At 52.2% G+C, this 56,908-nt stretch carries 58 protein-coding genes (1 of these 58 cut by a window edge); 41 read left to right on the top strand and 17 right to left on the bottom strand.

Annotated elements, in window-relative coordinates; all coding sequences use genetic code 11:
• The 6 genes in view from EDM59_RS29125 to EDM59_RS29100 are tightly spaced (at most 40 nt apart) and all read left to right on the top strand, a layout consistent with a single transcriptional unit that may run on beyond the window.
• On the top strand, nt 1-636 hold the 3' portion of the coding sequence (locus tag EDM59_RS29125; protein ID WP_122926816.1) for a hypothetical protein. 537 nt of this gene lie to the left of the window's left edge; the window shows 636 of its 1,173 coding nt (coding positions 538-1,173); its start codon lies beyond the left edge, outside the window; it ends in the stop codon at nt 634-636.
• A gap of 40 nt (nt 637-676) precedes the next feature.
• Entirely contained in the window at nt 677-1,531 is an 855-nt protein-coding gene (locus EDM59_RS29120; protein WP_122926815.1) for a hypothetical protein, read from the top strand.
• Nucleotides 1,532-1,559: 28 nt separating this feature from the next.
• The gene (locus EDM59_RS29115; protein ID WP_122926814.1) at nt 1,560-2,267 is read left to right on the top strand and encodes a hypothetical protein; all 708 of its coding nucleotides are present in this window, start codon (nt 1,560-1,562) and stop codon (nt 2,265-2,267) included.
• Between the two features lie 4 nt (nt 2,268-2,271).
• Nucleotides 2,272-2,685 (top strand): TadE/TadG family type IV pilus assembly protein, encoded by a 414-nt coding sequence (locus EDM59_RS29110; RefSeq protein WP_122926813.1) that lies wholly within the window; start codon nt 2,272-2,274, stop codon nt 2,683-2,685.
• A gap of 2 nt (nt 2,686-2,687) precedes the next feature.
• Nucleotides 2,688-3,371, top strand: coding sequence for a pilus assembly protein TadG-related protein (locus EDM59_RS29105; RefSeq protein ID WP_122926812.1), 684 nt, complete (start codon nt 2,688-2,690; stop codon nt 3,369-3,371).
• Between the two features lie 32 nt (nt 3,372-3,403).
• Nucleotides 3,404-4,714 (top strand): VWA domain-containing protein, encoded by a 1,311-nt coding sequence (locus EDM59_RS29100; protein ID WP_122926811.1) that lies wholly within the window; start codon nt 3,404-3,406, stop codon nt 4,712-4,714.
• A gap of 21 nt (nt 4,715-4,735) precedes the next feature.
• Here EDM59_RS29100 and EDM59_RS29095 read toward each other — a convergent pair whose 3' ends face one another.
• Entirely contained in the window at nt 4,736-5,320 is a 585-nt protein-coding gene (locus EDM59_RS29095) for a hypothetical protein (RefSeq protein WP_122926810.1), read from the bottom strand.
• Between the two features lie 197 nt (nt 5,321-5,517).
• Here EDM59_RS29095 and EDM59_RS29090 point away from each other — a divergent pair, with 197 nt between their 5' ends.
• A complete protein-coding gene (locus EDM59_RS29090; RefSeq protein ID WP_122926809.1) occupies nt 5,518-6,312 on the top strand; it encodes a DUF169 domain-containing protein in 795 nt (264 codons plus the stop codon).
• A gap of 133 nt (nt 6,313-6,445) precedes the next feature.
• Here the strand turns inward: EDM59_RS29090 and EDM59_RS29085 are convergent, their stop codons facing one another.
• The 4 genes from EDM59_RS29085 to EDM59_RS29075 all read right to left on the bottom strand — a co-directional run bounded on the left by EDM59_RS29085 (nt 6,446) and on the right by EDM59_RS29075 (nt 9,757).
• The gene (locus EDM59_RS29085; RefSeq protein ID WP_092267421.1) at nt 6,446-7,561 is read right to left on the bottom strand and encodes an aminopeptidase; all 1,116 of its coding nucleotides are present in this window, start codon (nt 7,559-7,561) and stop codon (nt 6,446-6,448) included.
• A gap of 84 nt (nt 7,562-7,645) precedes the next feature.
• The gene (locus tag EDM59_RS29080) at nt 7,646-8,845 is read right to left on the bottom strand and encodes an iron-containing alcohol dehydrogenase (RefSeq protein ID WP_122926808.1); all 1,200 of its coding nucleotides are present in this window, start codon (nt 8,843-8,845) and stop codon (nt 7,646-7,648) included.
• 106 nt (nt 8,846-8,951) lie between these two features.
• Nucleotides 8,952-9,092 carry a hypothetical protein gene (locus EDM59_RS31265; RefSeq protein ID WP_183193075.1) on the bottom strand — a complete coding sequence of 47 codons (141 nt, stop codon included), beginning with the start codon at nt 9,090-9,092 and terminating at the stop codon, nt 8,952-8,954.
• 92 nt (nt 9,093-9,184) lie between these two features.
• On the bottom strand, nt 9,185-9,757 hold the full coding sequence (locus EDM59_RS29075; protein ID WP_122926807.1) for a hypothetical protein: 573 nt from the start codon (nt 9,755-9,757) through the stop codon (nt 9,185-9,187).
• 253 nt (nt 9,758-10,010) lie between these two features.
• Between EDM59_RS29075 and purC the strand changes: the two genes are divergently transcribed.
• From purC to purD, 10 genes are all read left to right on the top strand, one after another.
• A complete protein-coding gene (purC, locus tag EDM59_RS29070; protein WP_122926806.1) occupies nt 10,011-10,730 on the top strand; it encodes a phosphoribosylaminoimidazolesuccinocarboxamide synthase in 720 nt (239 codons plus the stop codon).
• Entirely contained in the window at nt 10,723-10,971 is a 249-nt protein-coding gene (purS, locus tag EDM59_RS29065) for a phosphoribosylformylglycinamidine synthase subunit PurS (RefSeq protein WP_092267418.1), read from the top strand. Before purC ends, purS begins: the two co-directional genes overlap by 8 nt.
• A gap of 4 nt (nt 10,972-10,975) precedes the next feature.
• A complete protein-coding gene (gene purQ / locus EDM59_RS29060) occupies nt 10,976-11,668 on the top strand; it encodes a phosphoribosylformylglycinamidine synthase subunit PurQ (protein ID WP_122926805.1) in 693 nt (230 codons plus the stop codon).
• Nucleotides 11,649-13,892: a phosphoribosylformylglycinamidine synthase subunit PurL gene (gene purL, locus EDM59_RS29055; protein ID WP_122926804.1), complete on the top strand. Its 2,244-nt coding sequence runs from the start codon at nt 11,649-11,651 to the stop codon at nt 13,890-13,892. Before purQ ends, purL begins: the two co-directional genes overlap by 20 nt.
• Nucleotides 13,877-15,295: an amidophosphoribosyltransferase gene (gene purF, locus EDM59_RS29050; RefSeq protein WP_122926803.1), complete on the top strand. Its 1,419-nt coding sequence runs from the start codon at nt 13,877-13,879 to the stop codon at nt 15,293-15,295. The genes purL and purF overlap by 16 nt, the downstream gene beginning before the upstream one ends.
• Nucleotides 15,296-15,329: 34 nt before the next feature.
• A complete protein-coding gene (gene purM, locus EDM59_RS29045) occupies nt 15,330-16,370 on the top strand; it encodes a phosphoribosylformylglycinamidine cyclo-ligase (protein WP_122926802.1) in 1,041 nt (346 codons plus the stop codon).
• Nucleotides 16,364-16,972 carry a phosphoribosylglycinamide formyltransferase gene (gene purN, locus EDM59_RS29040; protein ID WP_122926801.1) on the top strand — a complete coding sequence of 203 codons (609 nt, stop codon included), beginning with the start codon at nt 16,364-16,366 and terminating at the stop codon, nt 16,970-16,972. The genes purM and purN overlap by 7 nt, the downstream gene beginning before the upstream one ends.
• A 150-nt stretch (nt 16,973-17,122) precedes the next feature.
• Nucleotides 17,123-17,494: a hypothetical protein gene (locus EDM59_RS29035; RefSeq protein WP_122926800.1), complete on the top strand. Its 372-nt coding sequence runs from the start codon at nt 17,123-17,125 to the stop codon at nt 17,492-17,494.
• Between the two features lie 223 nt (nt 17,495-17,717).
• Complete coding sequence (purH, locus tag EDM59_RS29030) at nt 17,718-19,265, top strand: bifunctional phosphoribosylaminoimidazolecarboxamide formyltransferase/IMP cyclohydrolase (protein ID WP_122926799.1); 1,548 nt, start codon at nt 17,718-17,720, stop codon at nt 19,263-19,265.
• Between the two features lie 35 nt (nt 19,266-19,300).
• Complete coding sequence (gene purD, locus EDM59_RS29025) at nt 19,301-20,581, top strand: phosphoribosylamine--glycine ligase (protein ID WP_122926798.1); 1,281 nt, start codon at nt 19,301-19,303, stop codon at nt 20,579-20,581.
• 59 nt (nt 20,582-20,640) lie between these two features.
• On the opposite strand, the gene EDM59_RS29020 is transcribed toward purD, so the two are convergent.
• The 4 genes from EDM59_RS29020 to EDM59_RS29010 all read right to left on the bottom strand — a co-directional run bounded on the left by EDM59_RS29020 (nt 20,641) and on the right by EDM59_RS29010 (nt 23,121).
• Nucleotides 20,641-21,855 (bottom strand): MFS transporter, encoded by a 1,215-nt coding sequence (locus tag EDM59_RS29020; protein WP_122926797.1) that lies wholly within the window; start codon nt 21,853-21,855, stop codon nt 20,641-20,643.
• Nucleotides 21,856-21,866: 11 nt separating this feature from the next.
• Nucleotides 21,867-22,310, bottom strand: a complete 444-nt coding sequence (locus EDM59_RS29015; protein WP_122926796.1) for a MarR family winged helix-turn-helix transcriptional regulator — start codon at nt 22,308-22,310, stop codon at nt 21,867-21,869.
• A gap of 85 nt (nt 22,311-22,395) precedes the next feature.
• Nucleotides 22,396-22,530: an EYxxD motif small membrane protein gene (locus EDM59_RS31660; RefSeq protein WP_281274600.1), complete on the bottom strand. Its 135-nt coding sequence runs from the start codon at nt 22,528-22,530 to the stop codon at nt 22,396-22,398.
• 12 nt (nt 22,531-22,542) lie between these two features.
• Entirely contained in the window at nt 22,543-23,121 is a 579-nt protein-coding gene (locus tag EDM59_RS29010) for a YgaP family membrane protein (protein WP_122926795.1), read from the bottom strand.
• A gap of 184 nt (nt 23,122-23,305) precedes the next feature.
• Between EDM59_RS29010 and EDM59_RS29005 the strand changes: the two genes are divergently transcribed.
• The 6 genes from EDM59_RS29005 (at nt 23,306) to EDM59_RS28980 (ending at nt 30,627) form a co-directional block, all read left to right on the top strand.
• The gene (locus EDM59_RS29005; RefSeq protein ID WP_122926794.1) at nt 23,306-25,060 is read left to right on the top strand and encodes an adenine deaminase C-terminal domain-containing protein; all 1,755 of its coding nucleotides are present in this window, start codon (nt 23,306-23,308) and stop codon (nt 25,058-25,060) included.
• A gap of 294 nt (nt 25,061-25,354) precedes the next feature.
• A complete protein-coding gene (locus EDM59_RS29000; RefSeq protein WP_122926793.1) occupies nt 25,355-26,617 on the top strand; it encodes a branched-chain amino acid ABC transporter substrate-binding protein in 1,263 nt (420 codons plus the stop codon).
• Nucleotides 26,618-26,862: 245 nt separating this feature from the next.
• Entirely contained in the window at nt 26,863-27,816 is a 954-nt protein-coding gene (locus tag EDM59_RS28995; RefSeq protein ID WP_122926792.1) for a branched-chain amino acid ABC transporter permease, read from the top strand.
• Nucleotides 27,817-27,825: 9 nt separating this feature from the next.
• Nucleotides 27,826-29,109, top strand: coding sequence for a branched-chain amino acid ABC transporter permease (locus tag EDM59_RS28990; protein WP_122926856.1), 1,284 nt, complete (start codon nt 27,826-27,828; stop codon nt 29,107-29,109).
• An 18-nt stretch (nt 29,110-29,127) separates the two neighbouring features.
• Nucleotides 29,128-29,904: an ABC transporter ATP-binding protein gene (locus EDM59_RS28985; RefSeq protein ID WP_122926791.1), complete on the top strand. Its 777-nt coding sequence runs from the start codon at nt 29,128-29,130 to the stop codon at nt 29,902-29,904.
• Nucleotides 29,905-29,919: 15 nt separating this feature from the next.
• The gene (locus EDM59_RS28980) at nt 29,920-30,627 is read left to right on the top strand and encodes an ABC transporter ATP-binding protein (RefSeq protein WP_092267402.1); all 708 of its coding nucleotides are present in this window, start codon (nt 29,920-29,922) and stop codon (nt 30,625-30,627) included.
• Between the two features lie 70 nt (nt 30,628-30,697).
• Here the strand turns inward: EDM59_RS28980 and EDM59_RS28975 are convergent, their stop codons facing one another.
• From EDM59_RS28975 to EDM59_RS28960, 4 genes are all read right to left on the bottom strand, one after another.
• A complete protein-coding gene (locus tag EDM59_RS28975) occupies nt 30,698-31,825 on the bottom strand; it encodes an ABC transporter permease (protein ID WP_122926790.1) in 1,128 nt (375 codons plus the stop codon).
• Nucleotides 31,809-32,996 carry an HlyD family secretion protein gene (locus tag EDM59_RS28970; protein ID WP_246011296.1) on the bottom strand — a complete coding sequence of 396 codons (1,188 nt, stop codon included), beginning with the start codon at nt 32,994-32,996 and terminating at the stop codon, nt 31,809-31,811. The genes EDM59_RS28975 and EDM59_RS28970 overlap by 17 nt, the downstream gene beginning before the upstream one ends.
• A 235-nt stretch (nt 32,997-33,231) precedes the next feature.
• Nucleotides 33,232-33,873, bottom strand: coding sequence for a TetR/AcrR family transcriptional regulator (locus tag EDM59_RS28965; protein WP_122926789.1), 642 nt, complete (start codon nt 33,871-33,873; stop codon nt 33,232-33,234).
• A gap of 157 nt (nt 33,874-34,030) precedes the next feature.
• Nucleotides 34,031-34,111, bottom strand: coding sequence for a YjcZ family sporulation protein (locus EDM59_RS28960; RefSeq protein ID WP_122926788.1), 81 nt, complete (start codon nt 34,109-34,111; stop codon nt 34,031-34,033).
• Between the two features lie 198 nt (nt 34,112-34,309).
• Between EDM59_RS28960 and EDM59_RS28955 the strand changes: the two genes are divergently transcribed.
• From EDM59_RS28955 to EDM59_RS28910, 10 genes are all read left to right on the top strand, one after another.
• A complete protein-coding gene (locus EDM59_RS28955) occupies nt 34,310-35,179 on the top strand; it encodes a LysR family transcriptional regulator (RefSeq protein ID WP_122926787.1) in 870 nt (289 codons plus the stop codon).
• Between the two features lie 204 nt (nt 35,180-35,383).
• Nucleotides 35,384-36,511 (top strand): C45 family autoproteolytic acyltransferase/hydrolase, encoded by a 1,128-nt coding sequence (locus EDM59_RS28950; protein ID WP_122926786.1) that lies wholly within the window; start codon nt 35,384-35,386, stop codon nt 36,509-36,511.
• 36 nt (nt 36,512-36,547) lie between these two features.
• Nucleotides 36,548-38,158, top strand: a complete 1,611-nt coding sequence (locus EDM59_RS28945; RefSeq protein ID WP_246011295.1) for an ABC transporter substrate-binding protein — start codon at nt 36,548-36,550, stop codon at nt 38,156-38,158.
• An 82-nt stretch (nt 38,159-38,240) separates the two neighbouring features.
• Entirely contained in the window at nt 38,241-39,191 is a 951-nt protein-coding gene (locus EDM59_RS28940; RefSeq protein WP_122926785.1) for an ABC transporter permease, read from the top strand.
• A gap of 24 nt (nt 39,192-39,215) precedes the next feature.
• Nucleotides 39,216-40,142, top strand: coding sequence for an ABC transporter permease (locus EDM59_RS28935; protein WP_122926784.1), 927 nt, complete (start codon nt 39,216-39,218; stop codon nt 40,140-40,142).
• A 13-nt stretch (nt 40,143-40,155) separates the two neighbouring features.
• Nucleotides 40,156-41,163 carry an ABC transporter ATP-binding protein gene (locus tag EDM59_RS28930; RefSeq protein ID WP_122926783.1) on the top strand — a complete coding sequence of 336 codons (1,008 nt, stop codon included), beginning with the start codon at nt 40,156-40,158 and terminating at the stop codon, nt 41,161-41,163.
• The gene (locus EDM59_RS28925; RefSeq protein WP_122926782.1) at nt 41,153-42,160 is read left to right on the top strand and encodes an ABC transporter ATP-binding protein; all 1,008 of its coding nucleotides are present in this window, start codon (nt 41,153-41,155) and stop codon (nt 42,158-42,160) included. The genes EDM59_RS28930 and EDM59_RS28925 overlap by 11 nt, the downstream gene beginning before the upstream one ends.
• Before the next feature lie 198 nt (nt 42,161-42,358).
• On the top strand, nt 42,359-43,819 hold the full coding sequence (gene pdxR / locus EDM59_RS28920) for a MocR-like pyridoxine biosynthesis transcription factor PdxR (RefSeq protein WP_122926781.1): 1,461 nt from the start codon (nt 42,359-42,361) through the stop codon (nt 43,817-43,819).
• 74 nt (nt 43,820-43,893) lie between these two features.
• Complete coding sequence (locus EDM59_RS31540) at nt 43,894-44,544, top strand: AzlC family ABC transporter permease (protein ID WP_246011294.1); 651 nt, start codon at nt 43,894-43,896, stop codon at nt 44,542-44,544.
• Entirely contained in the window at nt 44,541-44,864 is a 324-nt protein-coding gene (locus tag EDM59_RS28910; RefSeq protein ID WP_122926780.1) for an AzlD domain-containing protein, read from the top strand. The genes EDM59_RS31540 and EDM59_RS28910 overlap by 4 nt, the downstream gene beginning before the upstream one ends.
• Before the next feature lie 69 nt (nt 44,865-44,933).
• Here EDM59_RS28910 and EDM59_RS28905 read toward each other — a convergent pair whose 3' ends face one another.
• Nucleotides 44,934-45,692 (bottom strand): IclR family transcriptional regulator, encoded by a 759-nt coding sequence (locus EDM59_RS28905; protein WP_122926779.1) that lies wholly within the window; start codon nt 45,690-45,692, stop codon nt 44,934-44,936.
• Between the two features lie 202 nt (nt 45,693-45,894).
• Here EDM59_RS28905 and EDM59_RS28900 point away from each other — a divergent pair, with 202 nt between their 5' ends.
• Genes EDM59_RS28900 through EDM59_RS28880 form a run of 5 tightly spaced genes read left to right on the top strand, consistent with a single transcriptional unit; the run spans nt 45,895 to nt 50,909 of the window.
• Nucleotides 45,895-47,013, top strand: coding sequence for an ABC transporter substrate-binding protein (locus EDM59_RS28900; RefSeq protein WP_122926778.1), 1,119 nt, complete (start codon nt 45,895-45,897; stop codon nt 47,011-47,013).
• Between the two features lie 9 nt (nt 47,014-47,022).
• Complete coding sequence (locus EDM59_RS28895) at nt 47,023-48,114, top strand: ABC transporter ATP-binding protein (protein WP_122926853.1); 1,092 nt, start codon at nt 47,023-47,025, stop codon at nt 48,112-48,114.
• Nucleotides 48,115-48,117: 3 nt separating this feature from the next.
• Complete coding sequence (locus EDM59_RS28890; RefSeq protein WP_122926777.1) at nt 48,118-48,960, top strand: ABC transporter permease; 843 nt, start codon at nt 48,118-48,120, stop codon at nt 48,958-48,960.
• Nucleotides 48,957-49,757, top strand: a complete 801-nt coding sequence (locus EDM59_RS28885) for an ABC transporter permease (RefSeq protein WP_122926776.1) — start codon at nt 48,957-48,959, stop codon at nt 49,755-49,757. Before EDM59_RS28890 ends, EDM59_RS28885 begins: the two co-directional genes overlap by 4 nt.
• 15 nt (nt 49,758-49,772) lie before the next feature.
• Nucleotides 49,773-50,909 (top strand): M20 family metallopeptidase, encoded by a 1,137-nt coding sequence (locus EDM59_RS28880; protein ID WP_122926775.1) that lies wholly within the window; start codon nt 49,773-49,775, stop codon nt 50,907-50,909.
• An 81-nt stretch (nt 50,910-50,990) separates the two neighbouring features.
• Here the strand turns inward: EDM59_RS28880 and EDM59_RS28875 are convergent, their stop codons facing one another.
• Together EDM59_RS28875 and EDM59_RS28870 are read right to left on the bottom strand one after the other, a co-directional pair.
• A complete protein-coding gene (locus EDM59_RS28875) occupies nt 50,991-52,166 on the bottom strand; it encodes an MFS transporter (RefSeq protein ID WP_122926774.1) in 1,176 nt (391 codons plus the stop codon).
• An 18-nt stretch (nt 52,167-52,184) separates the two neighbouring features.
• On the bottom strand, nt 52,185-52,631 hold the full coding sequence (locus tag EDM59_RS28870; protein ID WP_122926773.1) for a helix-turn-helix domain-containing protein: 447 nt from the start codon (nt 52,629-52,631) through the stop codon (nt 52,185-52,187).
• Between the two features lie 214 nt (nt 52,632-52,845).
• On the opposite strand from EDM59_RS28870, the gene EDM59_RS28865 reads away from it, so the two are divergent.
• Nucleotides 52,846-53,820, top strand: coding sequence for an aldo/keto reductase (locus tag EDM59_RS28865; protein WP_122926772.1), 975 nt, complete (start codon nt 52,846-52,848; stop codon nt 53,818-53,820).
• A 140-nt stretch (nt 53,821-53,960) separates the two neighbouring features.
• Here EDM59_RS28865 and EDM59_RS28860 read toward each other — a convergent pair whose 3' ends face one another.
• Nucleotides 53,961-55,463: an IMP dehydrogenase gene (locus EDM59_RS28860; RefSeq protein WP_122926771.1), complete on the bottom strand. Its 1,503-nt coding sequence runs from the start codon at nt 55,461-55,463 to the stop codon at nt 53,961-53,963.
• Nucleotides 55,464-55,563: 100 nt separating this feature from the next.
• On the opposite strand from EDM59_RS28860, the gene EDM59_RS28855 reads away from it, so the two are divergent.
• Both EDM59_RS28855 and EDM59_RS28850 read left to right on the top strand, forming a co-directional pair.
• Complete coding sequence (locus EDM59_RS28855) at nt 55,564-56,349, top strand: GNAT family N-acetyltransferase (protein WP_122926770.1); 786 nt, start codon at nt 55,564-55,566, stop codon at nt 56,347-56,349.
• A gap of 20 nt (nt 56,350-56,369) precedes the next feature.
• Nucleotides 56,370-56,852 carry a DinB family protein gene (locus tag EDM59_RS28850; RefSeq protein WP_122926769.1) on the top strand — a complete coding sequence of 161 codons (483 nt, stop codon included), beginning with the start codon at nt 56,370-56,372 and terminating at the stop codon, nt 56,850-56,852.
• The last annotated feature ends 56 nt before the right edge of the window (nt 56,853-56,908 follow it).

Below are 56,908 nucleotides of genomic sequence, written 5' to 3'. Positions count from 1 at the left end.
CAGGGAGAAGTGGACCTGCGCACAGGTGCGGGAAAATACGGATTCTTCTTGCTGCAGGTAGGGCTGAAAGGCGTGGATATCGCTGCCAAGGATACACCCTTGGGCAATGTGACGAGCCTGACCCTCGATGGTCTGGACGGGAAAGCCGCCTATGACAGCTACCGTTTTGTCCTGCAGCAAAACCCTCTGAATACAGGGGCAAACATCAACACGCTCGGTTCTTTTTCCAATGCAGCAAATGCCGCCAATGCCGCAAATCAAGTCAGAGTCCCTGGGCTTGTTGCAGGTCTGAACGTGGGGGTCGCCGCGATCAGCCTGCCCTTTGACACGTATGAGACGTTTAGCAAATTTGGTCAGGCATTTGACAGTGGTCTTAGCGAAGATAAACAAAACGAAAAGTTTGTAGACGGCGTAGGCGCTTTGGGCAGCACGCTAATGGATGCGGGAGTGATTGCTTCCGTGATACCGGGAGGACAGACCGTAGCTGGCGTATTGGTGATTACCGGCGGCATTCTCTGGGGCGTAAGCAAGCTGGTCAAGTGGAGCGACAAGCTTTCGAAGGGCGCGGTTTCCCGAGGCATTCGGGATGGAATCGGGAAAGCAGTAGGATGGATGAAGTCGATATTTTCGAGCTAGTGTTCACCTGATTCTCAGTTCATAACGGAGGTTTCGTCCGATGAAAGTGACAGAAACAGCACCGATCCGAGCGCAGATCGACAAAAACAAGCGCTTCCTGGAAAAACCGCAGCTGTTTAACCATGCGGCCAAAATCGATGATCGGCTTTACTACAACGTGCAGTATTGGAAGTGGGGCAAGAGCGAGGCATCCGGTTATCTCATCCTGAGGCCGGACGGAGACGTGGTGCCGCGGGAAGAAGCGGTGCCGGTATTGCGATTGTTCATGCTTCACAATGTGGCTGCGCACGAATTGAACAAGGAACTGGCTCCAGCGAAAGACAAACCGGTCTGGATGTACACGGAGAAGCGGGATTACCTGCAAGCCCTGCAGCCCCATTACGAGGAACAAATGGGAGAAACCATTCGCGGGGACATGAAAAGTCTCATCGATGTATGCCAATACGTGATCGAAACACGGGACCAGCTCCACTCTCTCTATGACAAAGGGATCGAGTCGCTGAATCATGTACTGGGGGTAGGCTATGTCACTCCCGAAGACAAAAAGGACCTGGACTATTTGTTTCACGAGGCGAATTACAAGCTCTACGTGGGATTGCGCAGCCAGGCAGAGATCAGGGAGTCTGTCGATCGATTGGCTGCGTTTTTGCAAAAGGTTGAGGTGCCGCTTCCTAGTGAGTTGAAGACCAAGCGCCAAAAATTGCTCGATTTGCTGGACTCCTACAGAGAGAAAAAGCTGAGGGCAACCAATGACGACTCCATCAAAGGGTTCGAGGCTGTTGCGTCAGGGCAGCCGGTTCCCTTTTCGTCCAAGCAGCAGCTGGTGGATGCGTTTGAGAAGAAACAGGAATTTCATTTTCAGACCAAGATCGTTCCCATTATTCGAAACACGTAAAGTTGGATGAGGCAGGGAGGAAGAAGCCATGAATCCGATGAGAGCAAGCATCCATTTTTATACACGAAATATTGAATCGCTGCTATTGCTGTCCGCCGTCATCGTTCTGCCTTTCTTGATCGTGCACAACATGACGCTCAACTACGTCAATTTTCTGGCGGCTATCACGGGAGCCAAGATCGTATCCAGCTTTTTGAACCTGTTTCTGCTGCTGTTGTTTTTGATGGTTGTGCAAATCCCGTTTGCCCAGTTTGTATTAAGTGACCTGGAAGGGGAGGAGCGTCCGCTGCGCAAGGCATTCCGGGCATTCGCCGAGCACGGCTTTGCGGTCTTCCTGTTTGCCATCGTTTACGTACTGGCAGTATGTACAGGGATACTGCTCTTTGTCATTCCGGGGCTGATCCTGCTTTTACTGTTTTACCTCACGCCCTATTTGGTCGTGATGAAAGGAAAATCGCCATGGCAGTGCCTGCGTACGGCTTTGGATATGGGGAAAAAGCATTTTGTCCAAATTCTTGGTCTGCTATTGCTGGCAAGCGTAATCGAATGGGCGATCAGTTTGATAGGGCTTTATTCGGTTACTTTCATCACGACCAGCTTCGGGGCTGTATTTTTCACGCAAATGCTGTTGAACGTGATTCTCTTTCCCTTTGTGGCGATCCTGTTTACGATGTATACCTACAAATGGAGTACAGAGCGGGAGCGGGTGGAGGACGTACTGGCACTGGAAGGATGATACCATGCGAAAATCACGTGCGAAGCTGAAGGATGAACGGGGCTCCGTAACGGTGGAGTTCATCGGCATCCTGCCCTTTGTATTTTTGATTCTGCTGATCTTGTGGCAGTTTTTGACCGGTGTGTACGCAGTCATCATCGCGCAATCGGCTGCCAATGAAGCGGCGAAGGTGTATGCGATCACCGGAAATTCTGGCGAGGCACTGGATGCTGCGCAGCACATTGTGGGAAGTGCAGGCGGGGGCATTGCCTATAATGGCGGTGAGTCGAGCATTTCCGGTGACGGCAGTTACTTTACGGCGAGGGTCGGCGTGAACCTGGACTTGTTTTTTTTGCCGGATTTCATCAAAGATAACATGAGCGAGGAAGACAGGGTGATCTCCTTCTCCAGAGAGCTGCGAGGACGGGTGATTCATTAAAAATGAGACAGGCAATCATGCACGTACGCAATGAACGAGGAAATGTCACGATCCTGGTGCTGACCCTCTTTTTCTTCCTGCTCTTGGTGGTCTTTTCCGTCTTGTTTAACATCTCCACCATCTTCGTCGACAAGGAGGCAGCGGCAAACAGCGCCCAGCTGGCCAGCCTGGCGGCGACGGATATCCTTTACGATGAGGTGGAGGAGGCCATCAAAGTGTACGACCTTTCCATGGAGAGCTGGGTGGACCCGGTCTTTATCTGGGAGCTGGTAGAGGCGCAGATGGATACCATCCAAGCTTCCCATCCCGACTGGTCTTCGAGTGAAGTGAGGGCGGAAGCGATCGATCGCGTATTGCTCGCTGCCATTCCGACTTATCCAACGCTGGAGGCACATGTGCGAAAGGGGTTGCATGCTGCCTCGACCAAGATTCCAGGCGTCGTAAGGGACATTCTGGCCAGCAACAAAAGCACTCTCGACGGCTCCTCCCTCAAGCTTTTCAATGGGGAAGACCGGATCGAGGTGCGGACATCGGTCCGTTATGAGAGCCAATCATTCGGGCTGGATTTCTTGCCTCTGCATAACGAGCAAATCTATCAGACAGGGGAGAGCAGGAGCATTGGTTTTATCAAGGTGACAGGATGGGAGCAGTTTCCCCAGGTGTTTACAGAGGGAGATAGCTGGTGACAAATGCAACACGCTCTAAGGAGGCGGTATACATGAGAGAAAAGCGCAGATGGCATCGTATCCTTGGAGGCATACTCGTGACACTCATGCTGGCAGGCTGCTCAGTCGGCGCAGCGGGCTCCGTGTTTTCCGCTCCCGAAGTGCAGCTTCCCCAGACTGCACAGGAGCTGATCATGGCTGCACCAGGACCGCTGTCCGGCATTTCCTTTTACCAGCCGCAGCATCCTCAGCGTGAAAAAATCCATCAGATCCTCGATGGATTACCTCCGCTCCTCGACGGCATGGATGAATCGCTGCTGAGACTCTACTGGTCAGACTTGCTCAGGCTGTTTTCCGAGGACTATTTGAGCCCGCAGATGGTGGTAGACCGGTGGAAGATGGCATCGTTTGGCAGCCCGGATATCGGCGATGCGCGGTTTCTGTTCCGGGAGCATTTCAACGTAGAAATCATCCTGGATGCCAGTGGGAGCATGCGCGAGAAAATCGGAGAGAAAACCAAGATGGAGCTGGCCAAAGAAGCGATTAAGGAGTTTGCCGAAGCCCTTCCGGAAGAGGCCAAGATTTCTTTGCGCGTATACGGTCATCAGGGAACCGGCTCCGATGCGGACAAACAGCGGTCCTGCAGCAGCAGCGACATCGTCTATCCGCTCCAGTCCTACGATGCCCAGAGGCTGGACGAAGCACTCGGTTTGTTTGAGCCGGCTGGTTGGACCTCGATCGCGTATTCCTTGCAAAAAGCCCGGGAAGATTTAGCAGCATTCCCGGCTGATCAAAATACGAACATCATTTACCTGGTCAGCGATGGCATCGAGACGTGCGGGGGAGACCCGGTCGCGGTCGCCAAAGACCTATCTCAGTCCGATGTTATGCCCCTGCTCAACGTCATTGGCTTTGACGTAGACGCCCAAGGGCAAAAGCAGCTGAAGGAAATCGCTCAGGCCTCGGAAGGGCTGTACGCCAACGTAACCAATCGCGATCAATTCCGGCAGGAGCTGGAGAGAGCCAAGGAAATTGCTCAGAAGTGGGAGCAGTGGAAAAGGGACGCGATGACAGAGATGGATGCAGTGCTCATCGACAGGCGGAAATGGATCGATGCGTACGATCGCGACTGGTATGAGAAAAATTGGCGAGAGAGTCTGAATATCGGTGCAGCTCTTGACTATTTGGAGGCGACGGGGAAGATCGGCAGCCAGGCCAAGGAATTTCTCCTTTCGCAAAGAGCGGTGAGGGAGGCATTGGCGACAGATGCCAAGGATGAGCTGACAGATTATCTGGTCCATCTCACCAACAAGACCTATCAGGAAATGAAAAGCGAGATCGAACAAAAGTACAGCGGGAATTGATACCCGCTGTTTTGTTTGTTCCTAGATATAGGTGAAGGTAACCACTTGCTGCAATTGCGTATCGACTCCGATGGCGATCGCTTTCAGCCCATCTGTATAGTAAAAATACCGTTTGATGTCATCGGGATTGGCATAGGATGCTTTAATCAATTGAAAGGCTGTAGGGGTGAGCAGCTTTTGGTTGCGGATAAATTCAGCTGCAGCCTGCTCCAGATCGGTTTCTTTGCTTGCAGGAGTCGGTTTGTCATCGGGCTCGGCGACGTCGATGGAGACGGACAGCGCCTGTTTGGAATTTGGGTCGATGATGGCGTGGTAGGCAGTGATTTCGCCTGGGGCTGGGTCACGCTTTAGAACAACGTGGACGGGAATGCCTCTAAAAATAGGTTCACCAGTCGTCGATTCCACCAGCTTGGCGGGGTCCTCAAGCGTAATATCCCGATCCATGGTGTCGACGTCGACACGATAGTATTGTCTGACAGCAGCAGATGCGATCTGAGCGGCCTCTTCTTTGGTCAAGCCCTGTACTTGCTCGGGGGAAGCGATAGGGGTACAGCCGCTTAAAACGACAACCAGCAGAAGCAGCATGATCCTCATAGACGTTTTCATTCGGATCCTCCGTATGTTCCTTGAAGTCACGTTCTATAGTAGCAGGGTTTGTGCCAACCCGAAATCGATTTTCCTTTCCAGTACCTTACGAAGTTGTAAGCTTTGCATTCCCTACGTATTTGTGGAAAACAAAGGAATTTACAAGCGAAAAGACGAAACATTCGGAGTACGGCTATTAACGTAAGGGGGGAACGGGCATGAATGCAAAAGAGCTAAGTGACGCCATTCAAACCTATGTGAGAACGGAAACATTTCCGGTAGGTGTTTCCTTGGTGAAGGAGGAAGCGAACCTTCCGCAGAAGGCGAAGCGGCCGACGCGAGACCTGGGCTACCAAATCACCATCTGCCAAGCAGTTGGGTTTTCTCGCCGTTATGGATGGAGCATCGCGATGAACGGGGCGGATCTGTCCTGTCCGATCGCTCAAGTAGCTTTTGGCTACGAAGAGCAGCTGCCGTTTTACTCAGAAGGAAATCTTGCCTGTGGCATGTACACCGACTCCTTGGAGACAGGAGCAAAAAGCGAGCAGGATGTACCCAAGCTCTCCAAAGAAGAGAGCGGATACTATGTGTCCTATCCGCTGGAGAGGGCGGAAATAGACCCGGATGTTGTCGTCATTTATGGAAACGCGGCGCAGGTGATGCGTCTGGTAGCCGGCATGCTTTACAAGCGGGGTGGCTCCATTCCGTCAACCTTTTCCAGTCGCGCTGACTGTGCCGATATCGCGATCAAGCCGCTGCAGACAGGAGAGCCGCAAGTGATCGTACCCTGTTACGGCGACAGGCTGTTTGCGCAGACACAGGACCATGAGATGGCGTTCAGCTTTCATTTCCGCGACGCACAGGAGCTGGTAGATGGACTCGTAGGGACGCAAAAGGGCGGTGTGCGGTATCCGATTCCATCGTTTCTGCGTTACCAGGCCGAGTTCCCGCCGACCTATCAGAAGCTCACTGGTATGTTCGGAGAAGGCAAGGAAAAAGAGCTTACTTCCTAGGAAAACGAAAAAGCCAGCTGTTTCGGTGGGACCGAGACTCGCTGGCTTTGCTTTTTCAAAGCTGTTGTCAGGCAAGGACAGCCTCTATCGCCTGGTTATGACGATAGAGACTGCCCTTGATGTCATTCCTGGATTACACCAGATTTTCCGGGTTCAAGCCTTCCAGCTCTGGCAGGACGAAACGGCCGTCTTTGCGGATCAGGACGTCATCGAACCAGATTTCGCCGCCGCCGTATTCGGGACGCTGGATTTGCACCAGATCCCAGTGAACGGAGGAACGGTTGCCGTTGTCTGCCACGGTATATGCATTGCCTGGCGTGAAGTGGAAGCTGCCGGCGATTTTCTCATCGAACAGGATATCGAGCATTGGATGCAGGATGTGCGGGTTGAAGCCGATCGCGAATTCCCCGATGTAGCGAGCACCTTCGTCTGTGTCGAGGATGTCGTTCAGCGCCTTGGTGTTGGAGCTGGTGGCTTCCACGATCTTTCCTTCTTTAAAGGTGAACTGCACATCGGTGAAGGAAATGCCGTTGTAGTTGGTCGCAGCGTTGTAGAAGATGGTACCTTCTACAGAATCGCGCACAGGTGCGGTGTATACTTCTCCGTCAGGAATGTTGCGTTTGCCGTCGCATTTGATGGCGTTGATGCCTTTGATGGAGAAGCGCAGGTCGGTTTTCGGTCCAACGATGCGTACACGGTCGGTGCGTTCCATCAGTTCCTTGAGCGGCGTCATGGCATTGGACATTTTGGCGTAGTCCAGGTTGCAGACAGAGAAATAGAAGTCTTCGAAGCCTTCCAAGCTCATGCTGGACAGCTGTGCCATCGATTTGTTCGGATAGCGCAGGACGACCCAGCGTTTGTTTGGTACCCGCTCGTTTGTATGTACAGGCTGGTACAGGACACGGGAATAGATGCCCATTTTATCTTCAGAGACATCGGCATATTCATTGATGTTGTCATAGGCGCGCACGGCGATGTACGCATCCATGTCTTTCATCCGGTCGTATTCGTATTTTGCCATCAATGCCATATGTTCTTCGCTTGTACCCTGATACAGGGCGCGGTTCACTTCCTGATCCTTCAGGGTAACCAGAGGCAAAGCACCTACCGCAAAAGCTTCACGAACAAGAGCACGAACCAGTTCGGGCTGCAGGCCTGTGTTTTCGATCAGGACCTTTTCCCCTTTTTGCAGATTGAGCGAGTAGCGGACAAGACGGCTTGCGAGTTCATTAATCCGTGGATCTGCCATTTTCGCAACCTCCATAATAAAAATTATTTTACTAAAGGTATTATCGCAAAATTCGCGATTGCTTGCCAGTGTATATGCAAAAGCTTATAGGCACGCCTCGTAGATCTTTACGATGTCTTCCGCGTTCAGCCTGCGGGAGCTGGGCAAGTATCCTACGCCTCGTCCACCGATGGTTACAGCCTCGTCGGCCATCCGCTTCAGGGCATCTCGTGTCACCCCGAAATCAGACAGACGCTCGGTAATTCCCATGCGCTCATACCAATGCTGAACAGCATCAATCGTGGCCTCAGCTGCTGCCAGCTCATCCTCTACAGTGACGCCGAAGCAGTGGCGTCCCATGCGTGCCAGACGCTCTGGCCGGTCTGCGAGAATCACTTGCTTAAAATAAGGAAGAGATAGGATCGCAAGTCCCCGCCCGTGTGCCATATCGTAGATGCCACTTAGAGGATGCTCCACGCCGTGCAAGGGCATACCTGCATTTCGACCGGCATTGGCAAACGGGCTGATCCCAAGCGTGCTTACCCAGAGCAGGGTGGAACGAGCTTCTTCGTTGTCTGGCTGCTCGATGGCGGTGAGGGAATGCTCGACGACGAGTCTGATCAGCGTCTCCGATACTCCGTCCTGTACATGGGTGCCCGCTGCGCTGATCAAATAGCTTTCAAACAGATGCGAGAAAATGTCCGCGCACGCTTCTGCTGTGACGCGAGCAGGAACGGTGAACGTAATTGAGGGATCCAAGATGGCGATCTTCGGATAGAGAGCAGGACCGTTGATCGACGATTTTTCATGGGTGTCCCAATGTGTCAGTACGCTGATAGGATTGGCTTCAGAGCCCGTGGCGGCGACAGTCGGGACGGTTAGGAGGGGCAAAGCGTCCTGGACGGGGACGAGCTCTTTCGCTGTGCCGCTTGGGTTGCCGCGCATATAGTCGTAGATCGGACGTCCAGAGCGGGCTGCTGCTGCAATCGCCTTGGACGCGTCCATGACAGAGCCGCCACCGACTGCGAGAATGAAGTCGCATCCGTTTTGTCGAGCGAGGGCTGCTCCGGCATCGACAGTAGCCGTCCGTGGGTTTGGTTCGATCTTGTCGAACAGGATGCTGTCTACATCCGCTTCCTGCAATAGCGCTTGTACCCGGTCCAAAAGCCCTGTGCGCTTTGCAGCATTGCCGCCGGTGACGAGCAACGCCTTTTTGCCCAGACTCTTTGCAGCCTGGCCCAAACGCTTCAACTCTCCAAGGCCAAAGTAAATATGGGTAGGGAACGATACCTCAAAGGGAAACATCTGAATACCTTCCTTCTTTCCGTATAGGTTGCACCAAAAACAGTTTATCACATGATTAGAAAACTTGGCTGGGCCAAGCCTTTTGGCATTCACGCGGCGTTCGTCATCAAGCGATTTTAAATGTTTCACTGATATCGCGCAGGCCCGTCATTCGCTGGTCCAAACCGGTATAGGTGGTGGCAAAGCGAGTAATCAAGGCGTTCAGATCGTCGATGTGCTGATATCCGGTCTGAGTCACTTGTTCCATTTGCTCCACCATATGATTGAAGCAATCCGCGATGGCGCGAATCTCCGGGCTTTCCTTATCCAAATCAGTGCGCTGGGTGAGATCGCCGAGGCTTACAGGCTGATCGCAACGGTAGACAAGATCAGCCGAGTGGTTTGATGCAATGGACCCAGATACTCCTCCTGGAGAGCGTCTATGACGTAAATGAAATTTTCATCCGGGGAATGAGTAAAAGCAAGCGTGTGTACGGTGCCGCCTACGTTGACATGCATGACGCCAAAACGTTCTGCTTCCATTTGGAGAGCCACATCCTGAGGAATATCGATTGGCCCACTGGTTACGTTATCAATGGGATGAAATTCCCCCGTTTTTACGAGGTATTGCTGTACGTGTAGTCCCTCGCTCTTCAGGCTGGACTTTTGCTGGTTCAATTCAAAAGTAAAGCGTTGGTTGTAGGAAACGTCGTCAGAAGCAAACATGAACTTCATGAGCGAGATTTTTTCGGTAATTTTTTCGGTTTCCGAGTCCAGACGTTTTTCCATCTGGGTCAGGATCATCTTTTTCGTCTGCATATAGAAGGTGAAACTTCCGAGCAAGGGAACGATCATCTTGGTGCGTAATCGAGTATGGCGATGTAGACGATAAAAGGGTGCGATCAAAGCGGCAAGGATTGCGTTGACGTTCACTGATGTTCCTCCTAGTCAAAATGACCTACTCATCCATCTATTGTTAGGAGATAATGTAAAGCTGGTATGGAGGGTTTGTAAACGAATATTTTCATAGGGGGTTCCTCTTAATTACTAGCAATTTCCGAACTATTGTCGAACGTAGTTCACGCATTTTTCGTTGATAAATGCGTATGATTGTGTTTTAATGTAGTTGAATCGTTCGTGAATTAACAGTAACTCAACCTTTTTAGCTGGGAAGGTGGCTCCTACAGTGGAAAAACAGGAACAACTCTACGAAGGTAAGGCGAAACGTATTTATCGGACATCGACGCCTGATCAATACTGGGTGGAGTATAAAGACGACGCAACAGCATTTAACGGAGAAAAAAGAGCGCAAATCACGGGCAAAGGCGAGCTCAACAACCGGATTACGGCAATCTTTTTTACGATGCTAAAAGAGCGTGGGATCGACAACCATTTTGTTCGTCTGTTGTCAGCCACTGAGCAAGTCGTTCGCAAAGTGGAAATCATCCCTTTGGAAGTTGTCGTCCGCAATATCGCAGCAGGTTCTCTGGCGAAGCGTCTGGGTATGGAGGAAGGAACCGTCCTTCCGCAGCCTGTTGTCGAGTTTTACTACAAAGACGATGCATTGGGAGATCCGCTGGTGAATGCCTCTCACATCAAAGTGTTGGGGATCGCGAGCGAAAGCGACCAAGCGACTCTGGAGAAGATGGGGCTCGCAGTTAACGAAGTGCTGCGTCCATACTTGCGGGAGCGCAACATCACACTCGTCGATTTTAAATTGGAATTTGGGAAAACAGCGGACGGAGAAATTCTCCTCGCCGATGAAATATCGCCGGATACATGCCGGTTCTGGGACTCCGAAACAAACGAAAAGCTGGATAAAGACCGCTTCCGCCGTGATTTGGGCAACGTAGAAGAAGCTTATCAGGAAATGCTGAAGAGACTGGGAGGAGACGTACATGTTTAAAGCAATCGTATACGTAACTTTGCGCGAGAGCGTTTTGGACCCGCAAGGCCACGCCGTGAAAGGTGCCCTGCATTCCCTTGGTTTTGATGAAGTGAACAACGTACGCATCGGTAAGTACATGGAGCTTGAGCTGGGTACGAACGATCGTGCACAAGCAGAAGAGCGCGTTCGTGAAATGGCTGAAAAGCTTCTGGCCAATACGGTGGTTGAAGACTATCGCTTTGAGATCGTGGAGGGCTAACGTTATGCGAGTAGCGGTTATCGTCTTTCCCGGCTCCAATGCCGACATCGATTTGTACAACGCGGTTGAAGACGTCATGGGAGTGCCGGTAGATTACGTGTGGCACTCGGATACAGATCTTTCCCAGTATGACGCGATCCTTTTGCCAGGCGGCTTCTCCTATGGAGATTACCTGCGCTGTGGCGCCGTCGCCCGTTTTTCGCCGGTCATGGAACAAGTAGTGAAAGCAGCAGAGGAAGGCAAGCTGGTCATGGGAATCTGCAACGGCTTCCAGATCCTGACGGAAGTTGGACTGTTGCCAGGTGCTCTTTTGCGCAACCGTTCCCTGAAGTTCCGCTGCACACTGGCAGGGCTGCGCGTGGAAAACAATGATACACCTTTTACCCGCGATTATGCCGCTGGGGAAGAGATTAAAATTCCCATCGCTCATGGCGAAGGAAACTACTACTGTGACGAAGAGACGCTGGCAAAGCTCAAAGCCAATGGCCAGATCGTCTTCCGCTATCACGGCGAAAATCCGAATGGCTCTCTTGAAGATATCGCGGGCATTTGCAACGAGCGTGGCAACGTGCTCGGCATGATGCCTCACCCAGAGCGTGCTGTCCACACTTGGATGACTTCCGATGACGGACGCCGTATGTTTACCTCGATCCTGAAGACGTGGAGGGAAAAAAGCAGTGTCACAACTCACGCATAAAGAACCGACAGCCGAACAAATTGCCGATCAGAAGCTCTACCGCGAGATTGGTCTGACGGATGAAGAATACCAACGCGTTGTAGACATCATCGGCCGCAAGCCGAACTGGACAGAGACTGGTCTTTACAGCGTTATGTGGTCGGAGCACTGCTCTTACAAAAACTCCAAGCCTGTCTTGCGCCGCTTCCCTACCAAGGGTCCACGCGTTCTGCAAGGTCCAGGGGAAGGTGCCGGTATCGTAGACATCGGCGACAAGCAAGCGGTCGTATTCAAAATCGAAAGCCATAACCACCCATCTGCGATCGAGCCTTACCAAGGTGCAGCGACAGGAGTAGGCGGTATTATCCGCGACGTGTTCTCCATGGGTGCTCGTCCGATTGCGGTATTGAACTCGCTTCGTTTCGGGGAGCTGAAAACTCCTCGCGTCAAATATTTGTTTGAACACGTGGTTGCGGGTATCGCTGGCTACGGCAACTGCATCGGGATCCCGACAGTTGGCGGCGAAGTGAACTTCGACCCGACCTATGAAGGCAACCCGCTGGTAAACGCGATGTGCGTCGGCCTCATCGACCATGACAAGATTCAAAAAGGTGTGGCTTCCGGTATTGGCAACCCTGTCATTTACGTAGGCTCCAGCACAGGGCGTGACGGAATTCACGGCGCGACCTTTGCCTCCGAAGAGCTCACCGAAGAATCGGAGAAAAAGCGTCCAGCTGTACAAGTGGGCGACCCGTTCATGGAAAAGCTGCTGCTCGAAGCATGCCTGGAGTTGATCGACACCGGAATCGTCGTAGGGATTCAGGACATGGGTGCAGCGGGGCTTACCAGCTCCAGCTCCGAGATGGCCTCCAAAGCGGGCAACGGTATCGAAATGAATCTGGACCTCGTTCCACAGCGTGAAGCAGGCATGTCTGCTTACGAAATGATGCTTTCCGAATCCCAAGAGCGCATGCTCGTTGTCGTAGAAAAAGGCAAGGAAGCAGAAGCGATTGCGATTTTCGATAAATGGGGCTTGGCATCTGCGGTCGTGGGTAAAGTAACGGAAGACAGCATGCTGCGCCTGCTGCACAAAGGCGAAGTCGTTGCTGAAGTACCTGTAAACAGCCTGGCAGATGAAGCGCCGGTGTACCACCGTCCATCCGCAGTACCTGCTTACTATGAAGCAAACGCCAATGTGGATGCAGTAGCGGCTATCAGCCAGCCTGCTGACCTGAATGAAACGCTGAAAAGCTTGCTCGCTCAGCCTACAGTAGCGAACAAATCGTGGGTATATGAGCAGTACGATCACATCGTACGTGCAAACACCGCCGTCAAGCCTGGCTCTGACGCAGCGGTCGTGATGGTTCGCGGCACGCGCAAGGCGCTGGCGATGAGCACGGATTGCAACGGACGCTATGTGTACCTCGATCCAAAAGTAGGCGGCGCGATTGCGGTAGCCGAATCGGCTCGTAACGTCGTTTGCTCCGGTGCAGAGCCACTGGCGATCACAGACTGCCTGAACTTCGGCAGCCCGGAAAAGCCTGAGGTGTTCTGGCAGTTTGAACAAGCGTGCGAAGGGATGAGCGAAGCGTGCGTAGCGCTGGATTCTCCTGTCATCGGCGGGAACGTATCCTTCTACAACGAGCGCAGCGGCGACGCGATTTACCCGACTCCTACTGTCGGTATGGTTGGTTTGATCACGGACGTGGATCACATCACTACTCAAAACTTCAAGCACGAAGGCGACGCGATCATCCTGTTGGGTGAGACATTCGCAGAGCTGGGTGGCTCCGAATATCAAAAGCTGGCGACAGGCGCTATCTCGGGCCGTCCGCCGCAAATCGATCTGGCGAAAGAAGCAGCTGTTCAAAAAGCGACGCTGGCAGCGATCCGTCAAGGTCTCGTCAAGTCTGCTCACGACCTGTCTGAAGGCGGTCTGGGTGTAGCACTGGCAGAATCCTGCTTCGGAGAGGGCTTCGGTGCGAGGGTGTCTCTGGAATCCGAACTGCGTCCAGACGTTCTCTTGTTCAGTGAGTCGCAATCCCGTATCTTGCTCAGTACATCCGAGGAAAAGGCGCAGGCTCTGCTTGCTTTGGCAGCGCAGCATGGTGTACCGGCAGCCCAAATCGGAACGACTGGCGGAGAGAAACTGGTGATCAACGTGAACGGTGCAGAAGCGGTCAACGCTTCGATTCAAGAGGTGAAAGCAGCCTGGAAGGATGCGATTCCATGTTTGATCGGGTAATCTGGGACGAACTGAATGAAGAATGCGGCGTCTTTGGCATCTACAACCACAAGGAAGCTCCCCAGCTGACTTACTTGGGGCTGCATGCTCTGCAGCATCGCGGTCAGGAGAGCGCAGGTATCTGCGCCTCCGACGGCGAGAAGTGGTATAAGCACCGTGGAATGGGTCTCGTATCGGAAGCGTTTGGCAAAGGTGATCTGGAGAAGTTCAAAGGTCACATCGCCATTGGACATACACGCTATACCACAGCAGGCTCCAGCAAAATCGAAAACGCACAGCCGCTCTTTTTCCGCTACGCACAAGGCAGCATGGCTGTCGCGCACAACGGAAACCTGGTAAATGCGGCCGTGCTTCGCAAAGAGCTGGAGGCAAAGGGCTCCATTTTCCAAACAACCAGTGACACAGAAGTCATCGCCCACCTGATTGCACGCTCGGAGCGCCCTGATCTTCCGGGCGCGGTAAAAGATGCCCTGCAGCACATTAAAGGTGCCTATGCGCTCTGTGTCATGAACCAAAATCAGCTGGTGATCGCTCTCGATCCAAACGGGCTGCGCCCGCTGTCCCTGGGACGATTGGGAGACGCCATCTGTGTCGCTTCTGAAACCTGTGCGTTTGACATCATCGGTGCCGAGTACTGGCGCGATGTTCAACCAGGCGAGCTCATTATCGTGGATGAAAACGGCATTGTAGAAACCTCGCACACCGAAAAGACACAGCGCTCGATGTGCATCTTTGAATACATTTACTTCGCACGTCCCGACAGCGATATCGACGGGATCAACGTGCACATGGCGCGCAAACGCCTCGGCAAGCAGCTTGCCAAAGAAGCTTCCATTGAGGCAGATGTCATCATCGGGGTACCGGATTCAAGTACCTCCGCTGCCATCGGCTTTGCGGAAGCGACAGGTATTCCTTATGAGATCGGTTTGATCAAAAATCGCTATGTAGGCCGTACGTTTATTCAACCGAGCCAGGAGCTGCGTGAACGCGCGGTTCATCTGAAGCTGTCGGCTGTACGCAAGGTAGTGGAAGGCAAACGCGTCGTGATGATTGACGATTCCATCGTTCGTGGTACTACGAGCAACCGCATCGTCCGCATGCTGCGTGAAGCAGGTGCAAAAGAAGTCCATGTACGCATCAGCTCTCCGCCTGTCATGAATCCGTGCTTCTACGGCATTGACACCTCGTCTCGTGAAGAGTTGATCGCGGCTACCAAATCCATTGAGGAAATCCGCCTGGCTATCGAGGCAGATTCGCTTTCGTTCCTGTCTGTAGACGGAATGCTCGAAGCGATCGGCCGCGAAGACTCGGCTCCGAATAGAGGCCATTGCCTCGCTTGCTTTACCGGACAATACCCGACTGAAATCGATTTTGAAGAAGCGTTGCCAGCGCTCAAGTGCTAAGGCAGGCTAGCACCTCGTCCAAGGGGGAGAAACGATGAGTGAAGCATACAAACAAGCAGGCGTAGATATCGACGCGGGGAACGAAGCCGTCGAGCGCATGAAAAAACACGTAAAACGGACATTCCGTCCCGAGGTGCTGACCGATTTGGGCGGCTTCGGTGCACTGTTCCGCATGGATACAAAGAAATACGAAAAGCCAGTACTCGTATCGGGTACAGACGGTGTGGGCACAAAGCTGAAGCTGGCATTTGCAATGGATAAGCACGATACCATTGGCATTGACGCTGTAGCAATGTGCGTGAACGACGTGGTTGTGCAAGGGGCAGAGCCGCTCTTTTTCCTCGACTACTTGGCTGTCGATAAAGTGATTCCGGAAAAGATCGAAGCGATTGTCAAAGGGATTGCAGATGGCTGCTCCCAGGCAGGCTGTTCCCTGATCGGTGGGGAAACGGCGGAAATGCCGGGCATGTATGCGGAAGGCGAGTATGACATCGCTGGCTTTACGGTCGGTGTTGTAGACGAGAGCAAGATGATCACCGGCTCTACTGTCGCAGCAGGCGATGTGTTGATTGGACTCGCGTCTAGCGGCGTGCACAGCAACGGTTTTTCTCTCGTGCGCAAGGTGCTTCTGGCGGACAAAGGCATGTCCTTGCACGATCATGTAGACGCGCTGGGGAAAAAGCTGGGCGAAGAGCTGTTGACCCCTACCCGCATTTACGTGAAACAGGTTCTCTCTGTCCTGGAATCGTTTGAAGTCAAAGCGCTGGCACATATTACAGGCGGCGGCTTCACCGAAAACATTCCGCGTGTCCTTCCTGAAGGTACACAGGCTGTGATCGATGTCGGTTCCTGGCCCGTGCTGCCGATCTTCTCTCTCGTTCAGGAAGCGGGCGGCATTTCCTATCCGGACATGTACAAAACCTTTAATATGGGGATTGGCATGATGCTGGTTGTCAAGCAAGAGGATGCTGTCCCAGTGATCGAAAAACTGCAGGAGCTCGGAGAAAAGCCTTACCTGATCGGAAATATTCAGGCGGGTGAACGCAAGGTCGTATACAACGGGGTGGAATGGTGAAAAAGGTAGCCATTTTCGCCTCGGGCAGCGGCTCGAACTTTGAAGCGATCGTGCAAGCCGTACAAAGCGGACGACTGAAAGGTGTGGAGGTCTCGCTGCTCATCTGCGACAAGCCGGGAGCCAAAGTGTTGGAGCGGGCAGAGCGTCTCGGTATTGAGGCGTTTGTGTTTCAGCCAAAAGCTTACGCGGATAAAGCGGGATTTGAGAGCGAGATCGTAGCAGAGCTGCAAAAGCGCGGTGTTTCCCTCGTCGTCCTGGCTGGTTACATGCGCTTGGTGGGAGAGACGCTGCTTGCTGCCTATGAAGGTCGCATTATCAACCTGCATCCGTCCCTTTTGCCAGCATTTACGGGCAAGGATGCGGTTGGTCAGGCACTGGCATACGGGGTAAAGATTACGGGGGTAACGGTACATGTGGTGGACGCCGGACTGGATACCGGGCCGATCATTGCACAGATTCCCGTAGCCGTGCAGGAAAACGATACAGCAGAAACATTGGCGGCGCGCATCCATGAGGTCGAGCATGGCCTTTTGGTAGACGTGATCGGCTGGTTGGTAGAAGGACGAGTGAAGCTGGAAGGACGCCATGTCCAGCTGGTGTAATTGTATAGGTAGGAAAGGCGCTTACGTTCTTGGAACAAGCGCTTTTTTCGTTTCCGCAAAACCATGACAAGCGTGGAGATAGCAAACCAAATGGAGTCTCTCGACATATGGTGAACAGAAGAGCAAAGCCGTAATCGAGGAGGGGCCCATTTGAGCGGAGATTTTGTTGCCGATTTGCTGGGCAAGCTAAGCAAGAAGACAGGGCGGGAATGGACACTGGCCGACATTATGAAGCTTGCCGAAAAATTCCCGAAAGGTGGCTCCCAGGACATAGACGCGGTCATGAGTGAGCTGTCTGATATGGGGCTGAATGTTCCGGAAGAAACAAAGGAAAAAGTAAAGGAACGGATGAAAAGCGGCAAATCCCTCACGATGGATGAACTGGGAAGCCTGATGCGCAAGGACGTCAAAGGGAAGCGGAGCAAGGTCAAAAAACCGAAGCCGGCTGCAGGAAGAGGCAAGCCGCTTTCACTCGCGCAACGTGTGAAAAAATTGTCGGCCAGGAAAAAGAAAAACCGGTAAATAGACGCATATGGATAGAAAAAAGCAGTCGTGAGTGCGGAACAAGCACAGGCGGCTGCATTTGTTTTGCTCTGACGAAAACCTTGATGAAAACGTACATTTATGTTTTAATAGGAATGGAATGTTCGTGTTTTGTTTAAAAAATACCCAACCAAGCATCGAAGAACAGCCTCGTAGTGGTTTTTCTGAGGTAAACTAACCAAAAGTCCAGGAGGTTCTATCCGTGAGTGTGAAAAAAGCGTTGATCAGCGTTTCTGACAAGACAGGATTGATACCGTTTGCTCGTCGTCTGGCAGCTGCCGGAGTAGAGATCATTTCAACCGGAGGTACAGCTTCTCTCTTGAAGGAAGCGGGTGTTCCTGTCATCGGCATTTCCGAAGTAACCGGGTTTCCAGAAATTCTGGACGGCCGCGTCAAAACGCTGCATCCGAATATCCATAGCGGTCTTCTGGCTGTGCGCGACAATGAAGCTCATCAAAAGCAGTTGAAAGAACTTGCGATCGAGACCATTGACCTGGTTGTCGTGAACCTGTATCCATTTAAAGAAACCATTGCCAAGCCAGATGTTACGTTTGAAGAGGCAATTGAAAATATTGATATTGGCGGACCGACCATGCTGCGCTCCGCTGCGAAAAACCACGCGTTTGTCAGTGTCGTCGTCGATGCGGCTGATTACGAGACAGTGGCATCCGAGATTGAAGCGAACCAGGACACGACGCTTGAGACTCGCCGCAAACTGGCTGCGAAAGTTTTCCGTCACACAGCAGCGTACGATGCCCTCATCTCCCGTTACTTGAGCGAACAGGTGGGAGAGCTGCTGCCAGAGAGCTTCACGGTGACCTATGAGAAGGCACAAGACCTGCGCTACGGCGAAAATCCGCACCAACGTGCAGCCTTTTACCGCGAGCCGCTGGCAGGCACTGCAAGTATCGCCTACGCGGAGCAGCTGCATGGCAAAGAGCTTTCTTACAATAATATTAACGACGCAGATGCAGCACTTGCGATTGTCCGTGAGTTTTCGGAGCCGGCTGTTGTGGCGATCAAGCATTCCAACCCATGTGGAGTAGGAATCGGGACAACCATTCGCGAAGCTTATCAGAGAGCTTACGAAGCAGATGCCGTTTCGATCTTTGGCGGTATCGTCGCAGCTAACCGCACGATTGACCGTGACACGGCACTTGCAATGAAAGAGATCTTCCTGGAAATCATCCTCGCACCAGACTTTACAGAAGAAGCGCTGGCTGTATTGACCGAGAAAAAGAACCTGCGTCTCCTGCGCATCCCTACCTTGAACGAGGCTTCGGTAAAAGCGAACCATTTCCGCGTAGCACCTGTTGCTGGTGGCGCCTTGGTTCAGGATTACGATCTGAAGCAGCTGGAGGAATCCGAAGTTCGTGTCGTGACGGATCGCCAGCCAACTGCAGAGGAAATGGAACAGCTGAAATTTGCTTGGAAAGTAGTCAAGCATGTGAAGTCCAACGCCATTTTGCTGGCGAAAGACAATATGACTGTCGGCGTAGGGGCAGGTCAAATGAACCGCGTCGGCTCCGCGAAGATCGCAATTGAGCAGGCCAAGGATCTGGCAAAAGGCTCTGTACTGGCTTCTGATGCCTTCTTCCCGATGTCTGATACGGTTGAAGCAGCGGCAGCAGCCGGGATTACAGCGATTATTCAGCCAGGCGGCTCGGTACGTGACCAAGAGTCCATCGACGCTTGCAATCGCTTTGGGATCGCTATGATCTTCACAGGTACTCGTCACTTCAAACACTAATAGAGCGCATGACCTCTAGCACAGGAGGAAATACGATGAATGTTTTGGTAATCGGCAGTGGCGGTCGTGAGCACACGATTGCATGGAAGCTGCTGCAAAGCCCGCAGGTAAAAAAGGTGTATTGCGCGCCGGGAAATGGCGGGACTGCACAAATCGCTCAAAACGTACCGATTGGTGTCAATGACTTCGCGGCACTTGCCCAGTTTGTAAAAGACGAAGGGATCGACTTGACGGTGGTCGGCCCGGAAGATCCTCTCTTGGGAGGCATCGTAGACTTTTTCGAGGAACGCAACCTGCCGATCTTTGGCCCAAATGGCAGAGCGGCCATGATCGAAGGCAGCAAATCGTTTGCCAAGCGCCTGATGATGCGCTACAACATCCCGACCTCGGCCTACGAGTCTTTCATTGACTACGAATCCGCGATCGCCTACGTACGTGAACAGGGCGCGCCGATCGTCATCAAAGCCGATGGACTGGCAGCCGGAAAAGGCGTCGTCGTAGCCGAAACGCTGGAAGAGGCAGAGGAAGCCCTTCGCCAGATCATGGAGGAGAGCATCTTCGGGGAAGCAGGCACGCGTGTGGTCGTCGAGGAGTGCATGTTTGGCGAGGAGCTTTCCTTGCTGTCCTTCGTCGACGGAGAAACCGTCAAGCCGATGATCACTTCTCAGGATCACAAGCGGATTTTCAACGACGACCGCGGCCCGAACACAGGCGGTATGGGGACGTACGCTCCGGTTCCGCAAATGTCTGAGGAGCTAGTCGCCCAGATCGTGGAGACCATCGTCAAACCGATGGCAAAAGGAATGGCGCAAGACGGAATTCCGTTCAAGGGCATTTTGTACACCGGCTTGATGATTACGGAGCAAGGTCCAAAAGTGGTGGAATTCAACGCTCGTTTTGGAGATCCCGAGACGCAGGTGATTCTGCCTTTGCTCGAGACAGACCTGCTGGAGATCGTGGTCGCTACCATCAAGGGTGAACTGGATGCCGTCGATGTGAAGTGGAAAAAAGGCAGTGCTGTATGTGTTGTGATGGCAGCTCCGGGTTATCCGGGGGACTATCCAAAAGGCCAGCTGATTGAAGGCTTGAATCGCACAGGAGAGAACGTTACCGTATTCCATGCAGGAACGAAGGCTGCCGAAGAGGGCATCGTCACCAGCGGCGGACGTGTGTTGGGTGTGACCGCAACGGGAGACGATCTGGAGAAAGCGCGCGCAGCCGCCTATGAAACGGTGCAGGCCATCTCGTTTGAGGGAGCGCAGTACCGGACAGACATTGCCGCAAAAGCGATGCGTCATCAAAATAACAGCCGATAACAAAAGCAGCAGCCCAGGCATTTTCGCGCCTGGGCTGCTGTCGTATTCGCTAAATGAGATTACGCTTCGATGTTCTGGCTTACGCTGACAGGGACAGAGGCGCGTTTGCGCTGCTTGACGGCAGACAGTCTCGCCAGAAAATAGACGATCAAAAACAACACCATCAAAAGCGCCGACAAACGGTACATCATCGCGTAGCTGGTTTGTGCAGCGATGGTGCCGAGCAGGATGGAGCCGACAGCGATTCCGCAGTCGATGGAGTTTAAAAAGAAGCCATTGGCCATGCCGCGTTGCTCCGGCTTCACTTCTTTTACCATCCAGGCTTGGGTAGACGGCTGGATGCATCCATAGCCCGCACCGTACAAGAGAGCGGAGATAATGAGGATCACATCGTTCTTTACATAGGATAGACCGATCAAGCCGAGAATAATGAAGATAGCTCCCGGAGGAAAGACGGCGATATGCCCCTTTTTATCGAAAAGCTTGCCAGAAATGGGGCGAACGAGGACGATCGCGACCGCGTTGCAGAGGAAAAACCAGCTGATGTGCTCGATATTTGCTTCTCTGCCATAAAGGGCGAGAAAGCTCACCAACCCTCCGTATGTGACGGACATGCAAAAATTGAGGAAAGCGGGCAGCAGAATTTTTTTGTCGTAAAACCGTTTCAGTCCCTTTTCCTGCGCATGTACGCCCGGGGTAGGCTGTCTGTAAGCGCGAATAATGGAAACGATCGGGAAAATCAACACGATAGCTGCCACGCCAACGGACAGCATGGACCCAAAACCAAACGCGGACAGAACGCCAAGCCCGATCATCGGACCCAAAGCTTGCGCAAGGCTTTGCGACAGACCGTAGTAGCCCATCCCTTCTCCCAGACGTTTGGAAGGGATCGCATTCGTCACGACCGTTGGGAGAGTAGTACTGCTGATCCCGAATCCGAAACCAAACAGGGCGCGCATGATGAGCAGAAGAGTCATGGAGCTGGTCCAATAATACCCGGCCGTAGTAAGACCGACTACACACAAGCCAACGATCAGAATCCTTTTACTGCTTTTACTCTTCAACCACTCGCCGGTAAATACCCTGGCGACGACCGCCCCTAAAGCAAAAAAGCTGGCAGTCAAACCTGCCGTGAAGTCATTAGCTAAGTAAGTTTCCTTTGCGTAAGTAGGAAAGGTAGGTAATTGCATTTGAATGATCAGAAATAAGAAAAAGTTACTCAGTGTGATCAGGATAAAATCCTTTGACCACAGCTTCTCTCGCTGTTCTCCCACAGATGACACTCCTATTCTTTTGTATGTCTGTTTACGTTCTCGGCAATCCGGATCAAGGTTTGTCTTAGTACCTGCAGCTCCTCTTCGCTCATCCCGTCGACGACCTCCGAGATCGCTTTTGCTTCAGCAGGTGTCGCCAGCTCAATCCATTCCCGTCCCTTGTCAGAGAGCATGAGCAAATAAGCACGCCGATCCGTCTCGCTGAGCTTTTTCTCGATGAAGCCTTTTTTCGCCAAAGCGTCAAGAATTCGCGTAATGGTAGGCTGGTCCTTGGTGGTGCGGATTGCCAGCTCCTTTTGATTGATACCCTCTTGCTTGCTCAAGCAAAAAAGAACAGAAAACTGCTCCGGCGTCAGATCAAATTCCCGCAGATGGGTGGTGACATGCATGACGATTTTCCGATACGTCTTGCCCATCAGAAAACCGATGGATTCATCCTGCCAGTAGTCGTTCAAGGGCGGACCCTTCTTTCATCAAAATACTTGCTGTGACAATTATATGCTAAACAAGTAAATTTGCAAAGAAAAAGTACCGCCAAAACTATTGGCGGTATCTTCCTTTTCGTTTGGAGCTCGCGTAGGCGAAATAGCCCATCACAGCGATTACCCCGACTATGGCAGCGATGACAAACAGGTTGTGGGAAAGCCATTCGTAAAGCGGAGGTCCGTTCAGCATACCCTTCTCCTCCTAGGAATAGGTTGGATATCGGTGCTCGTCGTGACTGTATTGTTCGGATTGACTTTTTTCGGTTGTCGATGAAGAGGACGTGCTGGAAGCGGAGGCTGATGTAGCCTTGGATTCCTGGTCCTCTGAGCGAAATGATACGAATTCACGCGCTGCTTTTTCCAGGATCTCATCCTCAGGCGACAGGCGAGGGCCGTTGGAACCAGCATGATTCTGTTTCGTGGAAGGAGCGGTGCTCGCTTTGCTGTTCTCTGTGCTGCTGGCCTGCGTCTCTACATTCTTGCGGGCGTTCAAGGTGCGGGCTACCTGACCCATCACCATTTGAAAGCCTTTGCCTTTTGCTTGGGCGATCATGTCCTGCATTCCCCGCATTCCTTTATCCGAGCGAGTGCTAATGCCCATGGCGCGGTACATCATGCAATGCCTGGTGACACCCTCCGCCACTTTCATTGCAGAAAAAGCCATGAGAAGCCAGGGGGCATTGTAGGGACGTCGGCTCATTTTGCCGATGCCGTAAGCCAGTCCCAAAAGTCCTCCGGTAATTCGGATGATGGCGTCTGTTGTTCCGATGTTCTTATGCATCGCAATCTGCCTCCTATGCGAATCCTGTTTTCTAGGGCTAGTTTTTGTTGTTCGGAAGGGATACACCCCCGGAAATTGTTGCTAGGAGGCGAGCAGGACTCCTGTCTTTTAGCGGCGAAGGAGTAAGAGATAGGAATGAATGAGCATTCAGTTGGCCCGGAAAAAGACGAGGAGGAGAGAGAAAATGCGAGTAAGACCGTTATCTGCAGAAGCCCATTTGCAGCTGATCCGCGTGAGCAGAAGGCTTTCGCCTGCCACGATATGGATTCGTGGTGCGCAAGTCTTGAATGTCTATACAAAATCGTGGCAAAACGTCCATGTGGTCACTTCCGGTGAGCGAATCGCTTATGTAGGGGAGAAAGAGCCGCTGGTCGATGAGCATACGCAAATGGTGGATGCAAGCGGGCAATACCTGGTGCCGGGATACTTCGAGCCGCACGCCCACCCATTTCAATGGTACAACCCGTATACGCTCGCTGATTTTGCGCTGCAAAGAGGCACGACTACACTGGTTTCCGATACGCTGATGCTGATGAACCTGCCCTATAGCCAGGTGTCATCGATCATGGAATCGCTCTCTGCTCATCCGGTCAAGCAATACTATTGGGCAAGACTTGACCCGCAGACGGGAAAAGAACATCCCCAGTTTACACGGGAAGGCCTGACGCGTATGCTGGAGCACCCGCTGGTCGTGCAAGGCGGAGAGTTGACAGACTGGCAAGGGGTTCTGGGCGAGGACGGGAAAATCTTGTTTGGGCTCAAGCACGCGCGCGACTTGGGCAAACGAATGGAGGGCCATCACCCGGGTGCCTCGGTGGAGACGCTGAATACAGCGGGAGCAGCAGGCATTACCGCTTGTCACGAGGGGATCACGGCACAAGACCTTTTGTCTCGCCTGCAGCTCGGGATGTATGCAACGCTGCGGCACTCCTCGATTCGCCCGGACTTGCCTGATCTGGTCAAAGGCTGGCTCGAGCTGGGACTTCCGTGGTCCTCGCGAATGATGCTGACTTCAGACGGCAGTACGCCTCCGATGCATCGAAATGGATTGATGGACGGAACGATACGGGTGGCGATCGAAGCGGGCATGCCAGCGGAAGAAGCGTACGTCATGGCAACGCTGAATCCGGCCGTTTACTACGGACTCGATGCTGAAATTGGCGGTATTGCACCGGGAAGAATCGCCGATATGCTGCTTTTATCGGATAAACATGATCCGACACCTGTCACCGTCTTTGCCAATGGGGTACGAGCCGCAGAAGGCGGCGAGATTCTCGTGCCGACTGTCGAGCAAAGGTGGCAAGACTGCTCGTTCCCGGCATTTGACCCTTTAGAGAAGCAGACTCGCGCAGAGTGGTTCCGGCTGCAGCCGACAGAGGGCAAAGCGCCTGTGATCCACATGCTCAATGCTGTCATCACGCGTTTGGAAATGGAAGAGCTGCCCACAGACGAGCACGGAGATGTTTCCATCCAGGATGATCCGGATCTTGCCTTTCTCGTGCTGATTGACCCTGTCGGACAAAAGCGGAGCGCTGCGGTGCTGCGGGGGTACGGACGGGATCTAGAGGGACTGGCGAGCAGCTATACGGCATCAGGCGAATGGATCGTCATCGGACGCGATCCGAATGCCATGGCGGCCGCACTAAAGCGAGTCCGGGAAATGGGCGGGGGGATTGTGCTTATAGATCAAGGTGCAATGGTCTGCGAATGCCCGCTGCCTTTGGCAGGGAAGTTTTCAGACGCCCCTATGCCAGAGGTTATAGATATGGCAGTGGCGTTAACAGAGCTGCTGCAGGAAAAAGGATATAGGCATTTCGACCCGATCTACTCTCTCTTATTTTTCACTGCGACCCACCTGCCTTACGCGCGTTTGACAGCAGACGGCATAGTCGATGTCAAAAGCAGTCGAATCGTGATTCCATCACTTCCACTCCTTTGAGTGGAAGTTTTTTATTCGTAAGTTAATGCTTTGCCACGTCAAAGTAATGATATATCATTTTAAGTTCAATCCGATTCCAAAATCGATGAGTATGTATTGGCTAACCATGTATCTTAAAATTATATTTTTTCTCTTGTAAATTTTTCGATTTATTTTACAATAAAGAAGAACCAGGCCATATCTATCTTTATACCTATTAGAAGAAGTGCTTAGAAAGTCGCAACCTGGTAAAGGAAAGAGCTGGGCTGGGAAAAACCAAAAATAAAGAAATATTAAAGGGGGATTCAATTCCGCATGAAAAAGCGCTCTCACATCAGCATTCTATCTGCGGTATTGGTAGCAAGCGTTGCGTTGACAGGTTGCGCGGGTGGTAACAGTTCAGCAGGAGGAAACAATGCAAGCGGCGGAAGCAGCACACCGCCGGCACAGACACAGCCAAGCACTTCCGGAAGTAGTGGCGGTACAGCTGCTCCTGCAAATGGTGGAGTCATCAAAATTGCAACGCAAACCCCTCTCTCCGGGAACCAGTCTTCCCTGGGAGACGCAATCAAGACGGGTGCAGAGTACGCTCTGAACAAGCGGAAGGAAGAATTCAAGGCATTGGGCTTTGACATCCAGCTTTTCCCTCAGGATGACCAGGCTGACCCGAAAATCGGGGTATCGAATGCGGAAATGCTCATTTCCGATCCTGATGTGTACGGTGTAGTTGGGCACTTGAACTCCGGTGTTGCCATTCCTTCGTCCGTGAAGTACGAAGAAGGCAAGCTGGTCATGGTGTCTCCCGCGAATACCGCGGTCAAGCTGACGGAAGAAGGAAAGAAAACCGTACACCGCATTTGTGCGCGTGACGACGCACAAGGACCAAAAGCTGCGATGTACGCGAAAAACACGTTGGGCGTAAAAACAGCATTCATCATCCATGACAAGACAGCTTACGGCCAAGGTCTGGGCGATCAAGTGAAAATGCAATTTGAAAAAGATGGCGTGCAGCTGCTCGGCTACGAAGGAATCACACAAGGCGAGAAAGATTACAGTGCGGTACTGAACCAAGTAACGGCGAAAAATCCAGATATCATCTTTTTTGGCGGTTTGTATCCAGAGGGTGGTATCTTAGTAAAACAAGCCCGTGAAAAAGGCTACAAGGGATATTTTATGGGTGGCGATGGCTTGGACTCTTCTGATATGATTAAAATCGCTGGTCCTGCCGTTGAAGGTGTAGTATTCACGTCTGTTGCCGGTGACGTGACGCAAACCGAAGAGGGCAAGAAGTGGGCAGACGAGTACAAAAAAACCACGAACAAACCTCTCGAAACCTATTCCGTTTACGGCTATGACTCCATGAACGTCATCCTGAACGGTGTGCTGGAAGCAATCAAAGCGAATGGCGGCAATAAGCCTACTCGTGAGCAAGTCCTCGATTCCGTGCACAAAACAAAAGATTTCCAAGGTCAATTTACAAAAGTTACCTTTGACGACAAAGGTGATAACACCAACGCTGACGTATTTATTTATAAGTATGACAAAGACAAATCCAACTTTGTAGGTAAGGCACAGTAAGCATCTGACATCGTAGACCTTCAGCCTCATCCAAATAAGGGGCGACACATGATGTGTGCCCCTTATTTTACTGAAAAGGATGGGCTTTGTGGGAGAACTACCTGATTCAGAGAGAGTTGCCATCCTCTGACAGCGGGTCGCACCGTTTGGGCAGACCTTGACAAAATTTTATGGGCATTCGTCACTTGCCATATTGAATGCAGAAAATTTCTACAAGTTTACGAAGAAATGAGGGATGGAAAAGCATGCTGCTCAACATTTTGCCTCAGGTGCTGGTTGACGGTTTGACGCTTGGCTTCATGTACGCTGTTGTAGCACTTGGTTACACCATGGTTTACGGTATTTTGGAATTTATCAACTTTGCTCATGGGGAAATTTTCATGGTGGGTGCTTTCGTGGGGACAGAGGTATTGCTGATCACGGACGCACTGGGAGCACTTGAAGGCATGAATCCGTTTGTTGCTCTATTTATTACCTTAGTGATTGCTACGGCTGTTACAGGTGCGCTGGGTGTTCTGATTGAGAGAGTAGCATACCGGCCGCTTCGGGGAGCGCCTCGTCTGGTTCCGTTGATCTCTGCCATTGGCGTATCGTTTTTGCTGCAGGACCTGGTTCGTTTTACAGAAGCGTTGGCTCGTAATGAGTTTTATCTGAACACTCCTACTCTTTTCACTACTCCGATCTCTTTAGGTGGCATCGCCACGATACCGGCAAAAGGCTTGGTTGTGATTGTAATTGCGATTGTAATGATGGTGGCATTGACTCTGTTTGTGAACAAAACAAAGTGGGGAATCGCCATGCGTGCCGTTGCGCAGGATAGAAGCACGGCTTCGCTGATGACTATAAATGTAGACAAGGTTATCATGCTGACATTCCTGATCGGTTCGGGTCTTGGGGGAGCAACCGGTGTGCTGTTTGCCCAAAACTACGGTACGATCGACCCGTATATCGGCTTCATTCTTGGTTTGAAGGCATTTACTGCAGCGGTCTTGGGTGGTATCGGTAATCTTCGCGGTGCCATGGTAGGGGGAGTGCTGCTCGGCTTGCTGGAGTCTCTCTCGGGAGCGTACATGGGACCATTGACCAACGGGGCTTTCGGTGCCGAGTACAAAGACGTGTTTGCATTCAGTATTCTAATCCTCGTGCTTCTCTTCAAGCCGGAAGGGCTGTTTGGTGAAGCTGTGAAAGAGAAAGTGTAGGTGATCAGGATGGCAAACATGAAATGGAAATCGTTTAAAGGCATACCACTTTTCGTCACGCTGATTTGGATCGCGGCATTTGCAGCATCCCTGCACTTCCTGGATAAGTCTGTTATCGCATTCCTGGGGATTCTCTCCTCGATCGTTCTGATTTATTACACGAATGCATCCAAAGCAATCAAAATGGTGATCGGTGCCTTGGTGCTGCTGATCGTCATTCCGCTGGTCGCGGGGGACAACCGCTACTACATGGAGGTAGCTTCGCAGGTAGGGATCTACGTGGCGATGGCGCTCGGTCTGAACATCGTAGTAGGCTTTGCTGGTTTGCTTGACCTGGGCTATGTGGCGTTCTTTGCCGCAGGTGCCTATGCTTACGCGATCTTCTCTACGTCGCAAGCCAATGAGTTCATTGCAGGCAACCTGTTCCCGCTGTCAGGGGAGTGGTTCTGGCCGTTCCTGATTGTCGGCTTGATTGTCGCAGCTGTATTTGGGGTATTGCTCGGTTTGCCCGTACTCCGTGTAAAAGGCGACTATCTGGCTATTGTTACACTGGGCTTCGGAGAGATTATTCGGATTATTTTCAATAACCTGGACAAACCGATCAACATCACGAATGGTCCTCAAGGGATCACGCCCATTCCGTCACCGGAGCTGTTCGGCTTCAAGATGGGCACACCGTTCTACTTTTACTTTATCGTTTTGTTCGTCATTGCCTTTATCGTACTGGCTAATATCCGCTTTGAGCATTCCCGTCTGGGGCGTGCATGGATTGCCGTTCGCGAAGACGAGCTGGCAGCCCAATCGATGGGGATTTCTCTTTTGAATACGAAGCTCGCTGCCTTTGCGACAGGGGCATCCTTTGCTGGTGTCGTCGGTGTCATCTTCGCAGCGAAGCAAACCTTTATCGACCCTACATCCTTTACGCTGATGGAGTCGATCGGGATTCTCGTGATGGTCATTCTGGGTGGCAGCGGCAGCATCCCGGGTGTTGTACTGGGGGCAGCTTTCGTAACCATCTTGCAGGTACAGCTCTTGAAGGAATTCTCCAACTTCCTGCATTCGCTGCAGCAGGCAGGCATCATTAATTTGCCGAACCAGTTGGACCCATCCAAGTTCCAGCGTCTCGTCTTTGGGATCATGTTGATTCTCGTGGCCTTGTATCGTCCGAACGGTCTGATCCCGGCGAAACGGAAGAAAAACGATCTGGATGCAATCAAAGCGAGCAAGTTTGGCCAAGTGAAGCTAGGGATTCTCAGCAAGATCTCCCAAATTTCTTCGGGCAAACAGTCGTAGGGACAAGGAGGGAATAACATGGCATTGTTAGAAGCGAAAAACTTGACGAAGCGCTTTGGGGGTCTGGTTGCCAACCAGGACGTTTCGATTTCGATTGATACAGGTAGCATTACGGCTGTTATCGGCCCGAACGGTGCTGGCAAAACGACCTTTTTTAACATGATCACAGGCTTTTACGAGCCGGATGAAGGCGAAATCCTGCTGAACGGAAAAAGCATCAAGGGACTTCGCCCAGACCAAATCGCAAGCCGCGGTATTACGAGGACGTTTCAAAACATTCGTCTGTTCAAGGAAATGACGGCACTGGAAAACGTCATGGTGGGCGTGCACAGCCGGTTGTCCGCTGGGCTGCTTGGAATCCTGTTCAATACGAAGCGTGTGCGGGAAGAGGAAGAAAAAGCTCGCGTAGAAGCGTATCAGCTGATGGAGTACGTTGGAATCGCGCATGTTGCCAACGAGGCAGCAGGCAGCCTGCCATACGGTCTTCAACGGCGTCTGGAGATTGCCCGCGCGATGGCAACCAACCCGAGCATCATTTTGCTGGATGAGCCGGCAGCCGGGATGAACCCCCGTGAGACGGTAGAGATGACTGAATTTATCCGCCGTCTGAAACGTGAGCTGGATCTGACCATCATCCTGATCGAGCATGACATGAAGCTAGTCATGGGACTCAGCGAATACATTCACGTATTGGATTACGGGCGCAAAATCGCAGAGGGAACACCGGAGCAAATCCGCAACAACCCGAACGTGATCGAGGCGTATCTCGGAAAAAGCGCGTCGGAAGTGTCGTAGGAGGAGGAAACGAATATGGCATTGTTGGAATTGCATAACATTCACACCTATTACGGCGGCATCCACGCGTTGAAAGGCTTGACCATTTCAGTTGAACAGGGTGAAGTCGTGACGTTGATTGGTTCGAACGGTGCGGGGAAATCGACCACACTGAAGACGATCTGCGGCCAGACGCGTGCCCGCGAAGGCAAAATCATTTTTGATGGCAAGGATATTACGGCACAGCGTACCCACGATGTTGCTCTGATGGGAATCGCACATGTGCCGGAAGGACGTCGTATTTTTCCCAAGCTGACTGTACGGGAAAACCTGGAGATGGGGGCATTCTCCGTCACAGACAAAAAAGTGATCGACGAAGGAGTGGAACGCGCTTTTGCGTACTTCCCTCGTCTGAAAGAGCGGATCAATCAAAAGGGCGGAACGATGTCCGGCGGGGAGCAGCAAATGCTGGCGATCGCTCGCGGTTTGATGATGAAGCCAAAAATCTTGATGCTGGATGAGCCGTCGATGGGATTGGCACCCATTCTGGTTGAGCAGATTTTTGACATCGTGACCGAGCTGAACAAAGAGGGCATGACGATCCTCCTGGTAGAACAAAACGCGAATCAGGCCTTGTCGGTAGCCCACCGCGGCTATGTCATCCAGACAGGTGAGATCATTTTGAAGGACGACGCGCAGACCTTGCTGGCAAATCCGCAGGTTCGCGAGGCGTACTTGGCGTAACGAGAGATGAAAACAGGGAAAGCCTCGTGTTCCGAGAGTGGACACGAGGCTTTTTTGCGGATAAGGGCACTCAGCTGTTTCCGGCAGGCTCTGCAATGGGCGAGGACGTCTCGGCTTGCTCACTGGCCTGTCTGTTCCATTCCTTTACCACCAGAAAGAAGATACCAAGCAGAATGACGCTGATCAAAATCAGGTAATGGCCGAGCTCCGGGATAAAGTAGCGGATGTCGCCGCCTTTATAGCCGAACCCGCGTAAAATCTGAAAATGAAGGGACAGCGGAATCGCTTTGTTTACCCATTGAAGCAGTTCAGGAAGCAAGGCGACGGGCACCTGACCACCGCTGAGCAGGAAGGATGGCATGATGAGCATCACGATGCGTCCAGCGGCCTTCGCAGGGACAGGAGCTGTCCAGCCGATCAGCATAGCCAAGAGGCAGGTGCATAGGGTGTATAAAAAGAAGGGCAGGAAGATTTGCAGCACATGGGCCTCAAAGCGCAGGCCGCCCAGCTGTTTCAGCACTCCAATGACCAAGTAGCAGGAGATGCAGCCTAACAGCGCGTAAGGAACGACGCGCAAAACAATGCCGATGGGGTGTCTCAGCTCCTCCGCGAGCTTGCCCTGTTCCCGCAAGCGAGGAACAATCGTGATGGTGTTGATGCCGAGCAGAACGAGCAGGACGACATTGACGAACATCATGACAGAGCTCATGACGGTTTGGCTGGTCGGGTTATAGAGAGAGCGCTGCTCCAGAGTGAGTGGAGACGGACCGGTTTTCGTGCCGTTTTCCATCCCGATGACCTCGCTTACTCCCGTTCGTATGCTGCTGGCGCTGGCGGTCAACGTCATATCGAGATACAGGCCGACGTTGATCGGCTTTCCTTGCAGATAGGCAGCTTCCAGTCCCGCGGGAAGATAAAGGACGCCGGAGTACTTTTCGTTGTAGAGGAGCTGGTCTGCCTCGATGTAGTTGTCAAAAACACCGTTAACCTGAAGATATTGAGAGACATCGAGCTTGCTCAGCAGCTGGCGGCTGTATAGGCTGTGATCCTGATCGACGACCGCTAAAGATGCTTCGTTCACAGTACCATTTTGAAAAATGTAACCAAATACCGCGGCAACCACGAGAGGGACAATCAGGATCAGGATGACGAATTTGCCGCGGAGGATGTGTGTCCACTCATCAAGGATGGTTCGCACCCGTATTCACCTCCACGGTCATTCCTGGCAGTAGCGACGGGGAGCGTGGCACATCGACACGAACCAGGAAGGAGCTTACATCCGATTGGCCCTTCTCCCGGCTCATGCGCATGCTGGCGTATTGGGGAGCAGAGGTGATGTAGCGCACTTTTCCACTGATATCCTGATTCAAGGCAACGATACGTCCAACGACTTGGCCGTTGACTTGATAGTGATGGATCTGGGATTCGTCTACGTACAGATTGTAGTAAAGCTGATCGGATTCCACGACGACGACAGGGGCTCCCGCCGCAACGATCTCGCCGACTTTGGGAACGATGCGCGTTACTTTGCCATCAGCAGGAGAGGCAAGGACCATGCGCTGCTTTTGCAGCTCAAGCGTCTCAAGCTGAATCGCGTACGCTTCCTTTTGTGCGACGAGCAGGTCGATGTTGTAGGCGCTGTTTTGCAGATCGAGCCGAGCTTGCGAGGTTTGTGTCATGGAGGTTTTGGCTTTCTCGGTCTGGAGGCGTGCTTGCTGGCGTTCTTGGCTGGTTGCGCCGGACTGCATTTTTTCCAGGAGTGCTTGCTGCTGAGCTACGCTATTTTGCGTCGATTGTAGCTGATTGCTCGCCGTATCGAGAGCAGCCGAAGAGACAGCACCGCTATCGAACAGGGCTTTGGTCCGGTCGTAATTGACAGTCGCTAAATCCAATGCTTGGCGGGCAGCTTCCACAGCGAGCTTCTGCCGTTCGAGATCCTCGGCGCGCGTTCCTTGATTCAATAGGCTCTCGGAAGCTTGAGCGGCTGCAATTCCGATGCGTGCCTGTTCTTCCTGCGTGCTAATCTTGGCATACCCGTTTTGGAGAGCTTCTTTTGCTTGCTTAATCCGTACCTCCTGCTGCTCCATATCTGTACGTACTTTGCGGATTTGCAGGTCGATGTCTGCCGTATCGAGCTTCATGAGGATGTCGCCCTTTTTGACGGGCTGCTCTTCTACGACTGAGATGGACGTGATCTTGCCGCCCACTCCTTGAAAAGCTGCATTCACCGTGTCTGCGGTCAACAGGGTGTTTTTTTCGGTGGATGCCATCGTCACTGTGTCGGTGCCGTTCATGGCCATGAGTGTTCCGCCTGTACCGAGGGCGGCGAGCACGAGGAGGTAAGGGATGATTCGCTTTTTATTCGCCACCGATTTTCCTCTCCTTTGGATCGAATAGATAGAAAAGCAACACCTTGTTCATTAATAAGCATGGAGTGCATTTCCATTATATCCACTGGAAAAAGGAGTTCAATAATCAACATGGGCTTGTTCTGTTCATAAATCAACAGCGGGATACGCAGGTGTTCAGCAAGTATTTGGAAAAAGGAAAAAAGACCGCATTTTCTTTTGGTTAGGAGAAAATGCAGCCTTGTCCGACTGGCGCTTATGGATGATCAGGAGGTTCTTTCGCAGGGTGCGCGATTGTGGAAAAAAGCAGACCAGTCGGGCCATTGAGTGAGAGGGAAGCCATCATGGTGGCCATTTCTCGCGGTGTGTATTTCATGCCAGACTCAAACCAATGCTGGATAACTCCGAGATTGGCCGAAGTGAAATAGGCAATCAAATAATCGATGGGAACGACTTTCGCGGCATCGTGGGTATGGAGGGGGATCAGCTTTTCATAGAAATTCGTTTCCATAAAATCCCGCAGCTTTTTCTGGAAGGTGGGATTCCCTTTTGGGCCAAGGATCGCCTTGAAAAAGGCTTTGTGCTCGATCAAGTACTCAAACACACGTATCAATGGGGGATAGACTTCCTTCCTCGCGAGGTATTGCCTTACCTCTAAAGGATTGGCATGCCTGGTAATTTCGCTGAGACCTTGAAGCGCTTCTTCTTCCGATTTCTCGAGCAAGTCGTATTTATCGACGTAGTTGAGATAGAAGGTCCCTCTATTCAGGCCGGCCCTTGTCGTCAAATCTTTGACTGTAATCGCATCGAAGCCTTTTTCCTCGATCAGCTCAGCGAGTGCTTCTTTTAACATTTTCTTTGTGCGGACGATCCGTGGATCAACGCTCTGTTCAGACATAGAACCTCCCCTTTCCCTGAGCGTGGTGTATGTACCAAACATTATAGGTAACAGCGTGATCATTAATCAACACTAAGTTCATTAAAGGCTTTTCCGACAGCAAAAAGAGGAAGAGCACCGTCTCCCCCTTTACTGAGCTGCTGTTTCTAAGAATGAATTAGCATTCACAAGCTACGATTACCAGCAAAATAAAGAGCACCAAAATCAAGGCGAAATCTCCACCACCGAACAATCCCATGATCTTTCCCCCCTTTTTTCCGGACTGCTCACAGAATATGAACAAGACATCCTGTTTGCTTGGACAAATGAGGAGAGCCAGGAGTGGAAATACGGGAATCAGCGCTGCTTCGCGTAGAGTTTTTGCCGCCTGTAAAGGAGTAACCGCTCTCTTAGCGAATAATGTTTTCCATGCAAAACCTGTGAGCGGAGGATGGAGATGAACGAAAAGGATTATTTGATGCTGAAATATATATATGAAGTGCAAAACCTGACGAAGGCCGCAGAGCTTCTCTACATCACACCTCCGGCCTTGACCTATCGCTTGCAGCAGCTGGAGAAAGAGTTCGGAGTCAGCATCCTTACCAAAAACGGCAGAAGCATCGAGTTTACCCCGGAAGGAAGATACTTGGTTCAGTACGCCAAAAAAGCTTTGATCGATTTGAGAAAGACAAAAGACCACATGCTGAACATGGGCAGTGAAGTGCAGGGGACATTGCGTCTTGGGGTCTCCCGGGTCATTGCGCATTACAAGCTGCCGCCGATCCTGAAGGAGTTTTTGAATCTGTATCCCAAGGTCGAGATCAATGTGAACACGGGGATCAGTGACGAGGTTTATGATTTGCTGCGCAGCAATGAGGTTCAAGTGGGAATCGTCCGGGGCAGCTATACGTGGTCAGAGCAGAAGCATTTGCTGAAGGAAGAGGGCGTCTATATCATCTCCAAAAATCCGCTGCGCATCGAGGACTTGCCTATCATCCCCCGAATCAATTATCGCAACAGTACCGACTTTAACGAAGAAATCAATAATTGGTGGTATGAACGCTTTACGGACCCGCCTCTGATCAACATGCAAGTAGATACGTTTGAAATCTGCAAGGAGATGGTGAAAAACGAGCTGGGCTATGCCATCATTCCGCAAATATTTTTATACGAAGACGATCCGCTGTACAAAGAAGAATTGATCACGCGAAACGGGACAGCGGTTACCATGAAAACGTGGATGCTGTATCGGGAATCATCTACGCATTTGGCGATGGTCGGCAAGTTTGTAAACCACTTAAAATCGCTTGATATCATGGAATACTAGAGAGCTTGGGCCAAAGCAGCGCTTTTTCCGGCGCTGCTTTTTTGCTGTTTTTCCCACGCATGCGAGGTCGAAGCTTAAAATTTTTTGAAGAGTTAAGTAAAAAATATGAAATTTACTTTAAGGAAATGTTATGCAATATTTTTATTAGACAAAATATTGAAAATTAATTCGCGGTGAGAAAAACAAGCATAAGGAGAAAATCGAATGTCGGAGCAAACAAGAGAGAAGCAAAAAGACAGATCCTTAGAATCCTTTCCCTTTTATCGATTTCGCGGCACACATCGGCAGATTGGCCAGCAGTTCGGTGAAGCCTGTTCGGAGCTGATCCAAAAACACCGCGACTATGCCAGGAACCGATTGAACAGCAAATATCACGTGTCTACCAAGCGGCTGCAGGAAGCAGTGCTGCAGTATCGTCCCTTTGTTCAAAAGTATGCGCCAGGCTTTGATGAGGAGGTGCTGGGCATAGCGGAGGGGGCGGGCATTACGCTCGAGGAGGCGTACCTGCTTCAGCTCCGGGCAGAGATCAACCATTACTGCAAGTCAAATACGGAGTGTACGACCTTTGCGATCTTGGCGGAAGCGACCTCTAACGGCGTTCCGCTGATCGGGCAAAACTGCGATCTGCCTGCTTTTTATTCCGAGCTTGGGGTGGTAGTCGAATACGTTCCGGATGAAGGACCTGCCTGCCTGATGCTGACGCCTGCCGGTCAAGTCTCCTATATCGGCATCAATAATTTGGGGATGGGGACCTTCGCCAACTTCCTCACATGCGACGGATGGAAGCCGGGCTTTCCCAGATATATGCTCTCCCGACTGGCTTTGACCAAGCGGAACGTGGAGGAAGCCGTCGATTTGGTCCGCCATGTAGAACGGGCATCCTCTCGCAATCTGATCATGCTGGATAAAAACGGAGGTGCGGCCGATCTGGAAAACACTCCGAATCGGGACGCCATCATCCAGCCGGAAAACGGTCTTCTGGCCCACTCCAACCACTATACGGCGGAGAGCTTGCTCGCAGAGGAGCGGCTGCACGGAGTTGAGCTGGAAAATTCGCGGGTCCGCCTGAATCGAATGCAGGAGCTGCTGAAAGAAAACCACGGGAAGCTGAATGCCCAGCTCATGCAGGAAATTCTGCGGGACCGCGGCAGCTATCCACATTGCTTGTGCCAAATTCAAGGGGATGAAAAAGTGCAGTCGCCCGGCGATAAAGGAGCGGACATCATCACGTTTGCTTCGGTTATTGCTGAACCCTCGGAGGGCAGTCTCTGGGTTGCGATCGGCCCTCCCAATCAATTTGAGTACAAGCGCTACAGCTTTTCCGAGGGGTAGAGGAGTTACGAGAAGCAAGTAAAAGGGGGAAATGGAATGAAAGGGTCTGGAATTGCCAAAAAAGTGAGTGTGCTTCTGCTTGCCTGTGCACTGGCGGGATGCGGGACACCAGCGGGACAGAGCGGGGGAGACAAACCCCAAGCCAAGCCGGAAGCCAGCACGACTGCCCCGACGGAAGCCAAAAAGGGAGGAGAATTGAGGATTGCCTACCAGGCGCAGCCTCCCACTCTTGATCCCCATGTGACGACATCGCAGGCTTCCGCTACCATTGGCAGATCGATCTTTGAAACACTGGTCACGGTTGATTCCAACTACCGCATCCAGCCGATGCTAGCGGATTCCTGGGAGCAGAGCGAGGATGGCAAAACGCTTGTCTTTCATCTTCGAAAAGGCGTGCGCTTCCACAACGGAAAAGAGATGACGGCTGACGATGTGGTTGCGTCCATGAACCGATGGATCCAAATTTCCAGTGCGGGAAAGGACCACTTCAAGGGTGCTGCTTTTGAAGCGAAGGATGCGCAGACCGCAATTTTGCACCTGCAGCAGCCTACCTCCACTGCCCTGCCCATCATGGCGTATGGCGGAGGGAACTATCCGGCGATTATGCCAAAGGAATTGATCGATGGCGCTGATCCCAAGGGCGTCAAGGAGTATGTGGGAACAGGACCTTTTCAGTTCAAGGAGTGGCAGCAAGATCAGGAAATCCATCTGACGAAATTTGCGGACTACCAGGCGCGGAGCGAAGCGGCTGACGGGCTGGCAGGAAAAAGAGAAGCATTGGTCGACGATTTGCGCTTTATCTTTACTCCCGATTCCTCTACGCAGGTCGCTGGTCTTCTCTCCGGGGAATACGATGTTGCCGCTGACGTTTCCTACGACAGTGTGCAGCAGCTGGAGACCAATTCGGACATTCAGGTCAACGTAGCGCCGACAGGGATGCTGAATCTCTTTTTCAACAAGAAAAAGGGGCTGTTCACTGATGTGAAGGCGCGTCAGGCCATCGGTGCGGGAATGGATGTGGAGTCCATCCTGATCGCAGCCTACACCGACGAAAAGTATTATCAGAAGAACGCCAATATGATGATGTACTACCAGGTCGGTCAATGGGCCAGCGAGAACGGGAAAGAGCTGTACAACCAGAACAACCCGGAAAAAGCGAAGCAGCTGCTGAAGGAAGCGGGCTATCAAGGACAGGAAATCAAGATCGTCACGAGCCGTGATTACGAAGATATGTATAACGGGGCGGTAGCCTTGCAGCAACAGATGGAAAAGCTGGGCATCAAAACGAAGCTGGAAGTATACGATTGGCCGACCTTCACCGAGCTGCGAAACGATGAGAACAAGTTTGACATTCTGGTGATCACGAACACGCCAAAGCCGGAGCCAAGCTCGCTGGCTTTCATGAGAAAAGACTTCCCGGGATGGACGGACAGTCCGGAGCTGGACAAGTTGCTGTCTGAATTCCGTGGAGCACCAAACCTGGAAAAGGCGATGGACGTATACGGGAAAATGCAGACGTGGTTCTACGAATATGTACCGGTGGTCAAAGTTGGGGATGGCAATTCCATCTCCTCCTCCAAGAAGTCCGTCCAAAACTTGAAATGGCTGGACGGCCTGGTATTCTGGAACGTTTCGAACCAGGAATAGGCTGCAGCACTTCCTCCACCCATTCTTCTTCTGGAATGGGTGGAGCGTTTTCCTTAAATCCCGACGAAAGGAAGGGTGAAACGTGAGAATTTACCTGCTAAAACGAATACTCGCCCTGATTCCCGTGTTGTTTGTGGTGTCCGTCGTCATTTTTATGATTATCCATATTACGCCCGGCGACCCGGCGACCGTCATGCTTGGGGAATCGGCTACGGAGCAGGATGTGATTGCCCTGCGGCAGCAGCTGGGGCTTGATCTTCCGTTGTATCAGCAATACGTCAGTTGGGTGACAGACGTGCTTCGCGGCGATCTGGGGGACTCGTACTTCATGAAAGAATCAGTAGCCGAGTCTATTTTCAGTCATTTGCAGCCGACGCTCTCTCTGGCCATTCTCGCTCAGATCGTCGCACTTGTGATTGCGATCCCGATCGGTATTGTCGCCGCTCTCCGGCGGGGAACGGCGACAGATCAGACCGTTATGGGTTTTTCCTTGCTGGCGATGGCGGTCCCGAGCTTTTTGCTTGCCCTCTTTTTAATTCTCTTGGTCGGGGTGAAGCTGCAATGGCTGCCAGTAGCTGGATACAAGCCGCTGGACGCGGGACTGTGGAACCATCTGAAATACTTGATTCTTCCCGCAATTTCACTGGGCGCCATACAGTCCGCATTGATCACGCGCATGACCCGTTCCTCGATGCTGGAGGTGCTTAACACCAATTACATCAAGACCGCACGCTCCAAAGGAGTAAAGGAGCGTCAACTCGTCTACAGGCATGCCCTGCGAAACGCGTTCCTGCCGATCCTGACGGTCATTGGGCAAACCTTTGGCGGCCTGGTAACCGGGGCTGTGGTGACGGAAACCATTTTTAACATTCCTGGCATCGGCCAGTTGATCATCAATTCCGTGGAGCGGCGGGATTATGCCGTCATCCAGGGAGTCGTTTTGTTTGTCACCTTCTCGTATGTGTTCATTAATCTGATCGTCGACATGCTGTACGGTGTGATTGATCCGAGGGTGCGTCTCGAGCGGAAGTAGTAGGAGGGAGGAGAAGTCATGAGTATGGGTGCGCTTGGTTCAAATGCTAGCAAAGTCGAGCTTTCCCAGGTAAAACACCAATTGCAGAAGGAGCAGCGGCGGCTTTTGCTGCGCCGTTTTCTGTCCAATAAACTGATGCTCACGGGCAGCCTGATCATCATCCTGATGACGGCATTCGCGATCATCGGACCGCATCTCGTTTCCTTTGACCCGTATGAAATGGAGCCGTCAAACCGGCTGCAGCCGCCCGGCACAGAGCATCTGCTCGGAACGGACAACTTTGGCCGCGATCTGTTGACGCGGATCGTCTACGGAGCACAAGTATCCATCTGGGTAGGCTTTTCCGTTGCCCTCATCTCTGCAGGCATCGGCATGGTGATCGGTTTGTACGCAGGCTATTACCGCGCTCTTGATCAAGTGCTGATGCGCATTTGCGACGGGCTTATGGCGATCCCGGGCATCCTGCTGGCGATCGCTTTGGTAGCCGCGCTGGGGCCAAGGCAGGAAAACGTCATTATTGCGCTGGGGGTCGTGTTTATTCCTTATATAGCCAGGATCGTCCGTTCCGCGACTCTCGTCGTACGGGAGGAAACCTACATTGAGGCAATGAAGGCACAGGGAGCCAGCGCGACGCGAATCATCTGGATGCATATTGCACCCAACACGCTGTCTCCGCTTGTTGTCCAAGCGACGTTCGTTTTTGCGGATGCCATCATCACGGAAGCGGCGCTCAGCTTTTTGGGTGCCGGCGTTCCTACACTGGACCCGAGCTGGGGCAACATTTTGTACGATGGAAAGCTGGTCATTTTTAAAGCATGGTGGATGACCGTGTTTCCGGGCATTTTGATCATTTTGACCGTGATGGGCCTAAACTTTTGGGGCGATGGCCTGCGCGATCTGGTAGACCCGCAATCAAAGCACAACTGGAAGAGAAAGAAGAAAAAAAGCTAGGGGGATTGCTGCGGTGAATCAACCTCTCTTGGAAGTGAAAGAGCTCAAAATCCATTTTCATACCGAGCGCGGAACCATTACAGCTGTCGATGGGGTATCCTTTCATGTGGAAGAAGGAGAAATCCTCGGGGTTGTCGGAGAGTCCGGCTGCGGGAAAAGCGTGACGTCACAAGCCATTCTCCGCTTGTTCGACGAAAGGCATGCCGTCCATTACGACGGGGAGATTTTCTTTAAGGGAACCGATCTTTTGCAGCTTTCCACAGCGGGCATGCAGCAAATCCGAGGTAATGACATTTCCATGGTGTTTCAGGATCCGCTGAGCTCCCTGAACCCTGTCTATACGATTGGCTACCAGATCGCGGAATCGATACTCTTGCATCAGAAGGTCTCCAAAAAGGAGGCCTACGAAAAGGCGGTCGATTTACTACGCATGACCGGGATCCCTGCTCCTGAAAAGCGTGTGCATGAGTATCCCCATCAGCTGTCAGGAGGCATGCGCCAGCGGGCGATGATCGCCATGACGCTCGCCTGTCAGCCTAAGCTTTTGATTGCGGATGAACCGACGACAGCGTTGGACGTTACCATTCAAGCCCAGATTTTGGATTTGATGCTGCAATTGAACCGAGATCACGGGATGGGCGTCATTTTCATTACGCATGATCTCGGAGTGGTGGCGGAAATCTGCAGCCGAGTGGTTGTGATGTACCTGGGGCAAATCGTGGAGGAGGCAGATGTGGAAACGCTGTTTTCCATGCCGCGTCATCCGTACACCAGAGGCCTCATGAAATCGATCCCGCAAATGGACGGGGACCGGTCGCAAAAGCTGCATGTCATCGAAGGGATGGTGCCCGCCTTGGACAATATTCCTGCCGGATGCCGTTTTGCTCCCCGATGTCCATATGCAGATGGCTTGTGCCATGAACTTCCGCCTGAGTACAAGCAGCTGACAGCAGGGCACAGGGTCCGGTGTTGGCATGCCGAAAAAATCGCGCAGGAAGAGGAGAAAAGCCATGTCTCTTGAGCATCTAGATACCAAACAACCTCTTTTGGATGTCCGTGGACTGAAGAAGTTCTTTCCCGTAAAGGGGCCGCTTGGCAGCATCGGTGGTGTGAAAGGCTATGTAAAGGCGGTAAATGACGTATCCTTTCACCTGTATGAAGGGGAGACCCTTGGCGTGGTAGGAGAATCCGGCTGCGGCAAAAGCACGATGGGAAGAACCATCCTGCGGCTCACTGATCCCACGGAGGGTCAGGCGCTCTACAGGAATGAGGACATTTTTCAGCTGTCTGGCAAGAAGCTGCAGCAGGTACGCAAGGATGTGCAGATGGTGTTTCAGGACCCTTTCTCCTCCTTGAACCCGCGAAAGCGAATCGGGCAGACGCTGGAAGAGCCCCTAGCCATCCACTCCATCGGGGAAAAGCAGGAGCGCACCGAGCGGGTGATGGACATCATGAACAAAGTAGGGCTGCAGCTGGACCACTACTACCGCTATCCCCATGAATTTTCCGGTGGGCAAAGGCAGCGGATCGGTCTGGCGAGAGCCTTGGTTGCAGGTCCGAAGATTGTCATCTCAGATGAGCCGGTATCTGCGCTGGATGTGTCCATCCAGTCGCAAATCATCAACCTCTTGCAGCAGCTGCAGGAGGAGTATAAACTGACGTATCTGTTTATCGCCCATGACATCAGTGTAGTCCGTCACATTTCAGATCGCATTGGCGTGATGTATTTGGGGCAGATGGTCGAGTATGCTCCGACAGACAGCCTGTTCGCAAATCCGCTTCATCCGTACACGCAAGCGCTGCTGTCCGCCGTTCCGCTCCCCAATCCGTATAAAAAGAAGGAGCGGATCATCTTGCGTGGAGAAATCCCGTCACCCATGAATCCACCGTCCGGATGCATCTTTCATACGAGGTGCCCGTATGTGATGGACGTATGCAAAACGGAAGCCCCGACGAGAGCAGAAGCGGCGAAGGGCCATGTGGTAGCCTGTCATTTATATGGGGAGAGGGAAAGCTGACGGATAGCATGTAAAAACCAGCCAAGCCAGGTAAAAGGGATGTAGAACCTTGTTCTGCGTCTTTTTTCTTTTTCTTGATTTGTCGATCCATCTGTTCTTTGTTTCTGCTATGATGAATTTATTCACTATTGGCATTCTTTACTTTTGCCATTTTACAAATGATAGAAGGGTCAGTCTGGGGTAAGAGGAGGGGGAGCTGTGCTGGATATCAGTCCTCATTTGGTAGAAGGAAGCGAAGCGCTGTATTTGCAGCTGTATCGATATTTTTGTGGAGAAATTCAGTCCAGGCGGTTGCCGTCCGGAACGAGACTTCCCTCAGTGAGGGCACTCAGCCATCATTTGCGCGTGAGCAAGACAACCGTGGAAACTGCCTATCATCAGCTGCTCGCGGAAGGCTATTTGGAAAGCCGGGAGCGGAGCGGTTTTTACGTGGTGGATGTGGGGTGGGATGGCTCTGTGTCAGCCGGGCACAAGAGCAGCCGTCAGCCTGTGCAGACGGGGAAAAAGGAGGAGCCTGTTCCCTTAACAACGGTACGCGGGGAGCACGCTGCCATACGCTATGATTTTCATCAGGCACAGGTCGATGCCGAGCATTTCCCGTTTGAGTTGTGGCGGCGGTATGCGAATCAATGCATGCAGCGGGAAAACCACAGTGTGCTCTATTATGGGGATCGTCAGGGAGAGCTGGCGCTGCGCGAAGAAATCGCCCGCTATCTCGGACAAGCCCGTGGTGTGCAGGCCACAGCCGAACAGGTCGTGCTTGGAGCAGGGACGCAGGTCATGATCACGCTGCTCGGACTTATGTTTAGACTGCGCGGACAAGCTGTCGCGATGGAGAATCCCGGATATAACGGTGTTCGTGCGATTTTTCAACAACTAGGCTTCGATGTCCTGCCGATTTCATTGGAGGAGGATGGCATCGATGTGGAGTTATTGGAGAAAAGCGGGGCAAGGCTGGTTTACATCACGCCCTCCCATCAGGATCCGACAGGGATCGTGATGCCATATGCCAAGCGGCTCAGGCTGCTGCAATGGGCAGACCGGACCGGGGGCTACATCATGGAGGATGACTACGATGGCGAATTTCGCTACAGCGGAAGGCCGATTCCTTCCCTGCAAGGGCTGGATACAGGGGGACGCGTCATTTATTTAGGAACGTTTTCCAAAGCATTGCTGCCGACCATACGAATCAGCTACATGGTTCTTCCCAACTCGCTGCTGCCGATTTTCCATGAGAGATTGATCGAATTTGATCAGACCGCGTCGCGCATTCATCAAGAGACATTGGCGCTCTTTATGAAGCACGGCGATTGGGTGAGACACATCCGAAAGATGAGGACGCTGTACCGTAAAAAGCATGAAGCGCTGCTGCGTGTCTTGCAAGAAGAGATAGGGCCATCCATTCGGATCACGGGCCAGGATGCTGGGATGTCGGTCACCGTGGAGGTTCAGAGTGTGTACAGTTCCAAAGAGCTGTCTGACATCGCCGAAAAAGCAGGAATTCGCGTACACCCGGCTTGTCACAAGTGGATCAAGCCGCTAGAAAACAGGCTGCCTTCCTTCCAGTTTGGCTTTGGCGGACAATCGATTGAGGACATCGAAGCAGGGATTCGGCTCTTGGCAGACGTGTGGCAGCCTTATTTGATAAAGAAGGGATAAGGGAGAATATCGAGACAGGGTACGAAGAAAAGGGAGAGGCACGCAGCTTGTCCTCCTCCCTATTTGTAAAGGGAATGAAGCAGATCTTTCCTGTCGCGGCAGCAGGAATCGTCGATGGCTTGGTATTCGGGATTCTGGCGAGGCAAGCGGGTCTTGGGGTGACCGAAGCCATGCTGTTTTCCTTGCTGGTCAATGCAGGATCGTCGCAATTTGCTGCCGTTGGCTTGATTTCGCAAGGGATCGTCGGATGGCCGATTCTGGTATCGACTCTTTTGCTGAATGCAAGACATCTGCTGTACGGACTCTCGCTCGGCCCGAAATTTCGGGGGACATCACCATGGAAGCTGGCGCTGATGGGAGGCTGGCTCAACGATGAGACCTATGCGCTGAAGGCAACGTATTTGGCGAACGGAGCCAAACCGAGCCTTTCTTACTTCGCAGGAGCGAGTGCGGCGGATTACTTGATTTGGAATATCAGTACATTTGCGGGAGCCTGGTTTGGTACCGTGTTTACACAGACAGAGGCGTACGGACTGGACTTCGCTTTTGTGGCGACCTTTCTCGGGTTTCTGGCTGTTAATCTGGTGTCTTCCTTCCATGTCAAAGTGGCAGGATGCGCAGCCGTTGTCGCATGTGTCGGCTACTGGCTGGGTGGCGCGACTGTTGCCATCATTGCCGGAACCTTGACGGCCGTGGCGATAGGGGCGGTGAGTGGCGAGCGATGAGCGATAACGTGCTCTTGTATATCGTAGGGATGGCCTTGATCACCTACTTGACTCGCTTTCCGATGCTTCTGATCAGCTCGCGTTGGGAAATCCCCGCCTGGCTGAAACGCGGCTTGGCGATGGTGCCTGTAGGGGTGTTCAGCTCCATGACCATTCCACCGATCTTGTTTCACGCGCCAAAAGGGGCATGGAGCCCGGAGTATCTCGTGGCGGGGATTGTCTCGCTGTCGGTAGGTCTCTGGAAAAAGCAGATCGTGTGGGCTTTGCTGGCAGGTGTCGTTGTAATTGCGCTCTGGCGTCAGCTGGTTCAATGGATGTAAGTGAAAAGAGGCAGCTTGGGACGGGAAATGTCCGAGGCTGCCTCTTTTTCAATTTTGCTACGAATGGCGTCAAGAACGATATCCGAGATGGGCGGACATTTCCTGGACGGTTGCCAGTGTTTCGTGCAGGATCTCCTCTTGCTGCGGGAGCACACGATCCGAAGGGCCGATGACACTGATCGAAGCAGTTACCTGACCAGATGAATCGAAGATCGGTGCGGCGATCCCCGTTACGCCGTTGTTGCGGCGGTTGGAGCTGATTTCGTACCCGCGCGCTTTGATCACCAGCAGATCGTCCTTGATCGATTCGATCGAGGTATAGGAGTGTGGGGTGTACATCTTGAGCGTCGCTTCCTCGAGAATATCCTCCTGGAACTCGGCTGGCTGGTAGGCAAGCAGCACACGTGCAGCAGTCGTAGAGTACAGCGGGAAGCGCCGGAACGATTCGACTGTAAACCGAATCGGATGGGGCGAGTCCACTTTTGCCACGTAGATCGCGTCACGCGCATCCTTTACACACAGAACAACCAGCTCGTTCGTGCGGGAAACGAGGCGATTCAGATACGGCATCGAAAAATCGACGATGTCGTGGTTCTTCAAGACTTTGGTCCCAAGCTCCAGAAGGGTGTAGCCAAGCGTGTACTGCTTGGTTTTTTCATTTTGCCGAATAAAGCCTTCGGATTCCAAAGTGGAGAGCAGCTTGTGTACCGCCCCCTTGGACATTTCCAGCATTTTGCTTAGTTCGGTCACCCCAAGCTCTTTCGGTGAATCCAGAAAAATTTTTAACAGCCGGCAGCTATTGCGGACTGATGAGAGCACTTGATCCATGAAACCGTCTCCTTAGAAGCTCATTGGTTTTATTCTACCATGAAACGAAAACGCTTACTCCAAGAATTGAGCCAATGGTTTTTTTTATTGGACTACCTTGAATAGTCAGTTTCTTATATGGTAGTATACAACTATCGTTCTTGAATAGCAAACGACGTTCTCTATTCGTGAACAACTTAGATAAAATCGGGGGTTGAACACTGTGAAGAAAAAGGCATTATCTGTACTCTCCATTTTTGCACTGACAGGATCTCTGCTCGCGGGATGTGGCTCGCCAGCGCCGCAAGCCGCAGCGCCAGCACAGCCATCTGGTTCAAAAGAAGGAGCTTCCGCGCAGGTACAGCTGGAAGATACCTTGGTCGTAGCAGGTAACGGCGCTACGGTTGAAAAGCTGATGAAGGATGAGTTCTTCAAAAAGTTCAATGAAAAATACCCGAATGTGAAGCTGACGTACGTTTCCGGTGTTTCCACGGAGATCGTAGCGAAGGTCAAAGCGCAAAAGAACTCTCCGCAAATTGACCTGACAATCGTAGAGGGCGGCGAGCAGGAAAAAGGCCGTCAGGAAGGCCTGTGGGAGACTGTGTCTGCGACCGACATTCCGAATATGAAGAACGTGCCGGCAGACCTGAAGATCAAGGATGACAGCGGAGTCGTGGTCAACTTCACACCGATGGGAATCACCTATAACACCGAGCTGGTGAAAGAAAAGAACCTGCCAGTACCTACGTCCTGGAACGACCTGACGAAGCCGGAAGTGAAGGGCAATATCACAATGACAGACGTAGCGAGCAACTTCGGACGCTCGACGATGATCATGCTGGCTTATGCCAACGGTGGATCGGAAAAGAACATCGAGCCAGGCTTCCAAAAGATGGCGACCATCGCAGGCTACATGCCGACATTTGCAAAGAGTGCCGCACAGCTGCAGCAAAACCTGCAAAACAAGAGTGCAGCATACACCACATGGACGATGGCTCGCAGCCTGACGCAAAAAGAATCGGGGTTGCCGGTTGAATTCGTCTTCCCTGAAGAAGGCGGAAACATCGTGCCAAACGTCGCGACCTTGGTGAAAGGGGCAAAGCATCCGCAAGCGGCCAAAGCGTTCATCGACTTCCTGCTGACCGATGAAGTTCAAACTGCGTATGCGACCAAGCTGTACTACAATCCGGCAACTCCAGTGAAGCTTCCGGACAATGTAGCGAAAACACTGGAATTTGACCGCGCCAAGGTTGTGAACTTCGACTACGAAGTGCTCAGCAAAGAAACATCCAATTGGCTGGATCGCTTCAACAAAGAGATCGCACCCAACACAGGAAAGTAGGTGTCTTTCGTGACCAAGGTGATTGACGTCGAACTACGCGGCATCATGAAAAAATTTCAAAACAATGTCGTGGTTCAAGACTTCAACCTGCAGGTGGAGCAAGGCGAGTTTATCTCCTTCCTCGGTCCATCTGGTTGCGGTAAAACCACGACCCTGAATATGATCGCGGGTTTTCTCGACCCGGATGGCGGTGATCTCTTGATCAAGGGACAGCGCATGAACGGCGTGCCTCCATACAAACGGGAGCTGGGGATGGTGTTCCAGACCTACTCTCTCTTTCCGCACATGACGGTAGCAGAGAACATCGCCTATGGCTTGAAACTGAGAAAAATAGGCAAAGCCGAAATGCAGGAGCGGGTAAAACGTGTTCTGGAGCTGGTGAAGCTGCCGAACGTCGCAGACCGCTACCCGAAGCAGCTTTCCGGTGGTCAGCGCCAGCGGATCGCGATCGCTCGGGCTCTGGTTATCGAGCCATCTCTGTTACTGCTGGATGAGCCGCTCAGCAACCTGGACGCCAAGCTGCGCGAGGAACTTCGCGACGAGCTGAAGCGTCTGCATCAGGAGATCGGCGTGACGACGATTTTTGTTACGCATGATCAGGAGGAAGCGCTGTCCTTGTCTGACCGCATCGTGGTTTTGAATCACGGATTCGTGGAGCAGATCGGTACCCCGCTGGAGATCTACAATCAGCCGGCATCGGAGTTCGTCCATACGTTTATCGGAAAAACGAACCGAATGGAAGGCGAGGTAATCGGTGTCGAAGGAGAGCGGCTCACCCTTCGCACCAAAGAAGGAATGACGATCCATGCAGGCAAGCAGGAGCGACCGTTGGCCCATGGTCAGAAGGTAGTTGTCTTCGTAAGGCCGGAGAAAATCTTGCTGACGGATACGGCAGGATCGGGGATCAACCAGGTGGAAGGGCAGCTGCAGCTGGCATCGTTCCTCGGTTCGTACACCGAATGTGAGGTGCGCACTGGCGGTCATACCTTGTCAGTGAAAGTGCAGATGAGCGACCGATCCGCAGAACGTGAGCCAGGTACACAGGTATTTTGCCAATGGAATCCGGAAGACGTGCTGGTCATGCCGGCAGAGAGGGGATGACGGATGAGCAAGCGTCTCTCGATTACACTGCTTACGGCTCCAGCCATGATTGTCCTTTTAGGAGTCTTCCTGATTCCCATGCTCCTGATGCTCTTGCTCAGCTTTCAGGATGAAAACGAAGCCTTTTCGCTAAAAAATTATGCCTTGTTTGTGCAGGATCCGTTTTATGTGCAAATCCTGTGGCGAACGATTCGCGTCAGTCTTTGGACGGTGCTCGCCACGCTGGTGCTCGGCTACCCGGTGGCGATGTACATGGCACAGGCGACAGGAAAAATGCGCGGGATCGTGACGATGCTGATCCTGGCCCCGCATCTGATCAGTGTGGTCATCCGCAACTTCGGTTGGGTGGTCGTGCTGGGGGAAAAGGGCTGGATCAACGAGTCCTTGATCGCTCTGGGGATCATCGAGCAGCCGCTGCGGCTTTTGTACAATGAGCTGGGCGTGGTGATCGGTTTGACCGACTCGTTTATCGCCTACATGGTGCTGGCACTTGCGACGAGCATGTACGCGATCGACCCATCGCTGAACAAAGCGGCATCGATTCTCGGTGCTTCGCGCGTCCGTACGTTTTTCAGCGTGACGCTGCCGCTGTCCCTGCCTGGAATCATCGCAGGAACGACGCTGGTTTTCAGTCTGTCCATGAGTGCTTTCGTCACACCTGCGCTGATGGGGGGAACGTCGGTAAAAGTCATGCCGGTCATCGCCTATGAGCAAATCATGGCGACGCTAAACTGGCCGTTAGGTGCAGCGCTTGCCTTCCTGCTGCTCGGCAGCACGATCGTTCTCGTTACCCTGTACACCAAGCTGATTGAAACCAAGAGGTACAAAGAGGTGTTTGCGTCATGAAAAAGATCAACGTACTTGGGCTCATTACCTTTTTGGTGCTGGTTCTGGTCAATCTGCCGTTTTTGGTCATCATTCCAAGCTCGTTTACGGCTGCAGGGTACCTGGCATTCCCGCCAGAGGGCTTTTCCTGGCAGTGGTACAAGATGATTTTGGACAGACCGGAGTTTATTGACTCGCTTTGGACAAGTCTCAAGCTGGCAGCGATTACGGCTGTCTTGGCGACCTTTTTGGGGACGCTTGCGGCATTTGCTTTGTCGAAATACAAGTTTCGCGGGAGTGGCGTGCTCAACGCGTTGATGCTCTCCCCCCTGACAGTCCCATCGCTCATCATCGGGATCTCGGCACTGCTGTTCTTTACGAGAATCGGGATCGCCGGAACATTTACCGGGCTCTTGCTCGCTCACATCCTGATTTCCATTCCGTATGTGGTGCGGCTCGTATTGACGGGACTCAGCTCGTTTGACTACACGCTGGAAAAAGCGGGATACATGCTGGGAGCACATCCGTTTCGGGTGTTCTGGGACATTACGCTGCCGCTCCTGAGACCTGCGATTGTGTCCGGAATGATTTTCTCGTTCCTGACATCGTTTGATAACGTGACAGTATCGCTGTTTTTGGTGGCACCGGATACGACGACACTGCCGCTGGCGATTTTCACTTACATGCAGGAGACTTTGGACCCGCTGGTGGCTTCCATCTCGTCCGTTGTCATTTTGCTGAGTCTGGTGTTTATCATCCTGCTGGAAAAGGTGTACGGACTGGAGCGCCTATTCGGACTCAATTCTCAATCCCACTAAGGAAGAAGAGGCACTATGTCAATTCACACGTATATAGAAGACAACATGACAACCTTTCTGAAGCTGCTCGAAGAAGCGGTCAACATGGATTCCCCATCGCGGGATAAAGTGTTGGGTGATCGGATGGCGGGGTGGTTCGCCCTGCAATTCCAGCGCTTGACCGGGGGGATGGCGGAGCTAATACCGAACTTTCTGTACGGTGATCAAGTCCGCTGTACATTGGGCAGCGGAGATCGACAAGTGCTGATCATCGGTCATTACGATACCGTGTGGCTAAAAGGGGAAGCCGCTCGCCGGCCTTTCACCATTCAGGATGGAAAAGCATACGGTCCTGGCGTTTACGACATGAAGGCAGGCGTATTGCAAGCGATGTTTGCGATGCGGGCCCTGGTCCAGCTTGACCGTTTGCCAAAGGATACAAAAATCGTTCTGCTGTTAAACAGCGACGAAGAAATCGGGAGTCCCACTTCTCGTGCATTGGTAGAGGAGGAGGCGTCGAAGTCGATCGCCAGCTTTGTGCTGGAGCCGCCGACTGAGCCGATCGGAGCCTTGAAGACCTGGCGCAAGGGCAGCGCTCACTTTACCATCCAGGTACACGGGGTCTCTGCTCATGCCGGGGTCGACCATCAGAAAGGGATTTCCGCTATTGAAGAAATGTCTCGGCAGATTCAGTACCTGCATTCGTTAACCGACTATGACCTGGGAACGACGATCAATGTCGGCACGGTCAGCGGTGGGATCGGATCGAATGTGGTCGCTGATTATGCAGAGGCACAAGTCGATGTGCGCATCGTTTCCATGGAGGAGGCCAAGCGGATCGAACGGGTGATTCGCGAGCTTAGGCCGACTCTTGCGGGAACGAGCGTGCACGTCACAGGAGGCATCAGGCGTCCTCCGATGGAGAGAACGGAAGAGACCGGAGCTTTGTTTGAGCTGGCCAAAACGATTGGTCAAAACGAATTGGGGCTCGCTCTTGAGGAAGCGGGGACAGGCGGGGTAAGTGACGGGAACTTCGCTGCTGCATGCGGCTCCCCCACTCTGGATGGTCTCGGCTCCAAGGGAGGATTGGCGCACTCGCCGGATGAATGGATCGAACTGGGTGAAATAGCGGTCCGCGCTGCGCTGCTGGCGCGTTTGATCGAAGAAGTATAGAGAGAGAAAAAAGAGAAAAAGGCACCTGCGGGATGTGAGCGACAGATAGTCACATCGAGGCAGGTGCCTTTTGTATGGCCTTTATTTCAGTTCAGTCAGATGACGGCGTCCGATAAAGAGGGCGAGCATACTAATCAGGACAGCAAGTGCTCCTGCGTAAAAGGGAATGCTGGCGGTAAATACTTCTGAAAGCTTGCCGGCAAGCCAGGGAGCGATGGCACCACCCACAAATCGGACAAAGCTGTAGGCAGAAGAAGCGACAGCCCGTTCTACTGGCGCGACGTCCATGACAGAGGCAGTCAGGATGGTGTTGATGACACCGAGAATCCCGCCTGCGATCGCGATTGCGATGACCAGCCCTGTCTGGGAAGTAACCCCAAGGCCCATGGAAGCAAGGTCAATAGCCAGCAGCAAAAGCATTCCAAACAGAGTCGGTACCGATCCAAAGCGATCCTGCAATTTCGGAGCGACAATCACAGAAGTGATCGCCAAGAGGACACCCCAGAAAAAGAAGACGAGTCCCAGGCTATGCTCGTCCATGTTCAGAACAAACGGCGAATAGGCGAGCAAGGTAAAGAATCCGAAGTTATATAAAAGAGCAGTGACAGCCATGGTAAAAAGGCCCGGGTAACGCAGTGCACGGAACGGATCGAGCAGCGAGGTGCGTTTCGCAGGTTTTGGTATGTCCTTCAGCAAAACAAATACCGCCAAAAAAGCAATCGCCATCAGGACGGCTACACCAAAGAATGGACCGCGCCAGCTGATTCCGCCGAGCAGGCCACCCAGCAGGGGACCGACTGACATCCCAAGACCAATAGCGGCCTCATACAGAACAATGGCCGAAGCCGTACCACCGCTGGCTACGCTGACAATAACGGCGAGCGCCGTGGAAATAAAAAAGGCATTCCCGAATCCCCAGCCTGCGCGGAACCACACAATCCCGTTTACGGAATTCGCCATCCCGCCTAAAAAGGAGAAGAGGATGATCGCGAGCAATCCGAACAGCATGGTGCGTTTTGGACCGATACGGCTGGACAGCCATCCGGTAACCAGCATGGTAATCCCGGTCATCAGCATGTAGCTGGTGAATAATAGTGAAACCTGACTAGGTGTGGCGTTCAGCTTGCTGGCAATAGCCGGGAGGATCGGGTCGACGAGACCGATCCCCATGAACGCGACGACGCAGGCAAAGGCAACGGCATAAGCAGATTTGGTCTGCTTGAAAATGGTACGGAGTGAATGGGCATCTGAAGACATCTTAGTTGTTTCCTCCTTTTATTTCTCAGTCAGCTCTTTGCGCTTGCTGACAATCCTTTCGAGTTTGTTATCGAAGTCTGCGAGCAGCTCTTGCATCCGTGCGATTTTGTTTTGTAAAAAATCGCGCTGAGGAGTGAGGGTATCCTCGAGCTTTTGCAGCATCTCGATCCGTTTGAGCAGCTCAGGCCCATCCAGATCACGGTTTTTGTAATGCTGATTGTAAAATTCTCTTTGCTCCTCATACAGACGGCCGAGCTCGACCATACCCTTTATTTCAGCCAAGGAAGCTCCGAGCAAATCGCGCATGTCGATGATGTGAAGAATCTGCTCGACGTCTGCATCTGTATACATGCGATAGCCGCCCTCGGTTCTCCCCGATGGAGAAACCAATCCGAGTTCTTCGTAATAACGGAGGGCCCTCTTGGTCAGTTTGGTTTTTTGTGCGACTTCATCGATTTTGTACAACGCGTTCCCTCCATTCCCATTGAGTCATTTCACGAGTCTCAAGCAACAACAATAACATTAACGTAAACGTAACAGTTTTGCAATGTGAAAAGTTCACGTCTAAGGGTATGTTTTCCAAAAAGAATGCGATTTGTGCAGGGAGACAGCTGGCGTTTATGGAAGGATAACAGAAGATCCTACCTACATTTTGGAGAGAGAAAAGAGGGTGAAACGATTGCAATATCGTCGTCTCGGCAACAGCGGTTTGAAAGTATCGGCATTGGGGCTCGGAACGAATTCTTTTGGAGGAAGAGCAGACGAAGCTACCTCCACACGAATTCTCCACCAGGCGATTGAGGCTGGCATTACGTTTATCGATACAGCGAATATCTACACGAATTCGGAATCAGAGCGAATCATCGGAGCAGCGCTGGAGGGAAGACGGCACGAGGTTGTCCTCGCGACGAAAGCGGGGCTGGTACGTGGAGAAGGTCCTAACCAGAGGGGGTCATCCCGGTACCACTTGCAGATGGAGCTGGAGAACAGCTTGCGGCGCCTACGGACGGATTACGTGGATTTGTACCAGATTCATACCTTTGATCCTGAAACGCCTCTGGAGGAGACGCTACGTGCGCTAGACGACATGGTACGCTCAGGCAAGGTACGCTATATCGGAGCGTCCAATTACGCAGCATGGGAGCTGGTCAAAGCCTTGGGGATCAGTGAAAATAAGGGACTGAACCGATTTGTGTCCACACAGGTCAGCTATTCCCTGGCCGATCGTACGCCGGAGATCGAGCTCGTACCTGCTTGCCTGGATCAAGGGGTCGGGATCATCCCGTATTTTCCTTTGGCTGGCGGCATCCTGACAGGAAAGTACACCTCGACTGAAACAGCCCCGGAAGGCTCGCGTGCGGAAAAGGAACCACGCTTTACCCGCTTCTTGAACGAGGATAAAATCGCCTTCGGACAGCGCGTAAACGGCCTTGCCCAAGAGCTGGGACACTCTGCGAGCGCGATTTCACTAGCGTGGCTGATGCATCAGCCTGTTGTGTCATCTGTCATCGTAGGCGCATCGCGTGTAGAACAGCTAGTGGATAATGCGCTGAGCACCTCCATCAAGCTGGATGAAGCGGCTCTTGCCCAGCTGGACCAGCTAAGCGAGCCGTATCGCCGCGGGGAGCCGTTTGCCGTCTATCGACTGTCCTGATTCGTGAAAGGAAAAAAGCGATCCTCAGTGTGGGATCGCTTTTCTTATACAGTAAGAATTTATAGTATTCTTAGCCAGTATAAGTGCAACTAAGACTGCGCCAAAAGGCTTGACGTAGCCAAGTTTTCTAATGGAATGCCTTATTCTGCAGCCATGCTGCTTTCTTTCAGGATGACGTCATGTGCGCCGCCCTCGACGAGACTGGTTGCCGATACGAGCGTAATGCGTGCTTTTTGCTGCAGCTCTGTGATGGAGAGCGAACCGCAGTTGCACATGGTCGATTTGATTTTGTGGAGAGTGCGGTCCATGTTTTCACGCAGGCTGCCCGCGTAAGGAACATAGGAGTCTACGCCTTCTTCAAACACCAGGCTTTGCTTGCCGCCGGTGTCGTAACGCTGCCAGTTGCGGGCACGGTTGGAGCCTTCTCCCCAATATTCTTTTACGAAGTTGTTTCCGATCTTCACTTTTTTGGTTGGAGACTCGTCAAAGCGTGCGAAGTAGCGGCCCAGCATGACAAAGTCAGCACCCATCGCCAGAGCGAGCGTCACGTGATAGTCGTGAACGATACCGCCATCGGAGCAAATTGGAACGTAAATGCCGGTCTCTTTGAAATACTCGTCACGAGCTGCTGCCACTTCGATCACTGCGGATGCTTGACCACGGCCAATCCCTTTTTGCTCGCGAGTGATACAAATGGAACCGCCGCCGATCCCGACCTTGATGAAGTCCGCGCCAGCTTCTACCAGGTAGCGGAAGCCTTCTTTATCGACGACGTTACCTGCACCGATGTAGACGTTGTCGTAGTTCTCTTTTACATATTGAACCGTATCTTTCTGCCACTCGCTAAAGCCATCGGAAGAGTCGATTACGAGGACATCCACTCCTGCTTCCACCAGAGCAGGTACCCGTTCCTTGTAGTCCTTCGTATTGATCCCGGCTCCGACGATATAGCTCTTGTTTGCGTCGAGAAGAGAGAGCGGGTTGTTTTTGCGCGAATCGTAGTCTTTGCGGAATACGAGGAAGTCCAGGTTTTGGTTCTCGTCTACGATTGGCAGACAGTTCAGCTTGTGTTCCCAGATCAGGTCGTTTGCTTCCGAGAGGGACAGACCCGATTTGCCGACGATCAAGGAGGAGAATGGCGTCATGATTTCGCTGACTGGCTTATCCAGGGAGTCGCGGCTGATCCGATAGTCGCGTCCCGTTACGATCCCGAGCAGCTTGCCTTTAGCCGAACCATCTTCTGTGATCGCTACTGTGGAGTGACCGGTTTGCTCTTTTAGCTCCAGGATATCTTTGAGCGTATGGCTTGGAGTCAGGTTGGAGCGGCTGACAACGAAGCCTGCCTTGTACGCTTTTGCTTTGCGTACCATAGTCGCTTGGCTTTCAATCGACTGGGAGCCGAAAATAAATGAAATACCGCCACATTGAGCCAAAGCCACCGCCATGTGATGGTCGGATACAGCTTGCATGACTGCAGATGAGAACGGTATGTTTAGTGAAATGGCTGGCTTTTCGCCCTTTTTAAATTTGGTGATGGGGGTGGAAAGGTCAACGTTTTGAGGCGTGCATTCCTTTGTGGTGAGGTTAGGAAGCAACAAAAACTCGTTGAACGTCCGAGATGGTTCTGTGTAATAAAAAGCCACTACTCTCTCCTCCTATGAACTCTTTTTATTAGAGAATTTTTATCATGTTAACCGTGAAAACGTAATAACGTCAATAGGGAATCGAAAGGTGGAGTGTTTTTTGTTTAAATCTCTCAATCTTGCGGAAGAAATCGAATTATTGAAACAATTGGAGCTGGAGAAATCCTACCTATTTTATGGTAATTTACGGCTTCGAGCAAAGCGGACTCTTTTCCTGGCGGAAGCAAGCGAGCAAGGGTGGAGGGCAGCAGGCGCGTACCTGCAAGGGATGCCCTTTCACGCTTTCACGTTTTGTCTAATAGAAGAAACAGGTTCGTATTCGGTGAAAGGAATGCTGGAACAATTTCGCATGAGGCTCAAAGTGAAAGAAGGCGAGCAGCGGGAAGGGGTTCTCACAGCTGTGGAATCGTGCGTTGCTCGTTTGGAAATCCCACATGCACTGGAGCGAAAGACGATGCTGCTGATGAAGCTGACCTCTGCCGACAGGCTTTTGCCCCGAGGTGAGTCTTTCCTGGTCGAGGAGGATAGAGGAGGAGCAGTGGAACAGCTGGCGAATAAGGTTGGCATGCTGAGCTTTCGAGCCGAGGAAGTGAGGGAAATGCCGCACATCGCGCTTTCATCCCAATCGGGTGAACTGACTGCCATGGCCGGCTTCCATGTCTATGAGGATGACTTCGTCGAAATTGGCAATATCGGAACGGCAGCGGAGTATCGCAAAAGAGGGCTAGGCATGCAAATCACTTCGGACATTTGCCGGATCGGCCTGCAAAAATCACCGAATGTGTATCTGTTTGTCTTTGCCGAGAATGAGGCAGCGATTCGCGTCTATGAGCGGCTCGGCTTTACGACTGTAGAACGGTATGCATTCGTCACATTTCTGTGGTAGAAAACATGGAGGAAAGACCGATGAAAACCTTTTTTCAATACAACTGGATGGTACGGGAACAATGGTATCGATGGTGCGAGGACGTGCCGGAGGAAGAGCTGCTTCGAGAGAGGATCGGGGGAGCGGGATCTATTCTCTATACGCTGTATCATATCATCGACGTGGAGTGTAGCTGGATTCGTGTCTTGCAGGGAAAGCCCGATATCCAGGACGACTTTATGCAGTTCCGAAGCTTGGAAAAGGTTCGCATGCTGGATGCCAATTACCGTCCAGAAGTAGAGGCGTTTGTGATGGCGTGGGAGGACAGCATGGAGAGCAGGCCCTTTTGTGATCCAAGAGCTGGCGGAGGGATCGTCACAGACGCTTGGGGAGAAATCATACGGCATGTAATCGCCCACCAAATCCATCATTTCGGGCAGCTGTCTATCTGGGCACGTGAAGTGGGCAAGAAGCCGGTATCTGCGAATGTGATCGGCAAGCAGCTGATTTCTCCCAAAGACTAAATGAAAATCCCCTACCGAATGGGAAGGGGATTTCGTGTACAGTAAGAATTTATAAG

The sequence above is a fragment of the Brevibacillus nitrificans genome, from assembly GCF_003710965.1.
Classification (GTDB): domain Bacteria; phylum Bacillota; class Bacilli; order Brevibacillales; family Brevibacillaceae; genus Brevibacillus; species Brevibacillus centrosporus.
The sequence above is the reverse complement of the archived record's forward strand: the minus strand, read 5'-3'. Positions and strand labels throughout refer to the sequence as shown.

What these genes read in the sequence shown, in the direction of transcription:
- EDM59_RS29120 (WP_122926815.1), top strand. Translation starts at nt 677, where the DNA reads ATGAAAGTGACAGAAACAGCACCGATCCGAGCGCAGATCGACAAAAAC.
- EDM59_RS29115 (WP_122926814.1), top strand. Translation starts at nt 1,560, where the DNA reads ATGAATCCGATGAGAGCAAGCATCCATTTTTATACACGAAATATTGAA.
- EDM59_RS29110 (WP_122926813.1), top strand. Translation starts at nt 2,272, where the DNA reads ATGCGAAAATCACGTGCGAAGCTGAAGGATGAACGGGGCTCCGTAACG.
- EDM59_RS29105 (WP_122926812.1), top strand. Translation starts at nt 2,688, where the DNA reads ATGAGACAGGCAATCATGCACGTACGCAATGAACGAGGAAATGTCACG.
- EDM59_RS29100 (WP_122926811.1), top strand. Translation starts at nt 3,404, where the DNA reads ATGAGAGAAAAGCGCAGATGGCATCGTATCCTTGGAGGCATACTCGTG.
- EDM59_RS29095 (WP_122926810.1), bottom strand. Translation starts at nt 5,320, where the DNA reads ATGAAAACGTCTATGAGGATCATGCTGCTTCTGCTGGTTGTCGTTTTA.
- EDM59_RS29090 (WP_122926809.1), top strand. Translation starts at nt 5,518, where the DNA reads ATGAATGCAAAAGAGCTAAGTGACGCCATTCAAACCTATGTGAGAACG.
- EDM59_RS29085 (WP_092267421.1), bottom strand. Translation starts at nt 7,561, where the DNA reads ATGGCAGATCCACGGATTAATGAACTCGCAAGCCGTCTTGTCCGCTAC.
- EDM59_RS29080 (WP_122926808.1), bottom strand. Translation starts at nt 8,845, where the DNA reads ATGTTTCCCTTTGAGGTATCGTTCCCTACCCATATTTACTTTGGCCTT.
- EDM59_RS31265 (WP_183193075.1), bottom strand. Translation starts at nt 9,092, where the DNA reads ATGGAACAAGTGACTCAGACCGGATATCAGCACATCGACGATCTGAAC.
- purS (WP_092267418.1), top strand. Translation starts at nt 10,723, where the DNA reads ATGTTTAAAGCAATCGTATACGTAACTTTGCGCGAGAGCGTTTTGGAC.
- purQ (WP_122926805.1), top strand. Translation starts at nt 10,976, where the DNA reads ATGCGAGTAGCGGTTATCGTCTTTCCCGGCTCCAATGCCGACATCGAT.
- purF (WP_122926803.1), top strand. Translation starts at nt 13,877, where the DNA reads ATGTTTGATCGGGTAATCTGGGACGAACTGAATGAAGAATGCGGCGTC.
- purM (WP_122926802.1), top strand. Translation starts at nt 15,330, where the DNA reads ATGAGTGAAGCATACAAACAAGCAGGCGTAGATATCGACGCGGGGAAC.
- purN (WP_122926801.1), top strand. Translation starts at nt 16,364, where the DNA reads ATGGTGAAAAAGGTAGCCATTTTCGCCTCGGGCAGCGGCTCGAACTTT.
- purD (WP_122926798.1), top strand. Translation starts at nt 19,301, where the DNA reads ATGAATGTTTTGGTAATCGGCAGTGGCGGTCGTGAGCACACGATTGCA.
- EDM59_RS31660 (WP_281274600.1), bottom strand. Translation starts at nt 22,530, where the DNA reads ATGCTGAACGGACCTCCGCTTTACGAATGGCTTTCCCACAACCTGTTT.
- EDM59_RS29010 (WP_122926795.1), bottom strand. Translation starts at nt 23,121, where the DNA reads ATGCATAAGAACATCGGAACAACAGACGCCATCATCCGAATTACCGGA.
- EDM59_RS29005 (WP_122926794.1), top strand. Translation starts at nt 23,306, where the DNA reads ATGCGAGTAAGACCGTTATCTGCAGAAGCCCATTTGCAGCTGATCCGC.
- EDM59_RS29000 (WP_122926793.1), top strand. Translation starts at nt 25,355, where the DNA reads ATGAAAAAGCGCTCTCACATCAGCATTCTATCTGCGGTATTGGTAGCA.
- EDM59_RS28995 (WP_122926792.1), top strand. Translation starts at nt 26,863, where the DNA reads ATGCTGCTCAACATTTTGCCTCAGGTGCTGGTTGACGGTTTGACGCTT.
- EDM59_RS28990 (WP_122926856.1), top strand. Translation starts at nt 27,826, where the DNA reads ATGGCAAACATGAAATGGAAATCGTTTAAAGGCATACCACTTTTCGTC.
- EDM59_RS28985 (WP_122926791.1), top strand. Translation starts at nt 29,128, where the DNA reads ATGGCATTGTTAGAAGCGAAAAACTTGACGAAGCGCTTTGGGGGTCTG.
- EDM59_RS28980 (WP_092267402.1), top strand. Translation starts at nt 29,920, where the DNA reads ATGGCATTGTTGGAATTGCATAACATTCACACCTATTACGGCGGCATC.
- EDM59_RS28965 (WP_122926789.1), bottom strand. Translation starts at nt 33,873, where the DNA reads ATGTCTGAACAGAGCGTTGATCCACGGATCGTCCGCACAAAGAAAATG.
- EDM59_RS28960 (WP_122926788.1), bottom strand. Translation starts at nt 34,111, where the DNA reads ATGGGATTGTTCGGTGGTGGAGATTTCGCCTTGATTTTGGTGCTCTTT.
- EDM59_RS28955 (WP_122926787.1), top strand. Translation starts at nt 34,310, where the DNA reads ATGAACGAAAAGGATTATTTGATGCTGAAATATATATATGAAGTGCAA.
- EDM59_RS28950 (WP_122926786.1), top strand. Translation starts at nt 35,384, where the DNA reads ATGTCGGAGCAAACAAGAGAGAAGCAAAAAGACAGATCCTTAGAATCC.
- EDM59_RS28945 (WP_246011295.1), top strand. Translation starts at nt 36,548, where the DNA reads ATGAAAGGGTCTGGAATTGCCAAAAAAGTGAGTGTGCTTCTGCTTGCC.
- EDM59_RS28935 (WP_122926784.1), top strand. Translation starts at nt 39,216, where the DNA reads ATGGGTGCGCTTGGTTCAAATGCTAGCAAAGTCGAGCTTTCCCAGGTA.
- EDM59_RS28925 (WP_122926782.1), top strand. Translation starts at nt 41,153, where the DNA reads ATGTCTCTTGAGCATCTAGATACCAAACAACCTCTTTTGGATGTCCGT.
- EDM59_RS31540 (WP_246011294.1), top strand. Translation starts at nt 43,894, where the DNA reads ATGAAGCAGATCTTTCCTGTCGCGGCAGCAGGAATCGTCGATGGCTTG.
- EDM59_RS28910 (WP_122926780.1), top strand. Translation starts at nt 44,541, where the DNA reads ATGAGCGATAACGTGCTCTTGTATATCGTAGGGATGGCCTTGATCACC.
- EDM59_RS28905 (WP_122926779.1), bottom strand. Translation starts at nt 45,692, where the DNA reads ATGGATCAAGTGCTCTCATCAGTCCGCAATAGCTGCCGGCTGTTAAAA.
- EDM59_RS28890 (WP_122926777.1), top strand. Translation starts at nt 48,118, where the DNA reads ATGAGCAAGCGTCTCTCGATTACACTGCTTACGGCTCCAGCCATGATT.
- EDM59_RS28885 (WP_122926776.1), top strand. Translation starts at nt 48,957, where the DNA reads ATGAAAAAGATCAACGTACTTGGGCTCATTACCTTTTTGGTGCTGGTT.
- EDM59_RS28880 (WP_122926775.1), top strand. Translation starts at nt 49,773, where the DNA reads ATGTCAATTCACACGTATATAGAAGACAACATGACAACCTTTCTGAAG.
- EDM59_RS28875 (WP_122926774.1), bottom strand. Translation starts at nt 52,166, where the DNA reads ATGTCTTCAGATGCCCATTCACTCCGTACCATTTTCAAGCAGACCAAA.
- EDM59_RS28850 (WP_122926769.1), top strand. Translation starts at nt 56,370, where the DNA reads ATGAAAACCTTTTTTCAATACAACTGGATGGTACGGGAACAATGGTAT.